The 54,539-nt window shown below is 72.2% G+C and carries 58 protein-coding genes (1 of these 58 running past the window's edge); 18 read left to right on the top strand and 40 right to left on the bottom strand.

The window, feature by feature from the left end; all coding sequences use genetic code 11:
* Positions 1-413: the 3' portion of a flavin reductase family protein gene (locus ACIGXM_RS30735; RefSeq protein ID WP_396566726.1), read on the top strand. It extends 118 nt beyond the left edge of the window; 413 of the gene's 531 nt are visible here — the last part of the coding sequence; its start codon lies off the left edge, out of view; the stop codon is at positions 411-413.
* A 5-nt stretch (positions 414-418) separates the two neighbouring features.
* On the opposite strand, the gene arfB is transcribed toward ACIGXM_RS30735, so the two are convergent.
* The gene (arfB, locus tag ACIGXM_RS30730; RefSeq protein WP_396566607.1) at positions 419-850 is read right to left on the bottom strand and encodes an alternative ribosome rescue aminoacyl-tRNA hydrolase ArfB; all 432 of its coding nucleotides are present in this window, start codon (positions 848-850) and stop codon (positions 419-421) included.
* A gap of 92 nt (positions 851-942) precedes the next feature.
* Between arfB and ACIGXM_RS30725 the strand changes: the two genes are divergently transcribed.
* A complete protein-coding gene (locus tag ACIGXM_RS30725; RefSeq protein ID WP_396566605.1) occupies positions 943-1,437 on the top strand; it encodes a hypothetical protein in 495 nt (164 codons plus the stop codon).
* A 131-nt stretch (positions 1,438-1,568) separates the two neighbouring features.
* On the top strand, positions 1,569-2,144 hold the full coding sequence (locus tag ACIGXM_RS30720) for a TerD family protein (protein ID WP_396566603.1): 576 nt from the start codon (positions 1,569-1,571) through the stop codon (positions 2,142-2,144).
* Between the two features lie 69 nt (positions 2,145-2,213).
* Here the strand turns inward: ACIGXM_RS30720 and ACIGXM_RS30715 are convergent, their stop codons facing one another.
* The 7 genes from ACIGXM_RS30715 to ACIGXM_RS30685 all read right to left on the bottom strand — a co-directional run bounded on the left by ACIGXM_RS30715 (position 2,214) and on the right by ACIGXM_RS30685 (position 8,635).
* Positions 2,214-3,326, bottom strand: coding sequence for a hypothetical protein (locus tag ACIGXM_RS30715; protein ID WP_396566601.1), 1,113 nt, complete (start codon positions 3,324-3,326; stop codon positions 2,214-2,216).
* Between the two features lie 134 nt (positions 3,327-3,460).
* A complete protein-coding gene (locus ACIGXM_RS30710) occupies positions 3,461-3,967 on the bottom strand; it encodes a DUF3180 domain-containing protein (RefSeq protein ID WP_396566599.1) in 507 nt (168 codons plus the stop codon).
* A 130-nt stretch (positions 3,968-4,097) separates the two neighbouring features.
* Complete coding sequence (folK, locus tag ACIGXM_RS30705; RefSeq protein WP_396566597.1) at positions 4,098-4,697, bottom strand: 2-amino-4-hydroxy-6-hydroxymethyldihydropteridine diphosphokinase; 600 nt, start codon at positions 4,695-4,697, stop codon at positions 4,098-4,100.
* Between the two features lie 85 nt (positions 4,698-4,782).
* The gene (gene folB, locus ACIGXM_RS30700) at positions 4,783-5,142 is read right to left on the bottom strand and encodes a dihydroneopterin aldolase (RefSeq protein ID WP_396566724.1); all 360 of its coding nucleotides are present in this window, start codon (positions 5,140-5,142) and stop codon (positions 4,783-4,785) included.
* Positions 5,143-5,351: 209 nt separating this feature from the next.
* Positions 5,352-5,831: a nuclear transport factor 2 family protein gene (locus ACIGXM_RS30695; protein WP_396566595.1), complete on the bottom strand. Its 480-nt coding sequence runs from the start codon at positions 5,829-5,831 to the stop codon at positions 5,352-5,354.
* A 41-nt stretch (positions 5,832-5,872) separates the two neighbouring features.
* Positions 5,873-6,727 carry a dihydropteroate synthase gene (folP, locus tag ACIGXM_RS30690; protein ID WP_396566593.1) on the bottom strand — a complete coding sequence of 285 codons (855 nt, stop codon included), beginning with the start codon at positions 6,725-6,727 and terminating at the stop codon, positions 5,873-5,875.
* A gap of 57 nt (positions 6,728-6,784) precedes the next feature.
* Entirely contained in the window at positions 6,785-8,635 is a 1,851-nt protein-coding gene (locus ACIGXM_RS30685; protein ID WP_396566591.1) for a phosphatidylglycerol lysyltransferase domain-containing protein, read from the bottom strand.
* A gap of 370 nt (positions 8,636-9,005) precedes the next feature.
* Between ACIGXM_RS30685 and ACIGXM_RS30680 the strand changes: the two genes are divergently transcribed.
* A complete protein-coding gene (locus tag ACIGXM_RS30680; RefSeq protein ID WP_396566589.1) occupies positions 9,006-10,190 on the top strand; it encodes an alpha/beta hydrolase in 1,185 nt (394 codons plus the stop codon).
* A gap of 7 nt (positions 10,191-10,197) precedes the next feature.
* Here ACIGXM_RS30680 and folE read toward each other — a convergent pair whose 3' ends face one another.
* From folE to dacB, 6 genes are all read right to left on the bottom strand, one after another.
* The gene (folE, locus tag ACIGXM_RS30675; RefSeq protein WP_396566587.1) at positions 10,198-10,803 is read right to left on the bottom strand and encodes a GTP cyclohydrolase I FolE; all 606 of its coding nucleotides are present in this window, start codon (positions 10,801-10,803) and stop codon (positions 10,198-10,200) included.
* A gap of 117 nt (positions 10,804-10,920) precedes the next feature.
* Positions 10,921-12,972 (bottom strand): ATP-dependent zinc metalloprotease FtsH, encoded by a 2,052-nt coding sequence (gene ftsH, locus ACIGXM_RS30670; RefSeq protein ID WP_396566585.1) that lies wholly within the window; start codon positions 12,970-12,972, stop codon positions 10,921-10,923.
* A gap of 262 nt (positions 12,973-13,234) precedes the next feature.
* Positions 13,235-13,774 (bottom strand): hypoxanthine phosphoribosyltransferase, encoded by a 540-nt coding sequence (gene hpt / locus ACIGXM_RS30665; RefSeq protein ID WP_396566722.1) that lies wholly within the window; start codon positions 13,772-13,774, stop codon positions 13,235-13,237.
* Positions 13,775-13,829: 55 nt separating this feature from the next.
* Positions 13,830-14,981, bottom strand: coding sequence for a tRNA lysidine(34) synthetase TilS (gene tilS, locus ACIGXM_RS30660; RefSeq protein WP_396566583.1), 1,152 nt, complete (start codon positions 14,979-14,981; stop codon positions 13,830-13,832).
* A gap of 199 nt (positions 14,982-15,180) precedes the next feature.
* Entirely contained in the window at positions 15,181-16,392 is a 1,212-nt protein-coding gene (locus ACIGXM_RS30655; RefSeq protein ID WP_396566581.1) for a zinc-dependent metalloprotease, read from the bottom strand.
* Between the two features lie 120 nt (positions 16,393-16,512).
* Positions 16,513-18,006: a D-alanyl-D-alanine carboxypeptidase/D-alanyl-D-alanine-endopeptidase gene (dacB, locus tag ACIGXM_RS30650; protein WP_396566579.1), complete on the bottom strand. Its 1,494-nt coding sequence runs from the start codon at positions 18,004-18,006 to the stop codon at positions 16,513-16,515.
* A 76-nt stretch (positions 18,007-18,082) separates the two neighbouring features.
* Here dacB and ACIGXM_RS30645 point away from each other — a divergent pair, with 76 nt between their 5' ends.
* Complete coding sequence (locus ACIGXM_RS30645; RefSeq protein WP_396566720.1) at positions 18,083-18,577, top strand: inorganic diphosphatase; 495 nt, start codon at positions 18,083-18,085, stop codon at positions 18,575-18,577.
* A gap of 117 nt (positions 18,578-18,694) precedes the next feature.
* Here ACIGXM_RS30645 and ACIGXM_RS30640 read toward each other — a convergent pair whose 3' ends face one another.
* Together ACIGXM_RS30640 and ACIGXM_RS30635 are read right to left on the bottom strand one after the other, a co-directional pair.
* Complete coding sequence (locus ACIGXM_RS30640) at positions 18,695-19,651, bottom strand: asparaginase (RefSeq protein WP_396566577.1); 957 nt, start codon at positions 19,649-19,651, stop codon at positions 18,695-18,697.
* A 56-nt stretch (positions 19,652-19,707) separates the two neighbouring features.
* A complete protein-coding gene (locus ACIGXM_RS30635; protein ID WP_396566575.1) occupies positions 19,708-20,262 on the bottom strand; it encodes an ABC transporter substrate-binding protein in 555 nt (184 codons plus the stop codon).
* A gap of 342 nt (positions 20,263-20,604) precedes the next feature.
* Between ACIGXM_RS30635 and dtd the strand changes: the two genes are divergently transcribed.
* Positions 20,605-21,039 (top strand): D-aminoacyl-tRNA deacylase, encoded by a 435-nt coding sequence (gene dtd / locus ACIGXM_RS30630; protein ID WP_396566573.1) that lies wholly within the window; start codon positions 20,605-20,607, stop codon positions 21,037-21,039.
* 18 nt (positions 21,040-21,057) lie between these two features.
* Here dtd and ACIGXM_RS30625 read toward each other — a convergent pair whose 3' ends face one another.
* The 3 genes from ACIGXM_RS30625 to ACIGXM_RS30615 all read right to left on the bottom strand — a co-directional run bounded on the left by ACIGXM_RS30625 (position 21,058) and on the right by ACIGXM_RS30615 (position 23,162).
* Positions 21,058-22,023 carry a YgfZ/GcvT domain-containing protein gene (locus ACIGXM_RS30625; protein WP_396566571.1) on the bottom strand — a complete coding sequence of 322 codons (966 nt, stop codon included), beginning with the start codon at positions 22,021-22,023 and terminating at the stop codon, positions 21,058-21,060.
* Positions 22,024-22,033: 10 nt separating this feature from the next.
* On the bottom strand, positions 22,034-22,489 hold the full coding sequence (locus tag ACIGXM_RS30620; protein WP_396566569.1) for a Fur family transcriptional regulator: 456 nt from the start codon (positions 22,487-22,489) through the stop codon (positions 22,034-22,036).
* Between the two features lie 88 nt (positions 22,490-22,577).
* Positions 22,578-23,162, bottom strand: a complete 585-nt coding sequence (locus tag ACIGXM_RS30615) for an FABP family protein (RefSeq protein ID WP_396566567.1) — start codon at positions 23,160-23,162, stop codon at positions 22,578-22,580.
* Between the two features lie 308 nt (positions 23,163-23,470).
* Here ACIGXM_RS30615 and ACIGXM_RS30610 point away from each other — a divergent pair, with 308 nt between their 5' ends.
* Positions 23,471-23,833 carry a DsrE family protein gene (locus ACIGXM_RS30610; RefSeq protein ID WP_396566565.1) on the top strand — a complete coding sequence of 121 codons (363 nt, stop codon included), beginning with the start codon at positions 23,471-23,473 and terminating at the stop codon, positions 23,831-23,833.
* 4 nt (positions 23,834-23,837) lie between these two features.
* Here the strand turns inward: ACIGXM_RS30610 and ACIGXM_RS30605 are convergent, their stop codons facing one another.
* The 6 genes from ACIGXM_RS30605 to ACIGXM_RS30580 form a co-directional block, all read right to left on the bottom strand.
* On the bottom strand, positions 23,838-24,110 hold the full coding sequence (locus ACIGXM_RS30605; RefSeq protein ID WP_396566563.1) for a DUF3099 domain-containing protein: 273 nt from the start codon (positions 24,108-24,110) through the stop codon (positions 23,838-23,840).
* Between the two features lie 71 nt (positions 24,111-24,181).
* Positions 24,182-24,472 carry a DUF1416 domain-containing protein gene (locus ACIGXM_RS30600; RefSeq protein WP_396566561.1) on the bottom strand — a complete coding sequence of 97 codons (291 nt, stop codon included), beginning with the start codon at positions 24,470-24,472 and terminating at the stop codon, positions 24,182-24,184.
* 34 nt (positions 24,473-24,506) lie between these two features.
* Positions 24,507-25,349: a sulfurtransferase gene (locus ACIGXM_RS30595; protein ID WP_396566559.1), complete on the bottom strand. Its 843-nt coding sequence runs from the start codon at positions 25,347-25,349 to the stop codon at positions 24,507-24,509.
* A gap of 216 nt (positions 25,350-25,565) precedes the next feature.
* Positions 25,566-25,646, bottom strand: a complete 81-nt coding sequence (locus ACIGXM_RS30590) for an Ms5788A family Cys-rich leader peptide (protein WP_354645012.1) — start codon at positions 25,644-25,646, stop codon at positions 25,566-25,568.
* A 138-nt stretch (positions 25,647-25,784) separates the two neighbouring features.
* Entirely contained in the window at positions 25,785-26,477 is a 693-nt protein-coding gene (locus ACIGXM_RS30585) for a DUF2993 domain-containing protein (RefSeq protein WP_396566557.1), read from the bottom strand.
* A 124-nt stretch (positions 26,478-26,601) separates the two neighbouring features.
* Positions 26,602-26,868 (bottom strand): MoaD/ThiS family protein, encoded by a 267-nt coding sequence (locus tag ACIGXM_RS30580; protein ID WP_396566718.1) that lies wholly within the window; start codon positions 26,866-26,868, stop codon positions 26,602-26,604.
* Positions 26,869-27,227: 359 nt separating this feature from the next.
* Here ACIGXM_RS30580 and ACIGXM_RS30575 point away from each other — a divergent pair, with 359 nt between their 5' ends.
* The 5 genes from ACIGXM_RS30575 (at position 27,228) to ACIGXM_RS30555 (ending at position 32,761) form a co-directional block, all read left to right on the top strand.
* Entirely contained in the window at positions 27,228-27,968 is a 741-nt protein-coding gene (locus ACIGXM_RS30575; RefSeq protein WP_396566555.1) for a response regulator transcription factor, read from the top strand.
* Positions 27,969-28,041: 73 nt separating this feature from the next.
* Complete coding sequence (locus ACIGXM_RS30570; protein ID WP_396566553.1) at positions 28,042-29,085, top strand: LacI family DNA-binding transcriptional regulator; 1,044 nt, start codon at positions 28,042-28,044, stop codon at positions 29,083-29,085.
* Between the two features lie 89 nt (positions 29,086-29,174).
* A complete protein-coding gene (locus tag ACIGXM_RS30565; protein WP_396566551.1) occupies positions 29,175-30,344 on the top strand; it encodes a S1C family serine protease in 1,170 nt (389 codons plus the stop codon).
* A 60-nt stretch (positions 30,345-30,404) separates the two neighbouring features.
* Positions 30,405-31,178 (top strand): response regulator transcription factor, encoded by a 774-nt coding sequence (locus ACIGXM_RS30560; RefSeq protein ID WP_396566549.1) that lies wholly within the window; start codon positions 30,405-30,407, stop codon positions 31,176-31,178.
* A gap of 5 nt (positions 31,179-31,183) precedes the next feature.
* A complete protein-coding gene (locus ACIGXM_RS30555; RefSeq protein WP_396566547.1) occupies positions 31,184-32,761 on the top strand; it encodes a sensor histidine kinase in 1,578 nt (525 codons plus the stop codon).
* A gap of 24 nt (positions 32,762-32,785) precedes the next feature.
* On the opposite strand, the gene ACIGXM_RS30550 is transcribed toward ACIGXM_RS30555, so the two are convergent.
* The 5 genes from ACIGXM_RS30550 to ACIGXM_RS30530 form a co-directional block, all read right to left on the bottom strand.
* Entirely contained in the window at positions 32,786-34,141 is a 1,356-nt protein-coding gene (locus ACIGXM_RS30550) for an ATP-binding protein (RefSeq protein ID WP_396566545.1), read from the bottom strand.
* Positions 34,142-34,154: 13 nt separating this feature from the next.
* The gene (locus tag ACIGXM_RS30545; protein ID WP_396566543.1) at positions 34,155-35,729 is read right to left on the bottom strand and encodes an SCO6880 family protein; all 1,575 of its coding nucleotides are present in this window, start codon (positions 35,727-35,729) and stop codon (positions 34,155-34,157) included.
* Positions 35,730-35,735: 6 nt separating this feature from the next.
* Entirely contained in the window at positions 35,736-37,016 is a 1,281-nt protein-coding gene (locus ACIGXM_RS30540) for a hypothetical protein (RefSeq protein ID WP_396566541.1), read from the bottom strand.
* A complete protein-coding gene (locus ACIGXM_RS30535; protein WP_396566539.1) occupies positions 37,006-37,827 on the bottom strand; it encodes a hypothetical protein in 822 nt (273 codons plus the stop codon). Before ACIGXM_RS30535 ends, ACIGXM_RS30540 begins: the two co-directional genes overlap by 11 nt.
* 109 nt (positions 37,828-37,936) lie before the next feature.
* Positions 37,937-38,260 carry a hypothetical protein gene (locus ACIGXM_RS30530; protein ID WP_396566716.1) on the bottom strand — a complete coding sequence of 108 codons (324 nt, stop codon included), beginning with the start codon at positions 38,258-38,260 and terminating at the stop codon, positions 37,937-37,939.
* A 402-nt stretch (positions 38,261-38,662) separates the two neighbouring features.
* Between ACIGXM_RS30530 and ACIGXM_RS30525 the strand changes: the two genes are divergently transcribed.
* Both ACIGXM_RS30525 and ACIGXM_RS30520 read left to right on the top strand, forming a co-directional pair.
* Entirely contained in the window at positions 38,663-39,718 is a 1,056-nt protein-coding gene (locus tag ACIGXM_RS30525; RefSeq protein ID WP_396566714.1) for an NlpC/P60 family protein, read from the top strand.
* Between the two features lie 219 nt (positions 39,719-39,937).
* On the top strand, positions 39,938-40,657 hold the full coding sequence (locus ACIGXM_RS30520; RefSeq protein ID WP_396566537.1) for a phosphatase PAP2 family protein: 720 nt from the start codon (positions 39,938-39,940) through the stop codon (positions 40,655-40,657).
* Positions 40,658-40,671: 14 nt separating this feature from the next.
* On the opposite strand, the gene ACIGXM_RS30515 is transcribed toward ACIGXM_RS30520, so the two are convergent.
* Entirely contained in the window at positions 40,672-40,869 is a 198-nt protein-coding gene (locus tag ACIGXM_RS30515) for a hypothetical protein (RefSeq protein ID WP_396566535.1), read from the bottom strand.
* 156 nt (positions 40,870-41,025) lie between these two features.
* Between ACIGXM_RS30515 and ACIGXM_RS30510 the strand changes: the two genes are divergently transcribed.
* Together ACIGXM_RS30510 and ACIGXM_RS30505 are read left to right on the top strand one after the other, a co-directional pair.
* Positions 41,026-41,919, top strand: a complete 894-nt coding sequence (locus ACIGXM_RS30510) for a hypothetical protein (protein ID WP_396566533.1) — start codon at positions 41,026-41,028, stop codon at positions 41,917-41,919.
* A 140-nt stretch (positions 41,920-42,059) separates the two neighbouring features.
* Entirely contained in the window at positions 42,060-42,266 is a 207-nt protein-coding gene (locus ACIGXM_RS30505) for a hypothetical protein (RefSeq protein WP_396566531.1), read from the top strand.
* Here ACIGXM_RS30505 and ACIGXM_RS30500 read toward each other — a convergent pair.
* Positions 42,244-42,609 (bottom strand): metal-sensitive transcriptional regulator, encoded by a 366-nt coding sequence (locus ACIGXM_RS30500; protein WP_396566529.1) that lies wholly within the window; start codon positions 42,607-42,609, stop codon positions 42,244-42,246. The genes ACIGXM_RS30505 and ACIGXM_RS30500 overlap by 23 nt on opposite strands.
* 249 nt (positions 42,610-42,858) lie before the next feature.
* Between ACIGXM_RS30500 and ACIGXM_RS30495 the strand changes: the two genes are divergently transcribed.
* Both ACIGXM_RS30495 and ACIGXM_RS30490 read left to right on the top strand, forming a co-directional pair.
* On the top strand, positions 42,859-43,479 hold the full coding sequence (locus ACIGXM_RS30495; protein ID WP_396566527.1) for a DUF47 domain-containing protein: 621 nt from the start codon (positions 42,859-42,861) through the stop codon (positions 43,477-43,479).
* 5 nt (positions 43,480-43,484) lie between these two features.
* Positions 43,485-44,480, top strand: a complete 996-nt coding sequence (locus ACIGXM_RS30490; RefSeq protein ID WP_396566525.1) for an anion permease — start codon at positions 43,485-43,487, stop codon at positions 44,478-44,480.
* 119 nt (positions 44,481-44,599) lie between these two features.
* On the opposite strand, the gene pstB is transcribed toward ACIGXM_RS30490, so the two are convergent.
* The 8 genes from pstB to mshD all read right to left on the bottom strand — a co-directional run bounded on the left by pstB (position 44,600) and on the right by mshD (position 54,358).
* Positions 44,600-45,376: a phosphate ABC transporter ATP-binding protein PstB gene (gene pstB / locus ACIGXM_RS30485; protein WP_396566523.1), complete on the bottom strand. Its 777-nt coding sequence runs from the start codon at positions 45,374-45,376 to the stop codon at positions 44,600-44,602.
* Positions 45,377-45,419: 43 nt separating this feature from the next.
* Positions 45,420-46,499 (bottom strand): phosphate ABC transporter permease PstA, encoded by a 1,080-nt coding sequence (gene pstA, locus ACIGXM_RS30480; protein ID WP_396566521.1) that lies wholly within the window; start codon positions 46,497-46,499, stop codon positions 45,420-45,422.
* Positions 46,496-47,509 carry a phosphate ABC transporter permease subunit PstC gene (pstC, locus tag ACIGXM_RS30475; protein ID WP_396566520.1) on the bottom strand — a complete coding sequence of 338 codons (1,014 nt, stop codon included), beginning with the start codon at positions 47,507-47,509 and terminating at the stop codon, positions 46,496-46,498. The genes pstA and pstC overlap by 4 nt, the downstream gene beginning before the upstream one ends.
* A 164-nt stretch (positions 47,510-47,673) precedes the next feature.
* On the bottom strand, positions 47,674-48,804 hold the full coding sequence (pstS, locus tag ACIGXM_RS30470) for a phosphate ABC transporter substrate-binding protein PstS (RefSeq protein WP_396566518.1): 1,131 nt from the start codon (positions 48,802-48,804) through the stop codon (positions 47,674-47,676).
* A 248-nt stretch (positions 48,805-49,052) separates the two neighbouring features.
* Positions 49,053-49,514, bottom strand: coding sequence for an NUDIX hydrolase (locus ACIGXM_RS30465; RefSeq protein ID WP_396566712.1), 462 nt, complete (start codon positions 49,512-49,514; stop codon positions 49,053-49,055).
* Positions 49,515-49,744: 230 nt separating this feature from the next.
* Positions 49,745-50,848 carry a CHAD domain-containing protein gene (locus ACIGXM_RS30460; RefSeq protein WP_396566516.1) on the bottom strand — a complete coding sequence of 368 codons (1,104 nt, stop codon included), beginning with the start codon at positions 50,846-50,848 and terminating at the stop codon, positions 49,745-49,747.
* Positions 50,849-50,887: 39 nt separating this feature from the next.
* The gene (locus tag ACIGXM_RS30455; protein WP_396566710.1) at positions 50,888-53,062 is read right to left on the bottom strand and encodes an RNA degradosome polyphosphate kinase; all 2,175 of its coding nucleotides are present in this window, start codon (positions 53,060-53,062) and stop codon (positions 50,888-50,890) included.
* Between the two features lie 306 nt (positions 53,063-53,368).
* Positions 53,369-54,358 carry a mycothiol synthase gene (mshD, locus tag ACIGXM_RS30450; RefSeq protein WP_396566514.1) on the bottom strand — a complete coding sequence of 330 codons (990 nt, stop codon included), beginning with the start codon at positions 54,356-54,358 and terminating at the stop codon, positions 53,369-53,371.
* Positions 54,359-54,539: the final 181 nt, after the last annotated feature.

Below are 54,539 nucleotides of genomic sequence, written 5' to 3'. Positions count from 1 at the left end.
CGGGCGAGGCCGCCGGGATGACCGCGACCTCGTTCCTGTCCGTCTCGCTGGAGCCGCCGCTGGTGCTGGTCTCGGTGCGGGAGGACTCCCGGATGGACGAACTGCTCTCCCGCAGCGACCTCTGGGCGGTCTCGCTGCTCGGCGAGGAGCACCGCACGATCGCCTCCCGGTTCGCCATGAAGGGGCGGCTCAGCGACCGGCTGCTCTTCGCCGACACCCCGCACCAGGCCGGGCCCACCACCGGGGCGCCGCTGATCACCGGTGCGCTGGCCACCGTCGAGTGCCGCACCGAGCAACGGATAGCCGCCGGGGACCACACCCTGCTGATCGGCCGGGTGCTGGAGGCCCTGGTGCCGGCGCCGGACGCCCGCCCACTGCTCTACTTCCGCGGTGGCTACCGCAAGCTGGGCTGAGCCGGCTACTCGCCGCGCGGCACGCTCCGGCCGCGCTTCAGCTCCGCGCGGTGCTTCTTGTTCGCCAGCCGCCGCTCGACCGTCCCCCGGCTGGGCTTGGTCGCCCGGCGCGCCTTGGGCGGCGGCGCCGTCGCCTCGCCCAGCAGCGAGACCAGCCGGGCCGCGGCCACCTCGCGGTTGCGCCACTGCGAGCGGTGCTCGGAGGCGCGGACCACCAGCACCCGGCCGTCCACCAGCCGGCCGGCCAGCCGCTCCAGCGCGCGCTGCTTCCACACCTCGGGCAGCGCGGTCGAGGCGGCCAGGTCGTAGCGCAGCTCGACCTGGGTGTCGGAGGTGTTCACGTGTTGTCCGCCGGGACCGGAGGACCGGGAGAAGCGCCAGACGAGCTCGGCGTCCGGGACGGTCACCGAGCCCCGAACGCGCAGGGGCTCGGGCATGCCCCCATCATCCCCGGGCCGCGCCCCGGCCGTCACCCGGTTATCCGCCCCACGTCGGTCCGGGGTCGGTCGCGGGTCCGCGGTGCCGGACAATGGCCTGCGTGATCGAGCTCGGCTACTCCCTCTCCAACCGCTTCCCCGACCCACCGCAGACCGACTACCGCACGGCGTCGGTCCGCTCGCTGCGGTACGACCTGTTCTGCGGCGACGTCTTCCTGGACGCGGACGACCAGGACCTGTCGACCGCCTGGGGGTGGGTGCCGGTGCTCGACTTCGCCTGGGCGCTCTGCGACATCGTCGAGCGGCTGGACGAGTCCCCGCACGGCAGCCGCGCCGCCGCGGTGCAGACCGCCGACCTGGACTTCACCCAGTCCACCGAACTGCTGCGGTTCGCCCGCCGGTTCGGCTGGGTGGAGATCTCCGCGACCTGGCTGGACGGGCCGCCGGCCGTGGTCCGCCACCAGGAACTGCGCCGGGAGGCCCGGGACTTCCTGCAGGACGTGCTGGCCGATCTGACCGACCTGCATCCGGAGCTGGCCGACAATCCGAACATCTGGACGGTTCAGGGTCGCTTTCCCCGGGTCTGAACCACCCCGGGACTCCTTGACCTTCCCATGGGATTTCCTTGACCCGCCAGGAACCCGGCGCCCGGCCCGCGTCGTTCTTCCCGACAACGTGCCGACAGCGGCACCCCGTCGCGGAAGGGACCCCAGACACCATGCCAGTGAGCCTCACCAAGGGTGGCAACGTCTCGCTGACCAAGGCGGCCCCCGGGCTGACCTCGGTCACCGTGGGCCTCGGGTGGGACGCCCGGACCACCACCGGCGCCGAGTTCGACCTCGACGCCAGCGCGATCGTGCTGGACGCGAGCGGCAAGGCGCTCTCCAACGCCCACTTCGTCTTCTTCAACAACCTGCGCACGCCCGACGGCACGGTCGAGCACACCGGCGACAACCGCTCCGGCGACGGCGCGGGGGACGACGAGCAGATCAGGGTCGGCCTGGCCGGCCTGCCCGCCGAGGCGCACCGGATCGCCTTCCCGGTGTCGATCTACGAGGCGGACACCCGCCGGCAGAGCTTCGGCCAGGTCCGCAACGCCTACATCCGGGTGCTCAACTCCGACGGCGGCGCCGAGATGGCCCGCTACGACCTGTCCGAGGACGCCGCCACCGAGACCGCGATGGTCTTCGGGGAGCTCTACCGCAACGGCGAGGACTGGAAGTTCCGCGCCATCGGCCAGGGTTACGCCTCCGGGTTGCGCGGCATCGCGCAGGACTTCGGCGTCACGTTCTGACGCACCCCGACCGGGCGGCGATTCCGCGCCGTCCGGCCACTTGGCCGACACCCCTCGTTCACCGAGTGTTCACCCGCGCTGGGTGCGCAGCTCCGGCAGGTCCAGCAGCTCGGTCTCGTCCTCCGGGGTCAGGTCGACCGCCGCCGGACGCTCGGCCGCGACCTCGTCCCCCAGCACGTCCGCCAGGTCCTCGTCGGCCGCCACCGGGGCCGCCGGCTCGGCCTCCTGCTGCTGGGCCAGCTCGGTGACGCTCCCCACCGCCGGCGCCGGCGCGGCCGCCCGGACCGCCGCGCCCGCCGCGGCACCGCGCCCGAAGAAGCTGAAGCCGCCGGGACGCGCCCCGCCCGGCTGCGGACGCGGGCGCTGCCGCTCGACCGGCAGCACCGCGCCGCCCGTCGCCTCGCCCGGCCCGGTCAGCACCGCGCGCACCGGCGGCGCCGCCACCGCGGGCCGCGCGCCCGCCGACGGGCGCGGCGGCTGCTCGGCGACCGGCTCCAGCCGTCCGATCCGCGCGGCGGGCGGCTGCACCTGCTCGACGGCGGCAGCCCGCTGCCGGTCCCGCTCGCTCGCCTCCCGCCGCTCGCGCTCCGCCCGCTCCGCGCGCTGCCGCTCCCGCTGCGCCAGGGCCGCCCGCTGCGCCCCGGCCGACTCCGCCCGCCGCTCCAGGTGCCGCAGCGCGTTCGCCGCCCGCAGGTAGGCCACCGCGCTGACCGGGTGCTTGGGCCGGGCCGCCTCGATCGCCCGCTGAGCCTCCTCGGCCTCCTTCAGCGCCTGCTCGGCCGCCTGCACCGCGCGCTCGCGCAGCAGCCGGGCGATCTCCGTCTCGGCCTTCGCCAGCCGCGACTTCTCCGCGGTCAGCCGCCGGCCGAGCCGGGTGGCCCGCTCCTCGGCGACCTCGGCGGCGTACTCGGCCTCGGCCAGCTGCTCCTCGAACCGCTCCTCGTCGCGGATCCGGCGCACCGCCGCCAGGTCGGCCGCGGCCTGCGCGGCGCGGTCGCGCTGCCGGAGCACCAGCACGATGCCCAGCACGGCCAGCACCGCGGCGATCCCGATCGAGCGGACGACCATCGTGTCGCCGCTCGCCACCAGGGCGGTCAGCGCGGCGGCCCCGACCAGGACCGCTGCGGCGGGCGGCAGGGCCCGGCTGAGAAGAGAGGATTGACGGTGGCGTCCGCGTGGCATGCACAAGAAACTAGCGTGCGAATCGGCGCCCTGTCAGCCTGCGGTCCGATGTGGACCTTGACAGTGCGACATCCTTACCGAGCGTATGCGATCTTCCGCCGGTCGCCACCCTGCGTGGCCGGATCCGGCTGGGCTCAGCGCGCGCCCCGCGCCGCGTCGCCACGGCCGGTCCCGCCCGCCCCGCCGGAACCGTCCTCCGGCAGCCGACAGACGTGCTGCAACCAGAGCGCCGCCGCGATCACCCCGGCGCCGGCCACCACCGCCAGACCCGCGGTGATCACCGCGTCCCGGTGGACACCGAAGTCCGGCAACGTGCCCAGGAAGATCCCCAGGCCCGCGTAGATCCCGGTGACCACCGCCGAGACCAGCGCGCTGGCCTGCCCGAGCACCACCGCCCGGGCCGCCCCCAGCGGGTCCACCCCCTTGGCGCCCGGCTGCCGGTCGCGGACCGCCTTGAGCCGCGAGCGCAGCGAGAAGGCGGTCGCCGCCAGCACCACCGCGATCACCGCCAGCACCACCGGCGCGGCGGCCGGCACCCCGGGCGGCGCGTCCAGCGAGTTCCACAGCTTGGCGGCGGCCCAGGCCAGCGCCGTCGAGACCACGACGATGCCGAGCAGCAGGCGCAGACGGAGCAGCTTCACGCGGAGAGGGTCCTTCCCGACGAACGGTGCGCGTTGGCGGCGCCAGGCCACCGTACCGGCCGCCCGGACGCCCCTCCGATTCGTACGCCTGGGGAGCCCCCCGGAGTTCCCCGGCCGGGCCGCGCCTCCGTTACTCCGGCAGGCGCAGCTCGATGTCCGAACGGCGCAGCACGCCCTGCGCGCCCTCCCCGCCCAGCTCCTTGAGCAGGTCGGCGACCGGGCCCAGGCCCAGCAGCTCGCCGGCCGGGTCGGCGTCCGCCCAGGGCGCCAGCACGAAGGCCCGCTCGTGCGCCCGCGGGTGGGGCAGCAGCAGCACCGGGTCGGAGCTGGTCACGCCCTCGTAGCTGAGGATGTCCACGTCCAGCGTGCGGGCGCCCCAGCGGACCTCGCGGACCCGGCCGAAGGCGTCCTCGATCGCGTTGGCCCGCTCCAGCAGCGAGTACGGCGGCAGCGTGGTGCGCACCACCACCACCGCGTTGTAGAAGTTCGGCTGTTCGCCCGGGCCCCCGAGGGCCGGGGTCTCGTAGACCGCGGAGACCGCGGTGATCTTCAGGCCGGGGGTGTCGGCCAGCGCGTCCACGGCTCCCTGCAGGGTCTCCAGCCGGTTGCCCAGGTTGCTGCCCAGGGCCACCACGGCCGAGCGCGGGTTCTGCAGGGTGGAGTCGACGCTGTCGAGCCGGTGCTCCAGGTCGAAGGCGGTCGGCTGGGCGGTCGGGTCGCTGGTGCTCATCGGGTTCCCTCTGCGGCTGGAGCGATCGGACACTGCGTCGGAAGCGCGCTCTGACACGCCTCCCGGGGGGACCGGGACCGGACGGTCATTCGCGGCCCCGGTGGATGGTGATGGTCACATCGTCGAACGGCACCGTGATCGGTGCGTCCGGCTTGTGCACGGTGACCTCGACCTCTTCGACCGCCGAGTGCTTGAGGCACTGGTCGGCGATCCGCTGGGCCAGGGTCTCGATCAGGTCCACCGGCTCGCCGGCGATGATCGCGGTGACCTCCTCGGCCACGATCCCGTAGTGGGCCGTGCGGGTGAGGTCGTCGCCGGATGCGGCGGGTCGGGTGTCCAAGTAGAGCACAAGGTCGACCACGAAGGTCTGGCCCTCGAGCCGCTCGCGTTCGAACACGCCGTGGTGGCCGCGGGCACGCAGGCCCCGCAGGGTGACGCGGTCCAGCAACTGAATCACTGCTCCCGATCGTGGAACGGCAGGCGCCCTCGCCCGTCGTCCGTCGAACATACCCGCGACTCATAACAAATCGGCGCCGGGGTTGGAGCGCTCCTACCCGCCCGCCGTGACCGCCACGCCGGGCACGGCGACGCGCGGGGGTGAACCTTGGGTGACCGACGGCACATTCCCGCCGAGCCGCTCGGCAAACCCGCGACTCAGTCCTCTTCCTCGTCATCTCCGCTGGTCAGCACGGGGGAGCCATGGTGCGACCAGAGCCGCCAGCCGGCCGCGGTGCGCCGGAAGAGGTTGCTGGAGACGACCTTGCCGCCGATCAGCGGCCCCAGCTCGCCCTCCTCCTCGGCCTCGCCGCCGGAGAGGATGTTCTCGGTGCAGGTGACAAGTGCCACATCGCCCTGCACCTCGACCTCGACGTCGGTCAGGAAGAACTGGATGTACTCCGTGTTCATCATGATCAGCATGTACGAGCGGGTGACCTGGGCCCGCCCGCGCAGCACCGGCCAGCCCGGGTGGACGCAGACCACCCCGTGCTTGTCGTCGGCGTCGGCCGCGGACAGCCAGACGTCCTCGACGGCCTCCAGGTCGCCGTTCTCCAGGGCCTCGTAGAGGCGCCGGTTGGCCGCCAGAACGGCTTCCCGGTCCGCCTCCAACGAGCCCGCCGCCGCTCCGTTGCTCAACGCGCCGTCACCTGCCACGCCACCACCCACTCCCGTAAGGCTCAGCTCGGCCCGGCGGCCTGCCAGGCCGCCACTACCCGTACGGCGTCCGCCGTCCCCGCCACATCGTGCACCCGCACGGCCCAGGCACCGGCCCGCGCCGACAGCACCGAGACCGCCGCCGTCGCGTCGTCACGCTGCCGGGCCGGCCGCGGCTCCCCGGTTTCCGGGTTGGCGAGCAGCGTACCCAGGAAGCGCTTGCGCGATGCCGCGACCAGCACGGGTCGCCCCAAGGCGGTGAGCGCGTCCAAACCTCCGAGCAGCGCCCAGTTGTGCTCGCTGGTCTTGGCGAAGCCCAGCCCGGGGTCGAGGATCAGCTGCTCCTCCTTGACGCCGGCGGCCAGCAGCGCGCCCATCCGCTCAGCCAGCTCGGCCACCACGTCGGCCACCACGTCCCGGTAGACCGCCATGTCCTCCATGTCGGCCGACTGCCCGCGCCAGTGCATCACCACGAACGGCGCCCCGGAGTCGGCCACCACCCGGGCCATCGCCGGGTCGGCCAGCCCGCCCGAGACGTCGTTCACCAGCCGGGCGCCGACCGCCAGCGCCTGCTCGGCCACCCTGGCCCGCATGGTGTCCACCGAGACCACCACCCCGGCCGCCGCCAGCTCGCGGACCACCGGCAGCACCCGGCGCAGCTCCTCCTCCTCGGTGACCCGCCGCGCCCCGGGACGGGTCGACTCGCCCCCGACGTCCACCAGGTCGGCGCCCCGGGCGACCAGCTCCAGGCCGTGCACCACCGCGGCCTTCGGCTCCAGCCAGAGCCCGCCGTCCGAGAACGAGTCGGGCGTGACGTTGACGACGCCCATCACAGCGCAGCGGTCGAAATGCGGGAGGCCGGGCAGTGGGTTGCTCATGGGCCCATTATCGGCCCGCCCACCGCCCGGCCTCCGGGCCGGGACCAGCTCCGCGACTCACGCGGCCGGCGCGACCTCCGAGCCGTTCGCCGGGGTCGGCATCAGCCCCTGCCGCTGGCGCTTGCGGCCGAACCGCGGCATCCCGAGCGTGATGAAGGCCTCCGCCTGCATCGCGGCGAAGCCGATCCGGGGCAGGTCCCGGGTGTTCGGGTAGACCAGGAACCGCGGCTCCCACTCCGGCTGGAACTTCGCGTTGAACTTGTACAGCGACTCGATCTGGAACCAGCGCGACAGGAAGACCAGCAGCCCGCGCCAGGCCCGCAGCACCGGCCCCGCGCCGATCCGCTCACCGCGGGCCAGCGCCGAGCGGAACATCGCGAAGTTCAGCGACACCCGCCGCACGCCCATCGCCGGCACGGCCTGCAGGGCCGCCACGATCAGCAGCTCGTTGAGGCCCGGGTCGGCGGTCCGGTCGCGGCGCATCAGCTCCAGCGAGATGCCGTCCGGTCCCCAGGGCACGAAGTGCAGCACCGCCTTGAGGTCGTCGGTGGCGCCGCCCGAGGGCTCGCCCTCCTCCGGGGCCTTGTGCGCGGTGACCACCACGCAGTCGTCGTCACCCGGGTCGCCGAACCGGCCGAGCGCCATCGAGAAGCCGCGCTCGGTGTCGGTGCCGCGCCAGCGCGCGGCGGCGTCGGCGATCCGCCGCTTCTCCTCCAGGGTCAGCTCGGACACCCGGCGGACCTGGCAGGAGTAGCCGTTGCGCTCGATCCGCTTGACCATCTGGCGGACGTTGCGCATCGCCCGGCCGGCCAGCGAGAAGGTGCTGGCGTCCACGATCGCCTCGTCGCCCAGCTCCAGCGCGTCCAGCCCGGCCTCCCGGGTCCACACCTCGCCGCCGACCTCGCTGCAGCCCATCACGGCCGGCACCCAGGCGTGCTCGCGGGCCTGCGCCATGAAGGTCTTGATCGCGCCCGGCCAGGCCTCCACGTCACCGACCGGGTCGCCGGAGGCGAGCATCACGCCGGAGATCACCCGGTAGGAGATCGCCGCCTTGCCGGTCGGCGAGAAGAGCACGCTCTTGTCCCGGCGCAGCGCGAAGTAGCCCAGCGAGTCGCGGTCACCGTGCCGCGCCAGCAGCCCGCGCACCTTGGCCTCGTCCTCGGCGGTCAGCACCGGTTCCGGCTTGCCCGGGCGCAGCGCCAGCCAGGCGCTGCTGAAGGCGGTGAGCAGTCCGAGCGCGGCCAGCGAGTACGCCACCAGGTCGCCGGTCCGCTCGGTGCGGTAGTCGACCGGGCCGTCGAAGCCGAAGAGACCCCAGATGGTCTCCTGCAGCCGCTCCAGCATGGTCGGGTTGCCCATCTCCGAGTCCGGGTGGGCGCTGACGATCAGCAGCCCGAGCCCGACGCTGACGGCACCCATCACGACCAGGTTGAGCAGCGCCCGCCAGCGGGTGCGCGGGTCGGCCTCGGCGTAGAACTCGCGGCGGTGCACCAGCACCACGGCGAAGAGACCGAGCCCGACCACGGCCGGGCCGATCTGGTGCCAGCGCACCAGGTGCAGCGCGGCGCTGACCGGCAGCAACACGCAGACCATCCGCCAGGCCCGGCGCTTGCGCCGGCGCAGCGCGTGCGCCAGCAGCACCAGCAGGATGCCGACCACCAGGGTGCCGGCCGCGGCCAGCGTGGTGGTGGTGCCCGGGAGCTGCCCGGCCCAGGAGTGCACCCGGGTACGGCGCAGCCGCGGGAAGATCGCGCTGGAGATGTCGACCAGACCGATCAGCAGGCAGGCGTAGCCGGCCGCGCCCGGGAGCCACGCCCGGGGTACGGCGGCGGCTTGGGTGCGCAGCGTCGTCTTGAGCCCGCCACGGCGGGTGGTGGGGGACGGATCAGCGGACACGGGAACGCTCATGGAAGTTCAGCGTAGGGGCAGTCGAGGAGGGAACGGTCACCCTGTGGGATGAGCCGTGATGGTCCTTCATGCTTATTCCTTACCTTGACAACACTAACGTCAAGAGCGGGTAATCCATTGATCCGGGCGCTTTCGTCCCCGTCGGGCAGAGCCTGCCGGGCCCTGTGGGGACTGCGACGCCGAATTCTAGAGCCTTGGTTCCTGTGGGTGAAGCCGCCTCGCGGTGGCCGCCCGCACCCGTGCCGGAAGCCGTTCACCGGGCGTTGCCCCGGACGCCGGGATGCGGAGCAGCTCCGGTGGCCGCGACCGAGGTGGTCTCGGATGATGGACCGACAGTATTGCCGCCACCGCCCAGGGGGAGGCCCTCGCCATGGAACTCACCAGCAGCGGACTGGTGTTCACCCTGATCATCGTCGCCGTGCTGGCTCTGCTGGGCACGCTCTGGTGCTGGCCCAGGCTGGCCCCGCAGCGCCCGCTGCCGGTGCTGGGCCGGCTGGGCCTGCTGACGGTGAGCCAGCTGGCCGTGCTGTCCGTCTGCGCGCTGAGCCTGAACAACGCCTACGGCTTCTACACCTCGTGGGACGACCTGCTGCGGCCCGGCCGCAGCCAACTGGCGCTGGCTCCGGTGGGCTCCGGCGCCAAGGCCGGGCCGCCGAAGAGCGACACGCTGGTCCGGCCGACCACCGAGGGCGGCCTGGAGACGGTGACCGACCTGCCGCAGGGAAAACCCGATGAGGTCGGACGGGTGGACTCCATCCGGGTGACCGGCAAGGCCTCCGGTCTGTCCGACCAGATGTTCATCTATCTGCCACCCGAGTACTTCAATCCCAAGTACGCCCGCGAGCGCTTCCCGGTCCTGCTCACGCTGGCCGGCTACCCCGGCCCCTCCCTCCACCTGATCTCCGAGCTGCACACCCCGCAGACGGCCTGGGAGCTCCAGCGCACCGGCAAGATGGCGCCGACCATCGTGGTGATGGCCCGGCCCACGGTCGCCGCGCCGCGCGACACCGAGTGCGTGGACGTCCCGAACGGCCCGCAGACCGAGACCTGGTTCGCCAAGGACGTCCCGGCCGCACTGCGCTCGGCCTACCGGGTGAGCCACTCCGCCGACTCCTGGGGGGTGCTCGGCTACTCGACCGGCGGCAGCTGCGCGCTGCGACTGGCGCTGCGCTACCCCGACGCCTACCGCTCGGCGGCCGGACTGCACGCCGAGTACCACGTGGTGCCCGACCAGTGGAACAGCGGCGACCTGTTCGGCGGCAACCAGGGGCTGGCCCAGCAGTACGACCTGGCCTGGCGGCTGCAGAACCTGCCGGTGCCCAAGGCCAACCTGCTGGTGGTGAGCACCCGGACCGAGGACGACTACCAGTCCAGCCAGGACTTCCTGAACACCGCCAAGCAGGTGACCGCGGCGCACTCCGAACTCACCGTCGACTCGCTCTTCCTGCCCGACGGCGGCCACAGCTTCGACACCTGGCGCCGCGAACTGCCCGCCTCGCTGGAGTGGATCAGCGACCACCTGGCGCCGCCGCCGGACCGCGAGCCGCGCGACTGACCGCGGGTCAGCGGCCGATGATCAGGCCCATCGCCTCGGCCCGGGTGGCCGCGTCGCGAAGCTGGCCGCGCACCGCGGAGGTCATGGTCTTCGCGCCGGGCTTGCGGATGCCGCGCACCGACATGCACATGTGCTCGGCCTCGATCACCACGATGGCCCCGCGCGGCTCCAGGATCCGCATCAGCGAGTCGGCGATCTGGGTGGTCAACCGTTCCTGCACCTGGGGGCGGCGGGCGTAGACGTCGACCAGCCGGGCCAGCTTGGAGAGTCCGGTGATCTTGCCGCTGACGGCCGGGATGTAGCCGACGTGCGCCACCCCGTGGAACGGCAGCAGGTGGTGCTCGCAGCAGGACACCACCTCGATGTCCCGGACCAGCACCATCTCGTCGTGGCCGAGGTCGAAGGTGGTGGTCAGCACCTCCTCCGGGGTCTGCCAGAGGCCGGCGAAGATCTCCTTGTAGGCCCGCGCCACCCGGGCCGGCGTGTCGCGCAGCCCGTCCCGGTCCGGATCCTCCCCGATGGCCAGCAGCAGCTCGCGGACCGCGTTCTCAGCCCGCTTCTCGTCGAAATCCTTCGCCGCGCCGACGGCCTCGAAGGTCACCGGGTCGATCATGCGAGCCTCGCTTGTGCTGGGAGGGAAAGGGCTGAGCAGCACGGATGCCGCGCCTCCAGGGTACAAACCCGGGTGACGCGGCATCCATTCCGTACGGCCCGCAGGGGGCCGGGGGGCTCAGCTCTCGGCCGACTCCCCGGTGGCCGGGGGCAGCTTCACGATGTCCACCGGAGCGGCGTCGACCGAGGCGGCGGCGCCGTTGGTGAGCGCCAGCTCCTTCGGCGACTGCACCGGCGGCCGGGTGGACGGGGTGCGGCGGGCCGAACCCGTCCAGGCCGGGCGGGCCGGGCGCTTCACCACGGGGGCGAAGATCTCGGCGATCTGCTCCTTGTTCAGGGTCTCCTTCTCCAGGAGCTCCAGGACCAGGTTGTCGAGCACGTCCCGGTTCTCGACCAGGATCTCCCAGGCCTCGTTGTGGGCGTTCTCGATCAGCTTCTTGACCTCTTCGTCCACCAGCCCGGCGACCTCTTCCGAGTAGTCGCGCTGGTGCCCCATCTCGCGGCCCAGGAACGGCTCGGAGTTGTCCGTGCCGAACTTGATCGCGCCGAGCCGCTCGGTCATGCCGTACTGGGTGACCATGGCCCGGGCGGTGGCGGTGGCCTTCTCGATGTCGTTCGAGGCGCCGGTGGTCGGGTCGTGGAAGACCAGCTCCTCCGCCGCGCGGCCGCCCAGCATGTAGGCCAGCTGGTCGAGCATCTCGTTGCGGGTGGTGGAGTACTTGTCCTCGTCCGGCAGCACCATGGTGTAGCCGAGGGCCCGGCCGCGGGACAGGATGGTGATCTTGTGCACCGGGTCGGCGTTCGGCGAGGCCGCCGCGACCAGGGCGTGACCGCCCTCGTGGTACGCGGTGATCTTCTTCTCCTTGTCGGACATGATCCGCGTGCGCTTCTGCGGACCCGCCACGACGCGGTCGATCGCCTCGTCCAGGATGCCGTTGTCGATCAGCTTCTTGTCCGAGCGGGCCGTCAGCAGCGCCGCCTCGTTGAGGACGTTCGACAGGTCGGCACCGGTGAAGCCGGGGGTGCGCTTGGCGACGGCCGACAGGTCGACGTCCGGCGCGATCGGCTTGCCCTTCTGGTGCACCTTGAGGATGTCCAGTCGGCCCTGCAGGTCGGGGCGCTCGACCGCGATCTGCCGGTCGAAGCGGCCCGGGCGCAGCAGCGCCGGGTCCAGGATGTCCGGCCGGTTGGTCGCCGCGATCAGGATCACGCCGCCCTTGACGTCGAAGCCGTCCATCTCGACCAGCAGCTGGTTGAGGGTCTGCTCGCGCTCGTCGTGACCGCCGCCGAGGCCCGCGCCACGGTGCCGGCCGACGGCGTCGATCTCGTCGACGAAGACGATCGCCGGGGCGTTCGCCTTGGCCTGCTCGAAGAGGTCGCGGACCCGGCTGGCGCCGACACCGACGAACATCTCGACGAAGTCCGAACCGGAGATCGAGTAGAACGGCACCCCGGCCTCGCCGGCCACGGCCCGGGCCAGCAGGGTCTTACCGGTACCGGGCGGGCCGTAGAGCAGCACACCCTTGGGGATCTTGGCGCCGACCGCCTGGAACTTGGCCGGCTCCTGCAGGAACTCCTTGATCTCGTGGAGCTCCTCGACGGCCTCGTCCGCACCCGCGACGTCCGCGAAGGTGGTCTTCGGGGTGTCCTTGGTGAGCAGCTTGGCCTTGGACTTGCCGAACTGCATGACCCGGGAGCCGCCGCCCTGCATCTGGTTCATCAGGAACAGGAAGACCAGCACGATGACCACGATCGGCAGCATCGACAGCAGCAGGCTGACGAAGGTCGACTGCTTCTCGGGGCTGATCGTGTAGCCCTGCGGCAGGGTGCCGTTCTCCACCTGCGTCTGCAGCTTGGCGGCAATGGTCTGACCCTGGCCCTGGTCACTGAGGTACGAGGCCTCGAACTTGCTGCCGGACGGGCTCTTGCCACCCGAACCGGCACTGGTGAGGCTCTCGCCGGGCTTCAGCTCGATCTTGACGGTGTTGGAGTCACCGGTGGTGAGCTGGGCCTGCTTCACCTGGCCAGCGTCGATCGCCGCAACCACCTGGCCGGTGTCCACCGTCTTGTAGCCGTTCGAGTCCGAAACGACCTGCATCAGCACAATGACGGCGACGACTGCCAGGAGGATCCATGCGATCGGCGCGCGGAAGTATCGCTTGACGTCCATCCATGCGGGGCGTTGCCGCCCCGTCCCTCCTGCCACTCAACAGCGCTGCTCGGCCTCGGGCCGGCGGCGCAATCCGGTATGTGCGCTCGTTGCACCCCGCTCCGGGTCGGCTGTGAGTCGTACGAAGAGCGGGTAATTTGACCGTACAGCAGGCACCCCCCGCTCTGCGGAAGCGTGACGCTGCGGTCTATGGAGTTGTCCATCCGCCGACTCCAACGGGTGAAGTCGGCGGACTGTTCCCCCCGGTCCCCGGCTGCTGGGCTCAGCCGCCGTACACGTGTGGGGCGAGCGTACCGATGAACGGCAGGTTGCGGAGCTTCTCCTGGAAGTCCAGCCCGTATCCCACGACGAACTCGTTGGGGATGTCGAAGCCGGCGTACTTGACGTCGATCTCGACCTTCGCGGCGTCCGGCTTGCGCAGCAGGGTGCACACCTCCAGCGAGGCCGGGCCGCGCGAACCGAGGTTGCCGAGCAGCCAGGACAGCGTCAGACCGGAGTCGATGATGTCCTCGACGATCAGCACGTGCCGGCCGGCGATGTCGGTGTCGAGGTCCTTGAGGATCCGCACCACACCGGAGGACTTGGTGCCCATCCCGTAGGAGGAGACGGCCATCCAGTCCATGGTCACCTGGGTGTGCAGGGCCCGGGCGAGGTCCGCCATGACCATCACGGCGCCCTTGAGGACGCCGACGATCAGCAGGTCCTTCCCGGCGTAGTCCCGGTCGATCCGCTCGGCCAGTTCGGCGAGCTTGGCGTCGATCTCGTCCTTGCTGATGAGCACCTTCGCCAGGTCGGTGCCCATGTCGTTCTCGTCCACCGGGAGTACGTCCTCAAGTGTTCGTGGTCCTGTGCCGGCGTCAGTCGCCCTGGCGCCGAAACACCAGGTTGCCACACCGCCGGGTGACCTCGACGCCCCCGGGTAGGTGCAGCGGCCCCTGACCGCGCCAGCCGGTGATCAGCTGGTCGACCGTCTCCAGGTGGCGCGCGAACAGGTCACCGGCCGGGCAGCCCGTGCGCAGCGCGGCCCGGCGCAGTACCCGGCGGCGCACGGCGGGCGGCAGCTCGGCCAGCCGGCCGGCGTCCAGGATGCCCGCACTGTCGCGCGGATCACTCCGGTAGAGGTCCTTCTCGGCGAGCGCGGCCCACTGGTCGAGGGCGTCCGCGTCGTCGCGGAACAGCCGGGCGGTCCGGGCCAGCGCCTCGACCACGCCGCCGCCGAGGTGCTTCTCCAGCACCGGCAGCACCTCGTGCCGGACCCGGGCGCGGGTGTAGGCGGCGTCGAAGTTGTGCGGGTCGTCCCAGACCGGGATCGCCTGCGCGGTGCAGGCCTGCCGGGTGGCCGCGCGGTCCAGGTCGAGCAGCGGGCGGCGGTAGCGGCCCTTCTGGGCGGGCATCCCGGCCAGTGAACGGGCGCCCGAGCCGCGGGCCAGCCCGAGCAGCACGGTCTCCGCCTGGTCGTCCCTGGTGTGGCCGAGGAAGACGGCCAGCGCCTGGTGCCGCTCGGCGGCCTCGTCCAGCGCGGCGTAGCGGGCGTCCCGGGCGGCGGCCTCCGGGCCGCCCTGCCGGCCGACCCGGACCGGGACGGCCTCCACCGGGTCCAGGCCGAGCGCCCGCAGCCGCTCGGCGACCTGCCGGGCGCGGTCGGCGGAGCCGTCCTGCAGCCCGTGGTCGACGGTGACCGCGCCGACCCGCAGGCCGAGTTTGGGGGCCTCGAAGGCGGTGGCGGTGGCGAGCGCCATGGAGTCGGCGCCGCCGCTGACGGCGACCAGCACCAGCGGGGAGCCGGGTGCGGCGGGGGTGCGCGGCAGGCCGGAGGGGTGGCGGCGGGCGTTGCCGATCAGCACGGTGGCGGGGGCGGCGGTCGGCGCGAGGGCGGCCACGGCGGGGAGCACGGGCCGGGCGGCGGGCGCGGTGAGGGCGGTACCGGCCTCGGCGGCCTCGGCCGCGAGGTCCATCAGAGCGCGGCGGACGGCCAGGCGTATCGCCGCGACGGCGGGGTGTGGGCCCACGGTGGAGCTCCTCTGTCAGGGGAGGACGGGCGGGTGACCAGGGGATCCGATGGCGACCCGCGACCGAGTGCTCACAGATCGTCGCAGAAAGGGAGCACTGGCCGAGCCACCCGCGCCACCGGTACGACCACCGTCCCACGGACGGGTGAATGGAGAAACGTTTCAGCGCCGCAACGCTTCACTCGTCCGGGGGCTCCGACTAGGACTGGTGGCCGACTCGGGCCACCCAGGTGGCCGGGTTGTGGATCTCCTCCTTGGTCGGGAGGGTGTTCGGCGAGGTCCACACCCGGTTGAAACCGTCCATCCCGATCCGGTCCACCACGCCGCGCACGAAGGCCGCGCCGTCCTGGTACTGACGCAGCTTGGCGTCCATCCCGAGCAGCTTGCGCAGCACCAGGTCGAGCCGGTTGGCGCCCCGGTCGCGGCGGCGCTGGAACTTCTCCCGGATCTCGGCCACGCTCGGCACCACGGCCGGGCCGACGCCGTCCATCACCACGTCGGCGTGGCCCTCCAGCAGCGACATCACGGCGGTCAGCCGGCTCAGGATCTCCCGCTGGTTGGGCGTCTGGACCACGTCGAGCAGGGTGGTGCGCGGCTCGGGGGCGGTCTGCGGGGCGTCCGCGTCCGACCGCGACCGGTCGGCCGGCGTCAGCACCTCGCGCAGCCGCTCCAGCAGCGCGATCGGCTCCACGTCGGTCTCCGCCAGGAAGGCCTGCACCTCGGACTGCACGTGGTCGCGCAGCCAGGGCACGGCGCTGAACTGGGTGCGGTGGGCCTCCTCGTGCAGGCAGACCCAGAGCCGGAAGTCGTGCGGATCGACGTCCAGCTCCCGCTCGACCTGGACGATGTTCGGCGCGACCAGCAGCAACCGGCCCGGACCGGCGGGGGCGCTGCCGGGCCGCGGATCGTCGAGGAAGTCGGCGGGGGTGTCGGGAACGGTCAGCGTGCCGGCGGGCTCGCTCTCGCCCGCGGTCCCGGTCTCGGCGAAGGTCTCGTACTGGCCGAGCACCTTGCCGGCCAGCAGCGCCAGCACCGCCCCCACCTCGACCCCGGTGACCTTCTCGCCGACCGTGCCGAGCACCGCGCCGCCCGGGGTGTCGGCCCGGCGGGCGGCCAGCTTCCGGGTCAGCGGCCCGATCACCGCGCGGAAGCCCGCGACGTTGGCCCGCACCCAGCCCGCCCGGTCCACCACCAGGACCGGCGCGGCGCCGCCGTCGGTCAGGCTGGTGGAGCGCATCCCGGTGTACTCGCGCACCGCGCCCTCGGCGGCCAGCGCGTGCCGGCGCAGCTCGGCCACCACGGTGCGCGCCTCGTCCCGGGTCACCTGCGGGCCCGGACGGACCAGCCGGGTCGCGGTCGCGACCGCGAGATTCCAGTCGACCATGTCTGAACCGCTGCTCGCGCTCGTCATGCCCTCACGGTACGTGCTCCGGACCGCCCCCGGCAGCCGTCGGGCCGGGGGCCGGCCCCCGGGTCCGGCCGGGGCGGGGCGGGGGCGGGTCGTGGGGTGGACGGCTGCCCGGCGGGCCCGTTACCCGCAGCCGCACGTGGTCAGGCGGGCGACGATGCGGTCCATCGCGGCGCGGGCGTCGGCGGCGCCGGCCGGGGTCCTGGTCATCAGGGCGAAGACCAGCAGCCGGCCGTCCGCGTCGACCACCGTGCCGGCCAGCGTGTTCACCCCGCTGAGGCTGCCGGTCTTGGCACGGACGATGCCGGCGCCGGCCGCCGAGCCCTGGGCCGCGGTGAAGCGCTGCTCCAGGGTGCCGGTGAAGCCCGCGATCGGCAGCGCGGTCAACAGCGGGCGCAGCTCGGGGTGGGCCGGCGAGGCGGCCAGCGCCAGCAGGTCGGCCAGGACCAGCGGCGGGACGGTGTTCTGGACGTTCAGCCCGCTGCCGTCGTTGAGTGACACGCCCGCCATCGGGACGCCCAGGGCGGCCAGCGTCCGGGTGACCGCGGCGGCCGCCCCGTCGAAGCTCGCGGGCTGGTGCGCGGCCAGCGCCACCTGCCGGGCCACCGCCTCGGCCAGGGTGTTGTCCGAGGTGGTGAGCATCCGCTCGATCAGCCGGGCCAACGTCGGCGAGGTCACCTGCCCGAGCACGGCGCTGCTCCCGGTGCCGGCGGCCAGCGGCGCGGCCACCGTCGGCCCGGAGCCCGCCGGGGCGCCCGCCGGCACCGGCGGACCGGCCACCGTGATGCCCTGGCCGGCCAGGGCGGTGGCGAAGTCCCCGGCCGCCTGGGCCGCCGGGTCGGCCACCCGCTGCGGCGCGTCGTCCTGGGAGCGCGGATCGACCCGGCCCTCGTCCGCCATCAGCGGCGTGACGGCGGCGATGTTGGTGGCGTCGTAGTACTTGTGCCAGGGCGTCCCGGTGTAGAGCGAGGTGTCGTAGCCGAGGTGGACGGTGGTGGTGCCGGCCGCCTCCAGCGCGGCCGCGGTCTGCCGGGCCAGCGCACCCAACGACGCGGGCGCGGTATCGGCGTCGACCGGCTGCCCGCCGATCCGGACCTGGTCGACGGGCAGCGAGGTGAGCGTCGGGTCACCGCCGCCGACCAGCACGATGTCGCCGGGCCCGGTGCCGCGGACCACCTCGGTGGTGATCCGGGCGTCGGCCGGCAGCAGGCTGAGCGCGGCCGTCGCGGTGGCCAGCTTGGTGGTGGAGGCGGGAGTGGCGGGCTGGGTCTCCCCCGAGCCGAGCAGCAGCCGGCCGGTGCCGCCGTCGGAGATCGCGAAGTCCAGCGTGCCGAGCGCCCTGTCCTGCAGCAGCGGGCCGAGCGCCGCCCGCAGCCCCGGCGTGCTGGGGACCGTCCCGGGGCCGGCCAGCACGGCGGGCAGGAGCACCGGCGGCGCGGGGGCGGGCCGCGTACCTCCGCCCGCCGCGGCCGCCCCCGCGGACGAGGAGGCGGCAGCCGGCCCCGGCGCCCCGGCGACCAGCAGCACCGCCAGCCCGGCCAGCGCCGCCGCGCCCCGGCCCCCCGGCCGCCCGCCGCCCCGCTCCCGACCGTCCGCCGCCGCCCCAGCCCCTGCCACCCGCCGGCCCCTTTCCACAGCACTCCCCCACGTAGGAGACACTTGGATTCTGTCAGTCACTACCTTGGAGGAACCGTTGGAGTTCGACGTCACCATCGAGATCCCGAAGGGCTCCCGCAACAAGTACGAGGTCGACCATGAGACCGGTCGCCTCCGTCTGGACCGGATGCTCTTCACCTCGACCCGCTACCCGGCCGACTACGGCTTCGTCGAGGGCACTCTCGGCGAGGACGGCGACCCGCTGGACGCGCTGGTCATCCTGGACGAGCCGACCTTCCCCGGCTGCCTCATCAAGTGCCGCGCGATCGGCATGTTCCAGATGACCGACGAGGCCGGCGGTGACGACAAGCTGCTCTGCGTCCCGGCGACCGACCCGCGCTGGGAGCACCTGCGCGACATCCACCACGTGTCGGAGTTCGACCGCCTGGAGATCCAGCACTTCTTCGAGGTCTACAAGGACCTCGAGCCCGGCAAGTCGGTCGAGGGTGCCGCCTGGGTCGGCCGCCTGGAGGCCGAGGCCGAGATCACCGCTTCGATCAAGCGCCTGCAGGAGTCCGGCGGGGCTCACTGAGCACCGTCCGGCTGAGTCGTTCTCGTTCTTTCGAGCGTTCTGACGGCAGCTGGCCCGGAGGCCGGGGTCAGGGATCACTCCCCGACCCCGGCCTCCGGCGCGTCCGGCGGCTGGTCGTCAGAACGCCGCGCGGATCTCCCCGACCACCGCGTTGCCGCCGGTCAGCGGGGCGGCGGCGAGCCGGTCGAGCACCTCGTCGGCCAGCCCGATCCGGCGCAGCACCGCGGCCAGCACCGGCCCGAGGGCGCGCGCGTTCCCATCGTCGATCTTGAAGGCCACTGCCCGCCCGTCCGACAGCGCCACCGCCTGGACGGCCTCGGCGCCCATCTTGGCGAGCGTGCCCGGCACGGCCCGCATCAGCCAGGTGTCCGGACGACGGGTGCCCGCCACGTACTGCGGGTGGGCGCGCATCGCGTCGGCGACCCGGCGCTGCGGGGTGCCCGGCTCGGCCCGCAGCAGCGAGCGGTAGCCACGGGCCAGGCCGACCAGCGAGACGGCGTGCAGCGGCGCGCCGCAGCCGTCCGTCCCGACCGCGGCTATCGACTCGCCGGACGCCTCCTCCAGCGCCTCCTTGGCGAGTCGCTGGATCGGGTGGGCCGGGTCGAGGTAGCTCGCGGTCTCCCAGCCGTTGGCCACGCTCGCGGCCAGCCAGGCGGCGTGCTTGCCCGAGCAGTTCATCGTCAGCGAGGCCCGGGCACCGCCGCCGGCCAGGTACCGCTCGGCCTCGGTGAGGTCGAGCGGGAGGTCGGCCGGGGTCTGCAGGGCCCGCTCGTCCAGGCCGGCACCGGCCAGGATGGTCCGGACACCGTCCAGGTGAAACGTTTCTCCGGAGTGGCTGGCCGCCGCCAGCGCCAGCAGCTCACCCTCGATCGGCAGCCCGGCCCGCAGCGTGGCCACCGCCTGGAACGGCTTGTTGCACGAGCGCGGGAAGACCGGCCGCTCGGGCTCGCCGAGGGCGAACTCCACCGAGCCGTCGGGAGCGAGCACCACCAGAGACCCCCGGTGGTGGCCTTCGGTGAACCCGGAGCGCACCACCTCGGCGAGGACGGGCAGGACAACGGCGGAGTCGGGCATGGAGGGCAGCCTTCCGATGACGCAGGGAGGGGGCGGCGGCCACCGTCTCCCGGGTCTCAGTCGGTCAGTGGGCCGCCGGCGAGCAGGTCGTCGACCCGCGCTTCCCCTTCACGGTACCGCCGGGTGATTTCCGCGCTGCACCCGTCCGCCGTGCGCTGCAGAAGCTGACGGCGCCCGGAGACCTCGCGCTCGTGCGCCGTGAGCCGGTCGAGCGCCGCCAGCAGCTCCGCGGAGGCGTGCGCGGCGAGGTCGGCCAGCTGGACGTCGCCCATCAACGCGTCCGCCTGCGCCCGGCACTGCTCGCCGCGCGGCGGGCCGAGCGTCACGTGCCGGGCCGAACTGCGCACCGGCGAGGGGGCGTCGGCCAGGATCTGCGGCAACCGGTGCAGCAGGGTGTCCGGCCGGACCGGGCGCAGTCGACGGTCCAGGGTGCGGCGGTCGAGCTCGGCACGCAGGATGTCCACCCGCCCCTGGAGCAGCCGGCGCAGGTAGGAGAGGTCGGCCTCCTGCTCCAGGGCGTCCCTGCGCAGGGTGCGCAGCTCGTCGAGGCCCAGTGCCTCCAGCGCGGTCCCCGCCGGTGCGGGCTCGCGCGGCACCCTGTTCGTGTCCATCGACCAACCACCTGCCGTCGTCCTGGTCCCGCCCTGTCGGCCCCGCCCCCTTCTGGCACGCCCGACGGCCCCGCGGGGTTCCCCCGGCCGACCGGCGCCACCCGCCCGGGCGAGCACGGCCGAAACGGGCGTTCGATCGACTGGAACGGACGATCGCGCCCGGTGCGGCCCGGTGCCGACCCGAATCGTGCCACCCCCCGAGCGCCGGTGCGGCCTGAATGCACCCGAACGGCCGTCTGGCGAACCCGCCTGGCTGATATGAGTCGGCAGCGGCCGCCGGGTTCGGCGGCCGCCCGGCCGGCGCGTACCACCGGCCCGCGTGCCCGGGGCAGAATGGCGCGCATGCGAGCAGTGGTACAGCGGGTCAGTGCGGCCTCGGTGACGGTGGCCGGGGAACAGGTGGGCGCGATCGACGGGCCGGGGCTCTGCGTCCTGGTCGGGGTCACCCATCACGACACCGAGCGGCAGGCCGCCCAACTGGCCCGCAAACTCTGGGGACTTCGGCTCTTCGACGGCGGCGACACCGAGCTGTCCTGCTCGGACCTGGCCGCGCCGCTGCTGGTGATCAGCCAGTTCACCCTCTACGGCGACGCCCGCAAGGGCCGCCGCCCCACCTGGCAGGCCGCCGCCCCCGGACCGCTCGCCGAGCCGCTGGTCGACGAGGTGGTGGCTCAGCTGCGCGCGCTCGGCGCGACGGTGGCGACCGGTCGGTTCGGCGCGGACATGAAGGTGTCGCTGGTGAACGACGGACCGTTCACCGTGCTGCTGGAGGTCTGACGCCGGGTCGGCACGACGCTACGGCGCGACCACGACCTCCTGCGAGGCCGGCACCCCGCCGGCCCGCAGCACCGCGTCCACCGGGACGTTCCGCTTGACCAGCGCCAGCGCGATCGGGCCGAGCTCGTAGTGCCGGGCCGAGGAGGTCACGAAGCCCAGCGCCCGCCCGTCCGGGCCGTCCGCGGCGAGCCGGACCTCGGTGCCGTGCGGGGGAAGCACCTCCTCGGTGCCGTCCAGGTGCAGGAAGACCAGCCGGCGCGGCGGGCGGCCCAGGTTGTGCACCCGGGCCACCGTCTCCTGGCCGCGGTAGCAGCCCTTCTGCAGGTGCACGGCGGTGCGCAGCCAGTCCACCTCGTGCGGGATGGTGCGGTGGTCGGTCTCGAAGCCGAGCCGCGGCCGGTGCGCCTCGATCCGCAGCGCCTCGTACCCCCAGATGCCGGCCGGCGAGCCCAACTCGGCTGCTCGCCCGGCGAGTTCAGCGCGCGGCAGGAACAGGTCACGGCCGTACGGGAGTTCGCGCACCGCGGCGGCACCGTCGGCCGGCGCGGTGGACCCGGCGGCCACGTGCACCACCGCGAACTCCTCGGTGGCGTCGGCGATTTCGACCCGGTACATGAACTGCATCCTGCGCAGGTACTCGATCAGCGCGCCCTGCGTTCCGGGCTCGACGTGCGCCCAGGTGGTGGTGCCGTCGTCGACCAGGTAGAGGGCGTGCTCGACGTGCCCGTGCGGGGAGAGGATCAGCGCCTCGGTGGCCTGCCCCGGCGGCAGCTCGCTGACGTGCTGGGTGAGCAGCAGGTGCAGCCAGCTCAGCCGGTCGGGGCCGGAGACCGTGACCACGCCGCGGTGCGAGAGGTCGGTGAAGGCCCGGCCGGCCGCCAGCTCCCGCTGTTCGCGGAAGAGGTCGCCGTAGTGGGCAGCGACGCCCTCGTCGGGCCCCTCGGCGGGGACGGCACCGGGCAGGGACAGCAGCGGGCTCCTCATGCCCGCAAGCTTACGACCCGGCCGACGGGAGCTTGGCGGTGCAGTCGGCGCAGCGGCCGAAGATGGCGAAGTGCTTGAGGTCGGTGTCGAAGCCGTGCTGGGCGCGCAGGCTCTCGATCAGCGGCGCGGCGATCGAGGTGTCGGTCTCGGTGATCTTCTCGCAGTCCCGGCAGACCAGGTGCAGGTGGGTGTGCCGGCCGGCCAGGTGGTAGGTGGGCGCGCCGTGACCCAGATGGGCGTGCGAGACCAGGCCGAGCTCCTCCAGCAGCTCCAGGGTGCGGTAGACCGTGGAGATGTTGACGCCGCTGGCGGTCCGCCGGACCTGGCCGAGGATCTCGTCCGGGGTGGCGTGGTCGAGTGCGTCGACCGCCTCCAGAACCAGCTGCCGCTGCGGGGTGAGCCGGTACCCGCGCTCGCGCAGATCGGCCTTCCAGTCGGACGAGGCGGCCGTCCCGTTGTTCGTCACGTTGTCGTCCCTGCCCAGGTCGAGGTCCTGGGACCAGTGTAGGGACGACAACGTGCGGCGGGGGCCGGCGCGAACGGTCGACCGGTCCTCAGCGGAAGAACGCGATCCCGTCGTCCGGCAGGTCGTTGATGTCCTTGATCAGCTGCGCCGGGCTGAGCACCTTCTTGAGCTGCGCGGACATGTACGGCCGCAGCGGGACCTCGGGAGCGGTCTTCTCGCCGACCCAGAGCAGCTGCTCGTTGACGAAGCCGTAGAGCCGCTTGCCGCCGCTGTACGGCGCCGAGCCCTCGATCCGGGCGACCGCGTCGGTGGCGACGTCGACCTGCGGCTTGCCGTCCGCCAGGGTGCCGTACCAGATCTCCACCGTGCCGTCGTCGCGCACCATGGAGATCTCCACCCCGCGCTCGCCGCTGGTGCCCTGGGCGTTGCTGGTGATCCGCCAGAAGCCGTGCTCGTTCTCCAGCGGGCGGACCTTCTCGCCCTCGTTGTTCAGCACCCAGGTACGGGACCGGAACTCCAGGAACGGGCGGCCGTCGTGCCGGAAGACGATCTCCTGGCCGAAGTTGCACTTCTCGGAGCCGGGGAAGTCGAAGACGCCCGCCCCCTCCCAGGTGCCGAGGAGGAAGGCCAGCGAAACGACGTCCTTGTGGAGGTCGGAGGGAATCTCGATCATGGTCCTGGTCGCAGTCGGGGGCGTTTGGCTTACCTCAACCGTACGGGAGGGGTCAGCGCTGCCCCTGGTACAGCTTCATCACGGAGAAGGCGGCGAACCAGACGATCAGCACGGCCATCAGGGCCAGCAGGCTGTCGAAGAACCATTCGAGACCGGACACGAGGCGCTCCCGGGGGGCGGAGGTAAGCGGACAGACGATGACGGCGCGAGTCTATCCGGCACCGCCCCGGTGTTCGCGGTGAGGCCCGGACTCGACCGAAATCCGCGTCGTGGCGTCCCGGGGCGGGCCAGGGCATAGGGTTTGGCACGTGTCGAAGAAGCTCGTCATCAAGGTCACCGCCGGAGCCGACGCGCCCGAGCGCTGCTCGCAGGCCTTCACCGTCGCCGCGGTCGCGGTCGCCAGCGGGGTCCCGGTCTCGCTCTGGCTGACCGGGGAGTCCTCCTGGTTCGCGCTGCCCGGTCGGGCGGCGGAGTTCGAGCTGCCGCACGCGGCGCCGCTGCCCGAGCTGTTGGAGTCGGTGCTGGCGGCCGGCACGGTCACGCTCTGCACCCAGTGCGCGATGCGGCGTGGCATCGAGCAGGCCGACACCGTCCCCGGTGTCCGCATCGCGGGCGCTCAGGTCTTCCTCAGTGAGATCATGGCCGACGACACGCAGGCCCTGGTCTACTGAGCCGCTACTGGCGCGACTCGTGGTCCGGCTTGTCCCGGTCGTGACCGGGTTGCTCCCAGTGCGGGTCGTCCCAGCGCGGGTCCTGCCACCAGTCGTCCTCGGGGTCCCGCTTGTTGGCGAAGATCGCCGCCAGCGGCGGGATCACCATCGCGAAGAGGCACATCCCGATCGCGGCCGGCACCGAGAAGAACCGCACGACTCCCCAGGCCAGGACGAAGAGCCCGAGGCAGACGCCCATCATCGCGAAGTAGAGGCCGTGCCGGCGCCGTTGCTGCACCCTTCCACGGTACGGCGAGAGCCCCCGCCGACGGCAGGGGCTCTCGGGACGTCCGGGCGGGCGCACGCGGGTCAGACCGCGATCGACACCTCGGCCTGGCCGCCCTGGGAGGCGACCACCACGCGGTCCACCGTCCGGCCCGGCACCAGCGCGCGCACCGTCCACTTGCCCGGGGCCGCGAAGAAGCGGAACTGCCCGGTGGCCGAGGTGGGCACCTCGGCGGTGAACTCGCCCCGCTCGTCGAGCAGCCGCACGTAGCCGTTGACCGGCTCGCCGTCCCGGGTCACCGAACCCTGGATGATCGTCTCGCTCGCCACGTCAACTCCTGCCAGATCCGGGCCGCCGGCCTTCGCACCACACATGTCTCGGTCTCCTTCCTACGGGTACTACGGGTGCTCAGTTGGCGCCGAGCTCGATCGGCACGCCGACCAGGCTGCCGTACTCGGTCCAGGAGCCGTCGTAGTTCCTCACGTTCTTCTGGCCGAGCAGCTGGTGCAGCACGAACCAGGTGAGCGCGGAGCGCTCGCCGATCCGGCAGTAGGCGATGGTCTCCTTGGCCAGGTCCACGCCCTCGGACGCGTAGAGCTCCTTGAGCTCCTCGTCCGACTTGAAGGTGCCGTCGTCGTTGGCGTTCTTCGACCACGGGATGTTGCGGGCGCTCGGCACGTGGCCCGGGCGCTGCGACTGCTCCTGCGGCAGGTGGGCCGGGGCGAGCAGGCGGCCGGAGAACTCGTCGGGCGAGCGGACGTCGACCAGGTTCTTGCTGCCGATCGCGGCGATCACGTCGTCGCGGAAGGCGCGGATCGAGCTGTCCTGGGCCTGCGCCTGGTACCGGGTGGCCGGGCGCTGCGGGACCTCGGAGCCGTCGACCAGGTCGCGCGAGTCCAGCTCCCACTTCTTGCGGCCGCCGTCCAGCAGGCGGACGTCGCGGTGGCCGTAGAGCTTGAAGTACCAGAAGGCGTAGGAGGCGAACCAGTTGTTGTTGCCGCCGTAGAGCACCACGGTGTCGTCGTTGGCGATGCCCTTGGCGCTCAGCAGCGCCTCGAAGCCGGCCTGGTCGACGAAGTCGCGGCGGACCGGGTCCTGGAGGTCCTTCTTCCAGTCGATCCGGACGGCGTTGCGGATGTGGTTCTTGTCGTACGCGGAGGTGTCCTCGTCGACCTCGACGACGACCACCTTGGGGTCGTCCAGGTGGGCCTGGACCCAGTCGGCATCGACCAGGACGTCGCTGCGGCTCATGTGCTGTTCTCCATCCGGGGGCGGTTGGCGGAAGGTGGGGTGCCCGGCGGGGCCCCGAGCGCTCGTATCACTTTTCCGAACAGATGTCCGGATACTGGGACGAGTGGGGCCGGCGGCGCCAAGGGCGGTGCATCGGAACGGCCACAGACGGAAACCGCCTGTTCAGGCCGGGGAGCGGGCGTGCGGCGGGTCAATTCTGCCGAAGCAGGCCGCCGATCAGCGCATTCGACACAGGCAGGTGGCCACGCGGCAGAGGTCCACCGCCCGCCGCTTCGTGAGGTCCGCCTGTCGCTTCATGGGGACGATGCTAGGGAGCCGGACGCGGCCCTGTCATCAACGTATCGAATCGCGAGACGAAATCATCCAGATAGCGAGATTTGGGCCGCCCTTGGCCTTTCGCCCCCGGAGGGAAGGCGGGACCGCCCGTGCCGGCCCTCAGCTGCCGACCAGCTGCACGTGGCTGCCCTGGAACGAGAGCGCCAGCCCGTCCGGCTCCGGCGTCACCTGGCTCAGCGCGAGGCCCACCGGCAACCCCTGCAGCGCGAAGCTCCTGGAGTCCACCGCCGAGCTGATCATCCCGCCGAGGCCCGGCAGCGCGCCCACCCCGGACAGCCCGCTCACGTCGGCCACCTGCACCTGGTTGCCGTTGACCCGCAGCTTGACCATGGCGCTCAGGGTCTGCCCCATCAGCTGGTAACCGACCTTGAGCTCCCCGGGCCCGCCGTACCCCAGGGTGACCTGGGAGCCGAGCCCGAGCAGCTGCTCCACCTCCTGGTACGGCAGCCGGCCCGACCCGGTGCCGGAGTCCACCGTCGCCGAGGTGTAGCCGCCGTTCACCTGAACTCCGCTCAACCGCGCGGAGAAGGCGTCCAGTTGGACCGTCTGACCGGCACCCGAGACGTTCACCGAGTCCGCCGAGAGCCGAACGTCGTCGAACTTCTTGTCGATCACCTGGGTGAGGAAGGGGAAGCCCTCGATGGTCACCGACGGGCGGCCGCTGATCCCCTGTTTGTTCGCCAGCCGGTCCGCCGCCTGGCCCTCGGCGACCGACAGCGCGATCCGATCGGCCCCGACCAGCAGTCCGCCGAGCACCAGGACGGCGACGGCCGCTTTGATCAAGGTCCGCATCGGAGTGTCCTTCCGTCCATGGTCAGCAACGCCATCAACTGTCTGTGGTACGACGATCTGACCATGAGCATGGTTCCGGACGGCGACTCGGCCGGAACCCGATCCCGAGCCCGAACCGGAGCCGTCAGCCCCCGGCGAAGGGCGGCAGCACCTCGACCGTGCCGCCCTCGGTCAGCTCCACCGTGGCGTGGTCCCGGGCGCCCACCGGCTCGCCGTCCACCAGGAACGAGCAGATCCCGAGCACCCGGGCGAACCGCGGCCGCTCGACGTGCCGGGCGCGCGCCCGCGCCAGCGCCTCGGCCAGCGTCGCGGCCCGGTACGGCTCCTCGGCCACGCCGGCCTCCGCCTTGGCGGCGGCCCAGTAGCGGATCGTGCCGGTCACCACGGCCATGGGGGTGCCTCCCGGCCGAAGGCCGGGGGACGGTTCGGTGGTCGCGTTCATGACGGCCCCTTCTCGAAGGTGTGCACCCAGGGTGCCGGTCGGTGCCGTGCTCCATGATGCCCGGGGCCCGCCCGGGCCGGGAACCCCGCAGGTCGGCCCGGTCGGCGCCGGGGCGCACGGGCTCCGGAGCGAGCTTGATCACGTCCGCCGGCCCCTGCGCCGGGCGGGTGCGGTGGGCTATCCTGATCCGTCAAGGGATCCGGGCAGAGTCGCCCCCGGGTCCTTTTGTGCTTTCAGGACCCCGATACGGAAGTCCTTGCGAGTGGTAGGCCACCCGTCCAGTTGTTGGAAAGGGGACGACCCGGGTTATGAGCTCCCTCCTCCTGCTCACCAACGCACTGCAGCCGTCGGCGGAGGTGCTGCCGGCCCTCGGGCTCCTGCTGCACCAGGTACGAGTCGCCCCGGCCGAGGGCTCGGCGCTCGTCGACACGCCCAGCGCCGACGTGATACTGGTCGACGGCCGTCGCGACCTCCCGCAGATCCGCAGCCTCTGCCAGCTGCTGCGCTCCACCGGCGTCAGTGCGCCGCTGATCCTGGTGGTCACCGAGGGCGGTCTGGCCGCGGTCACCGCCGACTGGGGCGTCGACGACGTGCTGCTGGACACCGCCGGCCCGGCCGAGGTGGAGGCCCGGCTGCGGCTGGCGACGGGTCGCAAGCAGCAGGTCGCGGTCGACGACAGCCCGATGGAGATCCGCAACGGCGACCTCTCGGTGGACGAGGCGACCTACTCCGCCAAGCTCAAGGGCCGGGTGCTCGACCTCACCTTCAAGGAGTTCGAGCTGCTCAAGTACCTCGCCCAGCACCCCGGCCGGGTCTTCACCCGGGCCCAGCTGCTGCAGGAGGTCTGGGGCTACGACTACTTCGGCGGCACCCGCACGGTGGACGTGCACGTCCGCCGGCTGCGGGCCAAGCTCGGCGTCGAGCACGAGCAGCTGATCGGCACCGTCCGGAACGTGGGCTACCGCTTCGTCGTGCCCTCCCAGGGCGACAAGGCCGAGCGGGCCGCCGCCGAGGAGCCGGACGGTCCCGCGCTGGTCCGCGAGGGCTGACCCCGCCGGGCCCGGCCGAACGGCGTCGGGCCCGGCCGCTCCGATACTGGGCCGACACGCGTAGACTCCCCCCGTGGCCAAGGTGACGCGCGACGATGTAGCCAGATTGGCTGGGACCTCGACCGCGGTCGTCAGCTATGTCATCAACGACGGACCGCGACCCGTCGCGCCCGCGACCAAGGAGAAGGTGCTCGCCGCGATCGAGCAGCTCGGCTACCGGCCGAACAGCGTCGCGCAGGCGATGGCCTCCCGCCGGACCAACCTGATCGGCATGGTCGTGCCGGACGCCCGGCAGCCCTTCTTCGCCGAGATGGCGCACGCGGTCGAACGGGCCGCCTCCGACCGCGGCAAGCTGGTGCTGATCGGCAACTCGGACTACGCGGACGACCGCGAGGTGCACTACGTCCGGGCCTTCCTCGGGATGCGGGTCTCCGGCCTGATCCTGGTCAGCCAGGGCCCCTCGCAGCGCGCCGCCGAGGAGTTCGCCGCGATGGAGGGCGCCAAGGTGGTGCTGCTGCACCGCCGGCCCGAGGCGATCGACGACGTCGCGGTGGTCACCGACGACGTGGGCGGGGCCGAACTCGCCGTCCGTCACCTGCTGGAGGAGCACGGTCACCCGTACGTGGTCTGTTTCGGCGGCCCGGTGGAGTCCCCCGCGCCCGGCGACCCGGTGATCGACCACATCGAGGGCTGGCAGCGCGCGATGGAGGCGCACGGCCTGCCCACCGAGCCCTACCTGCTCGACGCGCCCTTCAACCGCTACGGCGCGTACCGGGTCGCGTTGGAGCTGCTGCGCTCCCCCGAGCGGCCACCGGCCATCTTCTGCTCGACCGACGACCAGGCGATCGGCCTGCTCCGGGCGGCCCGCGAGGTCGGCCTGCGGGTGCCGGAGGACCTCGCGGTGGCCGGCTTCGACGACGTGCCGGAGGCCGCGCTGGCCGACCCGCCGCTGACCACGGTGGCCAGCGACCGGGACGCGATGGCCCGGGCCGCGGTGGAGCTGGTGCTCGACGACTCGCTGATGGTGCCCGGCTCGGACACCGAGCGGGTCCGCCAGTTCCCGTCCCGCCTGGTCATCCGACGCTCCTGCGGCTGCGACGGACCGCGCGCAGAGTAACCCCTGCTTATGAGAAGTCAACGGGCTTCTCTGCCCGTTCTGACCCAGCTCTCATGGGATCCTCATCCTGCGGGCGGAACTTGGGTCCCATGAGCGACCAGTACCGCACTACCGCAGATGAGTCGGGGCACCTCCTCCCGCCGACGCCGGCCGGGGCGCCCACCGCTCAGTACATCCAGGACTTCTCCACGCCGGACGCGGGCGCCGGCTACCACTCCGCCCCGCCGCCGGCGCCGCCGCTGCCGCCCGCCCCGCCCGGTTGGGGCGGTGGTGACCCGGCCGGCCAGCCCGGCCCGGACGGCTTCGTCCCCGGCCCCGGCCGGCGCGCGGCCCGCAACGGCTTCCTGCGCGGCAGGCTCGCCCTGGTCGCCGCCGTCGCCGCGGTCTCCGCGCTGATCGGCGGGGTGGCCGGCGCCGCGGTCAGCGACGCGCACCGCACCACCAGCGCCGCGGCCACCACCCTGGTCACCCCGGTGGCGGCCAAGTCCGACGGCACCGCGGACGTCGCGGCCATCGCCAGCACGGTCTCCCCCAGCGTGGTCCAGATCGTCGTGCAGACCGAGGACGCCACCGACACCGGCACCGGCGTGATCCTCACCGCCAACGGGCAGATCCTCACCAACTTCCACGTCATCGCGGGCGCCGTCGACCAGGGCGGCAGCATCACCGTCACCTACCACGACGGCAGCAAGACCACCGCCAAGGTGACCGGCACCGACAAGTCGATGGACGTCGCGGTGATCACCGCGGACAACGCCAGCGGCCTCGCCCCGGCCGTCCTCGGCGACTCCGACGCGATGGCGGTCGGCGACCCCGTGGTCGCCATCGGCAACCCGGACGGCCTCACCGGCACGGTCACCGCGGGCATCATCAGCGCCAAGAACCGCCAGGTCAGCGTCCAGGTCGACGAGACCACCACGCGCGGCAACGGCGGCTTCGGCTTCCCCAGCTTCCCCGGCTTCCCGGGCTACGGCGGCGGCCGCTCCGGCGGGTCCGGTGCCGGTTCCGGCGGGAGCTCCGCGGACACCGCCACCTACTCGGCGCTGCAGACCGACGCCGCGCTCAACCCCGGCAACTCCGGCGGCCCGCTGCTCAACGCCAACGGCCAGGTGATCGGGATCAACTCCGCCATGTACTCGGGCAGCGGCTCCAGCTCCAGCGACTCCGGCCAGGCCGGCAGCGTCGGCCTCGGATTCGCCATCCCGATCAACTCCGTCAAGCAGGTCCTGCCGAAGTTGCAGGCCGGTCAGTCCCTGTAAGCGTCTCCCACGCCGCACAATGGCTAGACCCCTTCCGAAACAAGAGAGGGCCCACCGCCGATGACTCCTCCCGCCGACGACCGCACTCCTGCCGAGCAGCCGGGCGCTCCAGCGCGCCTGCTCGTGGTCGACGACGAGCCCGCCCTGCGGGACGCACTGGAGAGCAGCCTCGCCTTCGAGGGCTACGAGGTCAGCACCGCCACCGACGGCTACGAGGCGCTGGACGCCGTCGAGCGCGAGAAGCCCGACCTGGTGCTGCTCGACATCATGATGCCCCGGATGGACGGCCTCACGGCCGTGCGCCGGATGCGCTCGCGCGGCGACACCGCGCCGGTGCTGATGCTCACCGCGCGGGACGCCGTCGGCGACCGGGTCACCGGCCTGGACGTGGGTGCGGACGACTACCTCGCCAAGCCGTTCGAACTCGACGAGCTGCTCGCCCGGGTCCGCGCCCTGCTCCGGCGCAACGCGCTCGCCGCCGAGGCCGCGGCCCGGGCCACCGCGGTCGAGGACGACTCCGAGGTGCTCGCCTTCGCCGACCTGCGGATGAACACCGCCACCCGGGAGGTCACCCGGGACGGCCGGCCGGTCGAGCTGACCCGGACCGAGTTCATGCTGCTGGAGATGTTCCTGGCGCACCCGCGCCAGGTGCTCACCCGTGAGCAGATCCTCAAGGCGGTCTGGGGCTTCGACTTCGAACCCTCCTCCAACTCGCTGGACGTCTACGTGATGTACCTGCGCCGCAAGACCGAGCAGGGCGGCATGCCGCGCCTGATCCAGACGGTCCGTGGCGTCGGCTACGCCCTGCGCGCGCCCGCGGGCACGGCGGCCTGAGAGTCATGACCACGGAGACAAGACGGCGGGGGCGGGTCTCCCGCTGGTACCACGACCGCTCGCTGCGCAGCCGGCTGGCCATCCTGACGGCGGCCGCCGTGGCGGTGGCCATCGCGCTCTGCTCGGTGGCCTGCTGGTTCGTGCTCAAGGACCGGCTGTACACCCAGGTCAGGCAGAACCTGGCCACCGCGACCCGGAAGCCCAGCATCTTCGCCACGCCGAAGGGGGACTTCTGCCGGGACAACCCGGTCGCCGCCCAGGCGGCGGCCGTGGCGAACGCGGCGGCCCACCCGGTGAAGCCGTGGCTGCCCGGCGGCGGCACGCAGACCGGCGGCGGCACCGCCGGCAAACCGCCCGCGCCGTCGGTGACCGACCAGGCCAGTACCCAGTTGGTCGCGCCGGACGGCTCGTCGGTCTGTCTCCTGGGCGACTCCACCCAGGGCATCAACATCCAGCCCTCCGACCTGAGCGCGGTCGGCTACTCCCCCGGCCAGGCCACCTACCGCTCCGGCAGCTTCGTCAACGGCACCCCGGTCGAGGTGCGGGTGGTGATGGTCAACGACCCCAACACCGGCCCGGTCATCCTGCTCAGCGCGATCTCGCTGACCAGCACCGAGCACTCGCTGCGCGACCTCGCCTTCCTGCTGGTCGCGGTCGCCGCGCTCGGCGCGCTCGGCGCCGGGTTCACCGGCCGAGTGGTCGCCCGTGCCGGGCTCAAGCCGGTGCACGAGCTCAGCGAGATGGTCGAGCACATCGCCCGCACCGAGGAGGTCGGCACCACCATCCCGGTGCACGGCAACGACGAGATCGCCCGGCTGGCCAGCTCGTTCAACTCGATGAGCACCGCGCTGGCCAACTCGCGTGACCTGCAGACCCGGCTGATCGCCGACGCGGGCCACGAGCTGCGCACCCCGCTCACCTCGCTGCGCACCAACGTCGACCTGCTGATCCGCAGCGACCAGACCGGCCGCCCGCTGCCGCCGGCCACCCGCGCCAAGCTGCTCGGCAACATGAAGGCGCAGATGCAGGAACTGACCCTGCTGATCGGCGACCTGCTCCAGCTCTCCAAGCCGGACTCGCCGCGCCCCGGCCAGAACGTGGCCACCGTCGCCATGCACGAGATCGCCGCGCGGGCGGTCGAACGCGGCAAGCTGCGCGGGCCCGGGCTGGACTTCCGGGTCGAGCTGCAGCCCTGGTACGTCCGGGCCGACGCGGCCGCGCTGGAGCGGGCCGTGATGAACCTGCTGGACAACGCGGTGAAGTACAGTCCGCCGGGCGCCCCGGTCGAGGTCCGGCTGCGCGGCGGCCAGCTGACCGTGCGCGACCACGGCCCGGGAATCCCGACCGAGGAGCTGCAGTACGTCTTCGACCGGTTCTGGCGCTCGCCGTCCTCCCGGCAGCTGCCGGGCTCGGGGCTGGGCCTGTCGATCGTCGCGCAGACCGTGGAGGCCAGCGGCGGTCAGGTCTCGCTCGGCCCGGCCGGGGACGGTGGTCCCGGCGCCCTCGCCACCATGCGGCTGCCCGGCACCCCGGAGACCCCGCCGGCGCCGCCGCCACTGCCCGAGGGTCACCCGGCGATCTGAGCCGGGGTCGTTCCGGCCGGGGGGTCAGACCCCCGGCTCGGCCTCCAGCTGCCGCTCGGCGCGGATCCGTTCGGCCACCGCGTCCTCGGTCATCGCGCGGTCGGTGTAGACCAGCGGCCGTTCGGCCTCGGTGATGATGTGCTTCACCACCTGGACGTTGCCGTTGACGTCCCAGACCGCGATGCCCGGCGACAGGGTCGGGATGATCTCCACCGCCCAGCGTGGCAGGCCGAGCACCCGCCCGGTGGCCCTGGCCTCGTCGGCCTTCTGCATGTAGATGGTCCGGGTGGAGGCCATCTTGAGGATCGCCGAGGCCTCCTTGGCCGCCGCGCCGTCCACCACGTCCGAGAGGTGGTGGACCACCGCGACGAAGGACAGCCCGAGCCGGCGGCCGAACTTCAGCAGCCGCTGGAAGAGCTGCGCCACGAACGGGCTGTTGATGATGTGCCAGGCCTCCTCGACCAGGAAGATCCGCTTCTTCCGGTCGGGGCGGATCCAGGTGTGCTCCAGCCAGACGCCGACGATCGCCATCAGGATCGGCATCGCGATCGAGTTGCGGTCGATGTGCGAGAGGTCGAAGACGATCAGCGGCGCGTCCAGGTCGATGCCGATGCTGGTCGGGCCGTCGAACATGCCGCGCAGGTCACCGTCGACCAGCCGGTCCAGCACCAGCGCCACGTCCAGCCCCCAGGACTGGACGTCCCCCGGCGCGACCCCGAGCGACTCCACCGAGGAGAGGTCGGGCTTGCGCAGGGTGTCGATGATGTCGCCCAGGATCGGCTGGCGGTCCGTCACGGTGGCCCGGACGTGCGCGTGGGCGGCCTTCAGCGCGAACCCGGCCCGCTCCTCCAGACCGCGGCCCATCGCGACCTCGATGATGGTCCGCAGCAGCGAGAGCTGGCCGGTGGTGGTGATCGCCGGGTCCAGCGGGTTGAGCTTGACCCCACCGTCCCGGGCCGCCATCGGGTCCAGCCGGATGGACTTTATCCCCAACGCGTCGGCGATCAGGTTCCATTCGCCGACGCCGTCCTCGCCCTGCGCGTCCAGCACCACCACCTGCCGGTCGCGGAAACGCAGTTGGCGCAGCACGTAGGTCTTCTCCAGCGCCGACTTGCCGTTGCCGGACTCACCGAGCACCAGCCAGTGCGGGGCCGGGAGTTGCTGCCCGTAGAGCTGGAACGGGTCGTAGACGTACCCCTTCCCGCTGTAGACCTCGCGGCCGATGATCACCCCCGAGTCCCCCAACCCCGGTGCCGCGGTGGGCAGGTAGACCGCCTGGGCCTGGCCGGTCGAGGTGCGGACCGGCAACCGGGTGGTCTCCACCTTGCCGAACATCAGGCTGGTGAAGGCGTCGGTCAGGGAGGTGAGCGGAGAGACCATCGGACCCCCAGGATCAGCGGCGGATGCCGGTGGCGAACGGCAGGGTGTTGACGAACGCCCGGTGGTGCTCGCGGTCGCACCACTCCAGCTTGAGGTAGCTCTTGCCGGCCGAGGCCCGGATGGTCCGCTTGTCGCGGGCCAGCGCCTCGGGGTTGCGGGAGGAGACCGTGATGTAGCCGACCAGGTTGACCCCGGCCGCGCCGGAGGCCAGGTCGTCGCCGCGCTGGTCGACCCGGCCGGTGTGGGCCAGGTCGCGCGGGTCCACCGTGCGGTTCATCTTGGCGGCCCGGCTGGCCTCCGCCTCGTCGTTCGTCTTCTCGGTGAGCATCCGCTCGATGGCCACGTCGGTGGGCTCCAGGTCCATCGTGACGGCGACCGTGCGGATCACGTCCGGGGTGTGCACCAGCAGCGGCGCCAGGAAGTTGACGCCGACCGGGGTGAGCGGCCACTCCTTCACCCAGGCGGTGGCGTGGCACCAGGGCTCCCGGGTCTGCGACTCGCGGGTCTTGGCCTGCAGGTACTGCGGGTGGGTGGCGTCCAGCTCGGCCGGCCAGGCGTTGCGCCGGCTCATCGCCTGGATGTGGTCGATCGGGTGGTCCGGGTCGTACATCGAGTGCAGCAGCGAGGAGAGCCGGGCCTGGCCCAGCGGCTGCCGGACCCGGATGTCGGCCTCCGCCAGGCGCGCGCAGATGTCGGTCAGTTCGCGCGCCATCACGGCGGCCAGCCCGTCGTCGTCGCGGACCCGCCGCCCGTTCGCGGTGCGGCCCATGGCGTGCGCCTCGGCCGCGAGGTCCCGGGTGTAGTGCATGCAGGCGACCAGGTAGGCCCGGTGCTGCTCGGACGAGGTCGACACCATCGACTGCAACTGGTCGTACGAGTCCTGCAGCCAGCGCGGGGCGTTGTGGTCGCCGCGCCGCTCGACGTCCTTGGCGTGCGCGTCCGGGTCGGCGGGCAGCGTGCGGGCCAGGATCTGCAACCGGGTCACGAAGCCGTCCCCGTTGGCGACGTGCTTGAGCAGCGTGCCGAACCGGTCGACCAGCGCCTCCTGGTCCTCCGAGTCGCGCAGACCGACGCCCGGGCCCTCGATCTCGATCGCCGCGGTCACCGTGCGCCGCTCCAGGTGCATCAGCACCCCGACCTCGTCCGGCCCGAACGGAGCGCTCAGCCAGCGCAGCCGGCCCACCCCGGGCGGCGGGCCGACCTCCACCTCCCGGCCGTCCAGCCGGGTGCCGGCGTCCATCGCCGTGGACTGCCAGACCGCACGGCCGCTGCGCACCGTCCGCCGGTAGCTGCGGTTGATCTCCACCCACTTGTAGAACGTCCGACGCCGGTACGGGATGTAGACCGCGGCGATCGCCAGCAGCGGGAAGCCGACCAGGCCGGCGATCCGCAGCGACAGGATCGGCATCAGCAGGCCCCACATCATGCCCAGGAAGGCACCGAAGATGATCAGAAGGATCTCGCCGGACTCCCGGTTGCGGCCGATCGGCGCGTTGGGCCGGGACTTCCCGATCAGATAGGTGCGGCGCTGGTGCACGTATGGCTGGGCGTACGGCCCACCGTACTGGCCGAACGGTTCACTGCTCATGGTGCGTCACCCTCCCTTCGCTGGATTCTGCGCCGGCGGCGCCGCCGGGGGCGGCACCGGTGGGGCCGACGGAGTTCGCGAGCCGTGCGCGGCGATGCCGGTGGCCACCGACCCGGCGCCGCCAGCGCCGCCGCTCGGCGAGGCCGCCTCCACGCCACCGCGCGAGCCGTGCGTCGAGATGCCCTGCTTGACCAGGTTGGCCGGACCGTTGATCATCGCCGAACCGGCCGACACCGCGCTGGCCCGGGCGTTCCGCAGGTGCATCATCTCGTCGCCGAAGCCCGGCACGAAACGGTAGATGGCGCCGCTGGTGAAGATCGAGAGGGCGAGGATGGCCAGTCCGGCGATCACCCGGGCGAAGTCGTCCGAGGCGCCGGAGCCCATCGCCACCGCGCCGGCCAGCCCCAGGATGATCACGATCACCGGCTTGGCCAGGTCCACGGCGGCCATCAGGCCGGCCCAGCGCCGGACGTGCTTCCACAGCTGCTTGTCCACCAGGCCCGCGTAGACCGCGGTGCCGAGCAGCGCGCCCACGTACAGCATCGCGGTCCGGATCCACAGCTCGATCCAGAGCACCGCGGCGGCCAGCACGGCCACCAGCGAGACCAGGATCAGGATCAGCGGGCCACCGCCGATCGAACCGTTCTCCAGGGTGTTGGCGAACCCGCCCAGATAGGTGCCGGTGTCGGACTTGGTGCCGGCCGCGATGGCCGCGGTGAGGCCGTCGGTCGCACTGACCACGGTGTACAGGATCAGCGGGGTGAACGCGGAGGCGACCACGGTGAGCCAGAGGAAGCCGATCGCCTCCGAGATCGCCTGGGTGAGCGGCGCGCCGCGGACCGCCCGCTTGGTCACCGCGAGCAGCCAGAGCACCAGGGTGACCACCGTCGAGGCGGCGAAGACCACCGCGTACTGCTGGAGGAACGCGCTGTTGGTGAAGTCCACCTGCGTGGTGCCGTCGATCGCCCCCGACAGGCTCCGCACCACCCACGCGGCGGCCTGCGCACAGCCCTTGGCGAGCGACCCGAGCGGATCGGTGACGGAGCCGACCCCGGAGGTGCCGGGGATGGTGGCGCTGCCAGGACTGTTGACGCAGAGGATCCCGTCGTTCGCGAAGGGGATGCTCGGGCAGTTGGTGTTGGCCGCGGACGGTGACGGCGACGGAGCCCCCGGCGCCGCGAACACCCGTTGGGCCGTCAGCAGCGCCGCGAGCTGCATGACCGCCAGCGCCGCACCCAGGCGGCCGGCGCGGCGGAGGAAGGACCGGGCGGAGCCGTCAGCGGGCATAGCGGAAGCCTCCGAACTGCTGGACGGCGCTGGTGATCTCGTCGGCGCTGGCGGCCTGCTGGTCCGCCGGGACCGGGGCGGGCCCGTTCTGCCGACCGTAGTCGGTGAGCTTCCAGTCCGTGCCGGTCCAGTGCAGGCTGAGGGTGAGGGTGTACCAGTTCTCGGCGACCGGCTTGGTGGAGCTGGTCCCGGCCAGCCCGCCCAGCCCCACGCACCACACCATGGCCTTGGTCGCGGTCGCGGTGTACCCGTCGGTGCGGGTACCGACCGGCACGGCCCGGCTGACGAAGGTGAGCCCCTGCGGGGCGTTGCCCTGCGCGTCGAGGCCGTACTGGCTCAGCACGTCGGGGGTGATCGCCTGGTCGAGCCGGGTCTGCAGGGCGCCGAGCGCGGACGGGTCGGCGATGGCGGTGAGTACCGCCCGCCGCCCGTCGGCCCGGAACATGTCCGTGCCACCCAGCGCGACGGCGTAGTTGGCGGCGGCCGACTGGGCACCCTGATCGGTGTCGGGGTACCCGGTGGCGATGCCGTTGGTGGTGGTGTTGACGGGCTGTACGCCGCTGGCCGCAGTGGCCGCCGAGCCGCCCGGCGGTGGTGGGGCGGCCGCGCCGGACGGGCCGGCCGACCCGCCGCCGGCCAGGCTCCCGTTGTGGTTGGCGATGGAGATGGCGACCACCAGCAGGGTCACCACCACCAGCACCGTCAGCAGGGTGCGCAGTGGCCTGGACTGACGGAGTGAAGGCTGGCCGGAGGACTGTTCGCCGACCGGCAGCCGCGTCCTGGTGTGCGGCTGGTCGTCGGGCAACGGCACGGCGGCCCTCCTGGGACGGGGAGCCGGTGGAGGCTCCGGGGTTGCGGTCCGGGGGCACCCCGGTAGCGGGTCGTCCAGCCCGGCATGCTCTGGACTGACTATCTGGTCGTCAGATGGACATGCCGTAGACAATGGTGAACAGAGTGCCCAACGATCCAATGATGAACACGCCGGTCAGCCCGGCGATGATCAGCCCCTTGCCCTGCTCGGCACTGAAGGTGTCGCGCATCGCGGTGGCCCCGATCCGCTGCTTGGCGGCCCCCCAGACCGCGATGGCCAGGCAGGCCAGGATGGCCACCGCCATCACGACCTCCACCATGACCCGCGCCTCGGACCCGAGGGTCGAGAAAGGACCCCAATCCGGGGCGATCCCACCGATAATGGTGTTGATATTGCCCTTACCGCTACTGGGGGCGGGGGTCGGATCCGCGATCAGGTAGCTGCGGGCATAGCCACCCACCGTGCCACCCACCCTGCTGACTACGTCGCTCAAGTGCATTCCTGTCTCACCGCCCGGTCAGGCAAATTCAAGGCCCCCCAGCGGGGTCGCGCGAAGGGCTGGGACCCATTCTTGGCCAGATCTGATGTCGACTTGGCTACTTCTGGTGGATTGGTCGCGCGGCATCGGGCTTGTACGCCAGGATGACCACCGTAGTTAGGATAGCGCTCACTCTTTGTATCTCCGATGATTGCACTGGGCAACGCCTTGCCGCAGACTGGTGGGGGCTTCGGTGGAACAGACTGGCGCATGCGGGGGGCATATGCGTTCCGGTGCCGAGCCGGAGGCTCTGTCCGTGGGACACAAGCGCTCTGACAGTGCATCGGGATGGTGCTGATGGTACTCCGGAACGGCCTGCGGACAGCGGCCTTGGCGGGAGCTGTTGCGTTCGGCTTCCTCGGCGTGATCGGCGTCGGCACGTACGCGGCCAGCGGAGCGGTCCAACTCGGCGGCACCGGCGGTGGTCTGACGCTCGCACCGGGCACCGTTCCGGCCGCCTACCAGGCACTGATCCAGCAGTGGGGCACCAGGTGCCCGCAGATCTCGCCGCCCATGCTGGCCGCACAGCTCTACCAGGAGAGCGGCTTCGACCCGACGGCCCGCAGCAGCGTGGGCGCCGAGGGCATCGCCCAGTTCATGCCGGACACCTGGGCAACCTACGGCGTGGACGCCACCGGTGACGGCAAGAAGGACATCTGGAACCCGGCCGACGCGATCCCCGCCGCCGCCAACTACGACTGCGCCCTCGCCCAGGACACCGCCACCGTCCCCGGCGACCCGCAGGACAACCTGCTGGCCGCCTACAACGCCGGCCCCTACGCGGTGATCGCCCACCGGGGCGTCCCGCCTTACCAGGAGACCCAGGGCTACGTCCGCTCGATCAAGTCACTGATGGTCAGCTTCGCCGCGCAGGCCCCGGCCAGCACCCTGGTGGTCTCCCCGCAGGCCTCCGGCGCGATCTACTTCGCGCAGACCAAGCTGGGCACCCCGTACCTGTGGGGCGGTGAGGGGCTCCCCTCGCAGAACGGCCAGTTCGACTGCTCCGGGCTGACCCAGGCCGCCTTCGCCTCGGTGGGCATCAGCCTCCCCCGGGTGGCCAACGACCAGTGGTACGCCGGCCCGCACCCGTCCCGCGACCAACTCCGCCCCGGCGACCTGGTCTTCTTCGCCACCGACCTGAACGACCCGCGCACTATCCACCACGTCGGGATCTACGTCGGCGGCGGCTACATGATCAACGCGCCGCACACCGGGGCGGTGATCCGCTATGACAAGATCGACCAACCGGACTACATCGGCGCCACCCGGGTCACTCCGGACGGCGCCAGCGCGCTGCCGCAGCGCGGTGCGGACGGGACCATCACCGGCGGCTCGGACCCGGGACACACCTGATCGACGGTCAGCAGACGCGTGACGGCGTGCCGGAGTTGTGCCCGTCTGGTCAAGTTTCCATAACAGCGTGTCCTCGTGGAACGCTGTGCGCCGGATGTCTCGTTCTGTCCTGCGGCAGAAGTTCCCTCCCGTGGCAGAAGTTCCGTCCTGTGACAGGAACGCACGGCCGGGACGGACGGACCACGAACTGATCAGACGGCAGATTCCAGGAGGTACGGCGTGTCGACGCTGTTGGCCGACACCAGCAATCCGGACGTCAGCCTCCTCTACACCATCAACGGCTGGGCCAAGGTGGCCCCCGGCTGGTTCGACCACCTGGTCTCCTGGACCGGCGAGTACGGCATCCTGATCGGCCTGCTGCTGCTCTGTCTGGTCGGCTGGCTGCAGGCCCGTCGCCGGCCGGACGCCCCGGTCGCGGTGGCCGGCGTGCTGTGGGCCCCGATCTCGGTGGGCCTCGCCGAGCTCGCCAACCTGCCGATCGCCGCGATCGTCGCCCGGCCGCGCCCGTTCGTGGACCACCCCGGGCTGGACGTGCTGGTGGCCGGCAAGGCCGGCACCCACTCCTTCGTCAGCGACCACTCGACCATCTCGATGGCCTTCGCGGTGGCGCTCTTCCTGGTGAACCGCCGGCTCGGCGCGATCGCCGGCGGACTCGCCCTGCTGCAGGGCTTCTGCCGGATGTTCATGGGTGTGCACTACCCCACCGACGTGCTGGGCGGCTACGCGCTGGCGGCCGCGGTGGTGCTGCTGCTGGCACCGATCGCGATGGCGGTGCTGGTGCCGTTCTGCCACGCGGTGACCAGAACGGCGGCCGCGCCGCTGATCACCGCGCAGCGGCCCGGGCCGGCCGACAGCGGCGGCTCGCGGCGGCGCCGGCGCGGTCCGGCGGCGCCCCCGGCGCGCACCGAGCGCGCCCCCGAGTCCGACCTGGCGGCCTGAGTCCGGCAGCGGGTTCAGTCGGGCTGGTCGAGGTGTTCCCGGGCGTCCCGGCGGGCCTTGTCCCGGGAGCGTCGGGCTGGCGCGAACCAGCCGCAGCTGCAGCTGGCGAGGGCGAACGACCCGCGCTCGGCGACCTCCGCCCGGTGCTCGGCGGGGACGGCGCCGCTCGGGAGGGCAGGGGGGTCGGTCCAGGCCGACGACTCCTTACGCACGTCGTTCACGGTAACCCGCACGGCCCCCGGCGCGCGAAGCCCTACGCGCGCCGGTCCGCTCGTAACCCGACCGCCGTCGGCTCGTTGGGGCAGTGAGGCCGTGCCCAGCAGGGGCGGCGGCGTGCCGGGCCCGGGCCCGAGGGGGTTGAGAACAGCATGATCCAGTCGCAGCGTCGCGGCGCACAGATCCTCGGCTCGGCGGCGGTGGCCGCCCTGTTGACCGTCTCCCTGGCGGGCTGCTCGGGCGGCGGTGGCGGCTCCGGCGGCTCGGCCGACGCGGCGGACGCCGTCAAGAGCAGCGGACCCGACACGCTGGCCGCCGACCCGCTGACGGCGGTGCGCAACGCCGCCGAACTCACCGGCCACGCCGGCTCCGCCCAGGCGGCCACCCAGCTGACCACCGAGTCCGCCAACAAGCAGGCCTCGTTCACCGGCACCGGGACCTACGACTACACCAAGCGGATCGGCCGGCTGCAGGTGACCGTCCCGCCGGGCGCCGCGACCAACGGCCCGGTGGTCGAGGTGGTCGAGCCCGGCATCGTCTTCCTGCAGAACAGCGGCGCCAAGGTGCCGGCCGGCAAGTGGGTCAAGCTGGACGTCCGGCAGCTCGCCGACGGCAACCTGATCAGCAACGGCGCGACCGACCCGGCCGACGCCGCCGGGGCGCTGCGCGGCGTCCAGCAGGCCCAGTTGGTCGGCGACGACACCGTGGACGGGGTCGCCGTCAAGCACTACAAGGGCACCCTGGACCTGGCCAAGGCCGCCGACGCGACCGGCGGCGCCGGCGCCTACGGGCTGCGGATGGCGGCCAACACCTTCACCGTCAAGGCGGTCCCGTACGACGTCTGGCTGGACGCCCAGGGCCGGCTGCGCCGGGTGACCGAGGTGTTCACCTTCGCCGGGGTCGCCGGTTCCAGCAATGCCAAGGACCAGGTCAAGGTCACCTCGACGGTGACGCTCAGCGGGTTCGGGCAGCCGGTGAACGTCTCCGAGCCGCCCGCCGCCGACGTGGTCCAGCTGCAGGACTCCTCCGCCAGCCCGCAGAACTGAGGTGTCGGGGGCGGCAGCCCACCCGATTCGGTGGCAGAGATGGCCCGTCCGTGCCATGTGGTGGGCTCCCGGCACTCTCTAGGCTGGGACCCGGGTGGCTGCCGCCCGGTGGGTGCAGGGCGCTGAAGGGGTGGTGCAGGGTGTCGTCCTCCGCGGACCGAAGGATCGGCCACGACAGCGCGGCCCTCGACGAGATCGAGCTGGCCGGCGAGCTGATGATCGCCGCCACCGCCAGCACCGACGAGCGGCTGCCCACCGCCCGGATCGACGAGGTGTTGCTCCAGCAGGCCCAGCAGGCCACCGACGGCGAGGGCGGCGGGCCGGTCAGCTCCGCAGCAGCCGGCTGATCGCGGTCATCGCCTCGGCCACCTTCTGGTCCATCTCCGGCCCGCCCTCCTCGGCGGCCGCCGCCACGCAGTGCTTGACGTGCTCCTCCAGCAGCGCGAGGGCGAAGGACTGCAGCGCCTTGGTGCCCGCCGAGACCTGGGTGAGGATGTCGATGCAGTAGACGTCCTCCTCGACCATCCGCTGCAACCCGCGGACCTGACCCTCGATCCGGCGCAGCCGCTTGAGGTGGTCCGCCTTGTGCGCGCTGTAGCCGTGCGGCCCCTGGTGCTGGGCGGTACCGGCGCGCTCGGTCACGCCGTTCGCGGTACTGCCGCTCGCGGTGCCGGTGCTCTCGGTGGTCATCGGCCTGCCCCGTTTCTCGTGCTGCGCGGCCGATCGCCGCCGGTGCCCCCCAGTGTCCCGCACCGGCGACGCCGGCGGGTTACCCCGTCCGAGCGGCTCGACCGAGCACCGCGCCCAGCACCACGGCAATCCCCCCGGGCTTCCGCCAGACTGAGGCTCCCCCGTGTTCACCCCGCTGACCCGTTTGCGCAATTCCGGCGCGGAGCACCTAGCATCGTTCAGTCCGTCCCCCGCACATCGGAGATTTCCGTGCGTTTTAGCCTGACCCCGAAGGAGACGAGCTTCTACGACATGTTCGCCGCCGCCGCGGAGAACCTGGTCGTCGGCTCGAAGCTCCTGCTGGAACTGCTGGGCTCAGACTTGTCCACCCGCGCGGAGATCGTCGAGCGCATGCGCGCCGCCGAGCACGCGGGCGACGACACCACCCACGCGATCTTCCACCAGCTGAACTCCTCCTTCATCACGCCCTTCGACCGCGAGGACATCTACAGCCTCGCCTCGTCGCTGGACGACATCATGGACTTCATGGAGGAGGCCGTCGACCTGGTCGTCCTCTACGACATCGAGACCCTGCCGGCCGGTGTCGAGCAGCAGATCGAGGTGCTGGCCCGGGCCGCCGAGCTGACCGCCGCCGCGATGCCCAGCCTGCGCAGCATGGCCGGCCTGAACGAGTACTGGATCGAGATCAACCGGCTGGAGAACCAGGCGGACCAGATCCACCGCAAGCTGCTCGCCCACCTGTTCAGCGGCCAGTACGACGCGATCGAGGTGCTCAAGCTCAAGCAGGTGGTCGACGTGCTGGAAGAGGCCGCCGACGCCTTCGAGCACGTGGCGAACACGGTGGAGACCATCGCCGTCAAGGAGTCCTGACCAGCGTGGACATGGCAGCACTCATCGCCGTCATCGGCGTGGCCTTCTTCTTCACGTACACCAACGGGTTCCACGACTCGGCGAACGCCATCGCCACCTCGGTCTCCACCCGGGCGCTGACCCCGAAGGCCGCGCTGGCGATGGCCGCGGTGATGAACCTGGCCGGTGCCTTCCTCGGCAGCGGAGTGGCGCAGACCGTCTCCAAGGGGCTGGTCGAGACCCCGCACGGCAGCAAGGGGATGACCATCCTCTTCGGCGCGCTGGTCGGCGCGATCGCCTGGAACCTGACCACCTGGTACTTCGGCCTGCCCTCCTCCTCCTCGCACGCGCTCTTCGGCGGCCTGGTCGGCGCGGCGCTGGCCGGCGGCACCACGGTGATCTGGCACGGCGTGATCGAGAAGATCATCCTGCCGATGGTGATCTCGCCGATCGTCGGCCTGATCGCCGGCTACCTGGTGATGCTGGCCATCCTGTGGATCTTCCGGCGGGCCAACCCGCACCGGGCCAAGCGCAACTTCCGGGTCGCGCAGACCGCCTCGGCCGCCGCGATGGCACTCGCCCACGGTCTGCAGGACGCCCAGAAGACCATGGGCATCGTGGTCATGGCGCTGACCATCTCGGGCCACCAGCACGGCAACGGGATCCCGATCTGGGTGAAGATCTCCTGCGCCACCATGCTGTCGCTGGGCACTTACGCGGGCGGCTGGCGGATCATGCGGACCCTCGGTCGCAAGATCATCGAGCTGGACCCGCCGCAGGGCTTCGCCGCCGAGAGCACCTCCGCGGCGATCATGTACATCACCTCGTACGTCTTCACCGCGCCGATCTCCACCACCCACGTGATCACCTCGGCGATCATGGGCGTGGGCGCCACCAAGCGGGTCCGCGCGGTCCGCTGGGGGGTGGCCAAGAACATCGTGCTCGGCTGGTTCATCACCATGCCGGCCGCGGCCGGGGTCGCCGCCCTGGCCTACTGGATCACCGACCGGCTGATCGGCTGATCCGACCGGTCCGACCAGAAAAGGGCCCGCCCCCGCGTCCCGGGGGCGGGCCCTTCTTCATGCCCTGCGGCGGCACCGCCATGCAGCACCGCAGAGCAGCTCGCATCCGCGGCCGCGGCTCAGCCGAAGCGGCCGGAGATGTAGTCCTCGGTGGCCTGCACGGACGGGTTGGAGAAGATCCGCTGGGTGTCGTCCAGCTCGATCAGCTTGCCGGGCTGACCCACCCCGGCCAGGTTGAAGAAGGCGGTGCGGTCGCTGACCCGGGCCGCCTGCTGCATGTTGTGGGTGACGATCACGATGGTGAACCGCGACTTGAGCTCGCCGATCAGGTCCTCGATCGCGAGGGTGGAGATCGGGTCCAGGGCCGAGCAGGGCTCGTCCATCAGCAGCACCTGCGGCTCGACCGCGATCGCCCGGGCGATGCAGAGCCGCTGCTGCTGGCCGCCGGAGAGCCCGGCGCCCGGCTTGTTCAGCCGGTCCTTGACCTCGTTCCAGAGGTTGGCGCCCTTCAGCGAGCTCTCCACCACGCCGTCCAGCACGGCCTTCTTCTTCACCCCGGCCAGCCGCAGGCCGGCCACCACGTTGTCGTAGATCGACATGGTGGGGAACGGGTTGGGGCGCTGGAAGACCATCCCGACGGTCCGTCGGACCGCCACCGGGTCGACGTCCCGGCCGTAGAGGTTCTCGTCGTCCAGCAGCACCTTGCCCTCGACCCGGGCACCGGGGATCACCTCGTGCATCCGGTTGAGGGTCCGCAGGAAGGTGGACTTGCCGCAGCCGGAGGGACCGATGAAGGCCGTCACCGAGCGGGGCTCGACGGTCATCGAGATGTCCTCGATGGCCTTGGTCCCGCCGTAGTAGGCCGACAGTCCGCTGACGTCGATGCGCTTCGCCATGATCTTTCGTCTTCTCTCGTCTTTACGTACGTCAGTCGGTCGGTCAGTGGCCGGACTTCGGCGAGCGCCAGCGTGCGACGCCCCGGGCGATCAGGTTGAGCGCCATCACGAAGGCGATCAGCACCAGCGCGGCGCCCCAGGCCCGGGCGTAGCCGAAGTCGTTGTCGACCATCGCGTACTGCTGCCAGATGTACAGCGGCAGGGACTGCTGCGGACCCTGGAACGGGTTGCCGTTGATGAAGTCGGCACCGAACACCAACATCATCACCGGGGCGGTCTCACCCGTGATGCGGGCGACCGCCAGCATCACACCGGTGGTGATACCGCCGATCGCGGTGGGGATGACGATCCGCAGGATGGTCTTCCACTTGGGCACGCCGAGCGCGTACGAGGCCTCGCGCAGCTCGTTCGGGACGAGCTTGAGCATCTCCTCGGTGGAGCGCACGACCACCGGCATCATCAGGATCGACAGCGCCAGGCTGCCCGAGAAGCCGGAGTACTGGAAGCCCAGCGCGATGTTCCAGACGGAGAGGACGAACAGACCGGCGACGATCGACGGGACACCCGTCATCACGTCGACGAAGAAGGTGACCACCTTGGCGAGCCGGCCCCGGCCGTACTCGACCAGGTAGACCGCGGTCAGCAGACCGACCGGCGCGGCGATCAGGCTGGCCAGGCCGACCTGCTCCAGGGTGCCGAGCAGCGCGTGGTAGACGCCGCCACCCGGGCCGGAGGAGAGCACGCCCTTCATGGAGTGGGTCAGGAAGTTGCCGTTCACCACGCCGGCGCCCTGCTGGATGGTGTAGATGACCAGCGAGGCGAGCGGGACGACGGCCAGGATGAAGGCCACCCAGACCAGCGAGGTGGCCAGCCGGTCGCGGGCCTGCCGACCGCCCTCGACCTTGGCCGAGAGGCCGTAGCCGATCACCACGTAGAGCAGCGCGGAGATCAGGCCCCACTGCAGGTGGCTGGTGAGGCCGAAGCCCGCGCCCAGGGCGCAGCCCAGCGCGATGGACAGCACGGCCACGCCGGCCGGGGCCCAGCGCGGCAGCCGCGCGGTGGTGAGCCGCTGACTCAGTCGGGGAGCCGGCGGGGTGTCCGTGGTCTTGGCGATCGTGGTCATGCGTTGGCCCCCGAGTACTCCTTGCGGCGGGCGATGATCAGCCGGGCGCCGCCGTTCACCAGCAGGGTGATCAGGAACAGCACCAGGCCGGAGGCCATCAGCGCGTCCTTTCCGACGTTACCGGCCTCACCGAACTTCAGCGCGATGTTCTGCGCGAAGGTGCCGCCACCCGCGTCCAGCAGGTGCAGCGAGAGGGTGGACGAGGCGGAGAGCACGGTGGCGACCGCGATGGTCTCGCCGAGCGCGCGGCCGAGGCCGAGCATCGAGGCCGAGATGATGCCGGGGCGGCCGAACGGCAGCACCGCCGTGCGGATCACCTCCCAGCGGGTGGCGCCCAGCGCCAGCGCCGCCTCCTCGTGCATCCGCGGCACCTGGCGGAAGACCTCGCGGCTGACCGCGGTGATGATCGGCAGGATCATGATGGCCAGCAGGATGCCACAGGTGAACAGGTTGCGGGCGGGGCCGATCTGGGTCTGCTTGAAGACGTAGGTCCAGCCCAGGTAGGTGTTCAGCCAGCTGTTCAGCCCGTTCAGGTGCGGCACCAGGAAGAGCGCGCCCCACAGGCCGTAGACGATGCTGGGCACGGCGGCCAGCAGGTCGACCAGGTAGGCGAACGGCTGGGCGATCCGGCGCGGCGCGTAGTGCGAGATGAACAGCGCGATCCCGATCGCCACCGGAACCGCGATCAGCATCGCGACCAGGGCGCTGACCACGGTGCCGAAGGCCAGCACGGCGATGCCGAAGCTGGGCTTGGTGATGTTGTCCGGGTCCCACCCGAAGGTGGTCAGGAAGTTGGTCTGGTCCTTGCTGATGGCCAGTCCGCTGCGGTAGAGCAGGAAGCCCGCGATGGCGGCCATGATGACCAGCAGCAGGATCCCGGACCCGGCGGAGGCGCCGAAGAAGAGACTGTCGCCGAGACGGCCCTTGCCCTTCAGGGAACTGCCGCCGGCGGCGGCGTCCCTGCCCACGTCGGAGTCAGGGCCGGGGGAATCGGGTGGTGTGGAAGTCATGAGGTTGGTACTCCGGTCTGGCGGTGCTGCCCCGGTGGGGGCGGCTCCATGGCGGCGGTGCCCCGGACGGTCTTTCGGTGGTTTCGGCCGGTGGGCCGGTGACAGGTCGGTGGGCGGTCCCGTTCCCCCTTACGGGACCGCCCATCGACCTCTCGGTGCCTGAATTAGCTCAGCTGGCCGATCTCGGCCTTGACCTTGTCGCTGATGGCGGAGGGCATCGGCACGTAGCCCTTGCTGGCGATGGCCTGCTGGCCGGAGTCGCTGGCGGTGTAGTTGAGGAAGGACTTCAGGGTGTCCAGCGTGTCGGGCTTGTTGCCCTTGTCGCAGGCGATCTCGTAGGTCACCAGGACGATCGGGTAGGCGTTCTCGGCCTTGGTGCCGTAGTCGAGCTGCAGCGCCAGGTCGTTGCCGGTGCCGATCACCGTGGAGTTGGCCAGCGTGGTCGCGGCGTTGGCGGCGGTCGGGTCGACCGGCTTGCTGGCGCCGGTGGAGATGCTGGCGCTCTGCAGGTTGTTGATCTGCGCGTAGGAGAGCTCGACGTAGCCGATCGAGTTCGGGACCTGCTTGATCTGCGCGGAGACACCGGCGCTGCCGGAGGCCGACTGGCCGCCCTTGCCCGCCCAGGTCTTGTTCGCCGGGTAGCTCCAGGCGCCGCCGGAGGTCTTGGCGAAGTACGAGGTCAGGTTGTAGGTGGTGCCGGAGTCGTCCGAGCGGTGGAAGGTCTGGATCTGCGCGTCCGGCAGGTTGACGCCCGGGTTGAGGGCGGCGATGGCCGGGTCGTTCCACTTGGTGATCTGCGAGTCGAAGATCTTCGCGGTGGTCGGGCCGTCCAGCACCAGGTGGCTCACGCCCTGGACGTTGTAGACGATCGAGACCAGGCCGGCGACCATCGGCAGGTCGATGGCCTGACCGCCACCGGTGCAGACCTGCTTCGAGGCGTCGATGTCGGACGCCTTGAGCGCGAAGTCGGAGCCGGCGAAGGCGACCTTGCCCTGGTTGAACTGCTGGACACCGGCACCGGAGCCGACACCGTTGTAGGTGATGGTGCTGCCGGAGCAGGCGGACCCGAAGGCGTTCTTCCACACGTCGATCGCGTTGCCCTGGGCGGTCGAGCCGGCACCCAGCAGGCCCGCCTGCTTGCTGGCGCAGGTGATCGAGGCGGCCGGGGCGGACGAACCACCCGAGGAGGCGGTGGAGTTGTTGTCGGAGCCGCAGGCCGCGAGCGACAGCGAGCTGACGAGCGCCACGGCACCGATTGCGAGGGCCTTGGTGCGGCCGTTCCGCTGGAGCTTCACAGGGTGTCCCTTTCTTTGGCCGTCCGCCGCGCGCCTGACCTGCTCTGGGGCGGTCGGACGGACGGACCTGCTGTGGTCCGGGGCCGCGCCGGCCCTCCGGTAGGACCGAAGCTAGGCCGAGCAGGTGACGCATCAGCCGGTCGCAAATGAACGGAGAGTGAACCTCGAAGGGCTACCAGGAAACACGGTCCGGTAGTCACGGTTGCATCACGGCAAGGGTTCGGCCAAGACACGCCCAACCGGGTGACTCATCCCGGGAACGGCACCGACCATCCGGGTGCCAACCAGGCGTCCCCCACCTCGGCCAGACGCTCCAGCAGGGCGTCGACCAGCTCCCGGTCCCGGGCGTGGGTCAGCCGGGCCCGCGCCTTGCCCGGCTTGAGCCACTTCATCCGGTCCACCTCCCGGTTCGGCCGGAACTCCCCGCGCACCGGCACCGCCGCCCAGTACCGCACCTCCTTGGGCCGCCCGTTCGCCAGGTAGTACTGCGCGGGCAGTGGCGCGACCAGCCGGCAGACCAGCCCGGTCTCCTCCTCCACCTCGCGCACCGCCGCCTCCACCGGGCTCTCCCCGGCGTGCAGCTTGCCCTTGGGCAGGCTCCAGTCGTCGTACTTCGGCCGGTGGATCAGCGCGATCCGCGGCTTGCGACGACCCCGGCCGTCCGCGCGCGGCTCGCCCGGGCGCCAGAGCACCGCGCCGGCCGCCAGGATCGTGCTCGGCCGCCCGTCGTGCCGCGCGCCGGGGCGGTGGCCGGCCGGCGCCGGGACGGTCGGGTGGCCGGAGCCGGTCCGGCCGCCGGGCGGCCCGCCGTCCCGCAGCTCGGACTCACCCAGCCTGGCCTCGCGCAGCCTGCGCCGCTCGACCCGGTCGGCCGACCCGTCGCGGTCCACCGTCCCGGCGACCGCCATCCGGGGCGGCTGGTGCCGCTGGTCATCCCCTGTCAGGCGCTCGCCCATTCCTGCCATCCGTGCTGCGGGAGGGTCGGCCACTGCCGGCCGAAGGCGTACCGGGCGGACTCGACCTCAAGTCGTTGATCAGCATGCACCACCCCCAGCACGTAGGCGGTCGCCGGGGTGATCCGCGGCGTGCGGGCGGCGGTGGCCACCGTCACGGCGGCCTCGGTGGCGTCCTGGTGCCGGTCCAGCACCTCGTTCAGGGCGTCCAGCTCGGCCACCGGCCGCCCGCACACCTCCAGCGCGTACCGGGCCCGCTTCACCAGGATCCGCACCCGCTGCCACGGCGCGTCGTCGGTCGCCAGCGCGGAGTCCGCGTCCGCCACCGGACGCGGCTGGGCCGGTACCTGGGCCGGCACCTGGGCCGGAACGGACCCGGCCGTCCCGAGCCGGTGCAGCGCGTCGCCCTGGTAGGCCACCGTGGCCCGCGACAACGGCAGCCGCTGGACGGCCGCCCCCAGCGCGGTGAAGGCCGCCGAGGCCTGCGGCAGCAGCACCTCCCCCGCCCGACCCATGGCCGACTCCACCAGCGGGGTCTCGCCCACCAGCAGGGTCATCCGGTCCGCCAGCGCGTGCAGCCGGGCCGACCGAAGCTCCTGCAGCACGACGCTGTGCGCCCGGGTGCGGGCCAGCGTCAGCTGCCGCTCCAGCAGCGCCCGGGCCTTCGGCGCGCCCTGGTGGCCGGCCAGCATGCCCGGCCCGCGCGACTCGCCGGGCGACGCGGTCGAACTGAGCGAGTCCAGTGCGGCCAACAGCCGTGCGGTGCGCCGCAGATAGCCGGGCTCCTGGGCCAACAGGTTGAGCAGCCAGCGCAGTTCGCTCCGGGACTGTTGCGCCCAGGCCGGGTCGAGCAGCGCGCCGAAGGTGTGCAGCGCCCCGCCGATCCGTCTCACCGCGCGCAGCAGCTCGCCGGTACTGGCCGTGCCGCCGGGCGAGTTGACGGACGGCACGGCGCCGGGCCGGGCCCCCGCCTCGCCCACCGCCTGCGGCAGGGCGCGCAGGAACGCGCCGGCCTGGCCGGTGAGATATCCGGAGAGCACCTGGCCGGCGGTCGCGGTGGCCGCGTGAGCCGTCATGGGCGCGTCAGTCATGTCGTGGGTCCCCGTTCCCCCAGGGCAGGTGACGGATGGTCAGAGCGTGCTGGAGGAACTCCGGCGGCGCTGGCGCGAGTCGATGAGCAGGTCCTGGATGTCCCGCAGCGGCTGGTCGTCGGCGTCCCGGCTGTGCCGGGTCCACGCCCCGTCCGGGCCCAGGTGCCAGGACGCGGTGTCGTCGGCCATGCCGAGGTCGATCAGCCGGGACAGCTCGGCCCGGTGCGCCTGGTCGGTCACCCTGACCAGCGCCTCGATCCGTCGGTCCAGGTTACGGTGCATCATATCGGCGCTGCCGAACCAGACTTCCGGGTCGCCGCCGCCGCCGAAGACGAAGACCCGGGAGTGCTCCAGGAACCGGCCGAGGATGCTGCGGACCCGGATGTTCTCGCTCAGCCCGACCACACCCGGTCGGATCGCGCAGATGCCGCGCACCAGCACGTCCACCGGCACGCCCGCCTGGGAGGCCCGGTAGAGCGCGTCGATCACCACCTCGTCGACGATCGAGTTGACCTTGAGCTTCACGTACGCCGGTCGGCCGGCGCGGTGCATCGCGATCTCGTTCTGGATCCGCATCAGCAGGCCGTCCCGCAGACCCCGCGGGGCGGTCAGCAGCCGCCGGTAGGACTCCCGGCGCGAGTAGCCGGAGAGCCGGTTGAACAGGTCGGACAGGTCGGCGCCGACCTCCGGGTCCGAGGTGAGCAGTCCGAGGTCCTCGTAGAGCCGGGCCGTCTTGGGGTGGTAGTTGCCGGTGCCGACGTGCGCGTAGCGGCGCAGCGTGTCGCCCTCCTGACGGACCACCAGGGACAGCTTGCAGTGCGTCTTCAGCCCGATCAGACCGTAGACCACGTGGCAGCCGGCCTCCTCGAGCTTCCGGGCCCACTTGATGTTGGCCTGCTCGTCGAACCGCGCCTTGATCTCCACCAGCACCAGTACCTGCTTGCCGGACTCGGCGGCGTCGATCAGCGCGTCCACGATCGGCGAGTCGCCGGAGGTGCGGTACAGGGTCTGCTTGATCGCCAGCACGTTCGGGTCGGCCGCGGCCTGCTCCAGGAAGGCCTGCACCGAGGTGGAGAAGCTGTCGTACGGGTGGTGCAGCAGCACGTCGCGCTCACGCATGGCGGCGAAGATGTCCGGCTGCGAGGCCGACTCGACGTCGGTCAGGCCGCGGGCGGTGCCGGCCACGAACTTCGGGTACTTCAGCTCGGGCCGGTCCAGCTCGGCGATCCCGAACAGCCCGGTCAGGTCGAGCGGCCCGGGCAGCGGGAAGACCTCCGCCTCGGTGATGTTCAGCTCGCGGACCAGCAGGTCGAGGATGTACGGGTCGATCGACTCCTCCACCTCCAGCCGGACCGGCGGGCCGAACCGACGCCGCATCAGCTCCTTCTCCAGGGCCTTGAGGATGTTCTCGGTGTCGTCCTCCTCCACCTCCAGGTCCTCGTTGCGGGTGACCCGGAAGGCGTGGTGGGCGAGCACCTCCATGCCCGGGAAGAGCTCCTCGAGGTGCGCGCCCATCACGTCCTCCAGCGGGACGTACCGCTGCGGCGACGCCTCCAGGAAGCGCGAGAGGGACTGCGGGACCTTCACCCGGGCGAAGTGCTTGTGGCCGGAGACCGGATTGCGGACCACCACCGCCAGGTTCAGGCTCAGGCCCGATATGTACGGGAACGGGTGCGCGGGGTCCACCGCGAGCGGGGTCAGCACCGGGAAGATCTGCTGGCGGAACAGGGTGTGCAGGCGGCCCTGCTCCTTGTCGCCCAACTCCGGCCAGCGGACCACCTCGATGCCCTCGGCGGCCAGGTCGGGCAGCACGTCCTGCTGGAACGCGGCCGCGTGCCGGGCCATGAGCTCGCGCGACCTGGTCCAGATCAGGTCCAGCACCTCGCGTGGTTGCAGGCCGGACGCGCTGCGCTGGGCCACCCCGGTGGCGATCCGGCGCTTCAGGCCGGCCACCCGGACCATGAAGAACTCGTCCAGGTTGCTGGCGAAGATCGCCAGGAACTTGGTCCGCTCCAGCAGCGGTATCCGCGGGTCCTCGGCGAGTTCGAGCACCCGCTCGTTGAACGCCAGCCAGCTGCGCTCCCGGTCCAGGAAGCGGCCCTGCGGCAGCTCCTCGGTGCCCGGGCCGGCCAGCGCCGGGAACTCGTCGAGATCGAGCGAGAGGGCGGGCTGGCCGACCGGGTGGGCGGCCGTCGGACGGGCGGTCGCCGCCATGGCCGGGCCGGCCGTGTCGGTGGTGCCTGTTGCCCCGGTGGGGACGGGACGGGGGATGCTCATCGGTTCCAGCTCCTCCAGCGGCCTGAGGTCCGAGCGCTCCGGGATTCCGTGTGCTGGGTCCGCTCGGCCCGGCCGCGCCGAGGACCCGGTACGGCCGCTAGCCGACCGGCCCGGGCCGCGTGGCCGGAGCTATGGGAGCGAGACACTACGGACTTCATCCTGTGATCTTCGCGGCGCTTATTGAACCCACGGTAAACACCGCATGGCCAGGAGGAAAGCTGAGGCCGTCGGCCCCGAGGCCCGCTATCCGGCGGACCCTTCGGCCACGCTCTTCCCTTCCGGTACCCGGTACATCAGGTCCACCTCGTGGATGGTGAACCCCAGTCGTTCATATACCCGCAGCGCGGCCGGATTGTCGGCGTCCACGTAGAGCAGCACGGTGTCCAGGCCGCGGTCCCGGCCGAGGTGGCGCAGACCGGCGGCGGTGAGCGCGCGGCCCAGCCCGCTGCCCTGCTCGGCCGGGTCCACGCCGACCACGTAGACCTCACCGAGCTCGGGTCCGGCCTCGGTGGCCGGGTGGACCTTGGTCCAGTGGTAGCCGACCAGGCGGTCGCCGCGGACGGCCAGGAAGAAGCCGGCCGGGTCGAACCACGGCTCGGCCATCCGGTCGGCCAGGTCCTGGGCGGTCCAGGCGCCCTGCTCGGGGTGGTGGGCGAAGGCCAGCGCGTTCAGCGCCAGCCAGGCCGCGTCGTCCTCGCCGGGGCGGAAGGTCCGCAGGGTGATCCCGGACGGCAGCGGGACCTCGTCCAGCGGCTCGGCACCGGGCACGGTGGTACGCCGCAGCTGCCGCAGCTCGCGAACCAGCTCGGCGCCGTACTCCGCGGCCAGCCGTCGGGCGGCCGGGTGGTCACCGTGGGCCCAGATGTCCACCGAGCCCGCGGTCTCGGCCAGCACGGCGTCCAGCAGCTGCCGGCCGAGGCCATGGCCGCGCCGCTCGGGCGCCACCACCAGCTCGGCGGTGGCCCGGCCGACCGTGGCCTCGGCCGGCAGCTCCAGCTGGGCGTAACCGGCCGCGGCGCTCTCGGCGTTCTCGGCGCTCCCGATGCTCTGGAGCAGATGGACGACGCCCGCCCGGCCCGCTCCGGCGGCGCGCAGCCGCAGCCGGCCCTGCTCGGAGACGGCCTCCCGGCCGTCCACCCGGCTCGCCGCGGCCAGCACCCGCAGCGCGGCATCCCGCTGCTCCGGCGCCAGCACCTCGCGCGCGATGACCCTGCTCTCCCCGGCGGCCGCCATGGCCCTGGTGTACCGCCGCTCCCCTGCGGGAGTGGTCCCCGCCGTGTCCGTACCCGTCGTAGCGTCCATAGGCCGACCCTACGGCACCGGAAATGCGAGAAGCCCCTCCCGGTCTCCCGGAAGGGGCTTCTCAGAAAAATTGTTCGGCGGCGTCCTACTCTCCCACAGGGTCCCCCCTGCA

The sequence above is a fragment of the Kitasatospora sp. NPDC052896 genome, from assembly GCF_044547075.1.
Classification (GTDB): Bacteria; Actinomycetota; Actinomycetes; order Streptomycetales; family Streptomycetaceae; genus Kitasatospora.
Note: the sequence above shows the minus strand (reverse complement) of the source record. Positions and strands in the feature narration are given on the sequence as shown.

Bases quoted from the DNA above. Each gene is read 5' to 3' on its own strand.
- arfB (WP_396566607.1), bottom strand. From the start codon at position 850: ATGCCCGAGCCCCTGCGCGTTCGGGGCTCGGTGACCGTCCCGGACGCC.
- ACIGXM_RS30725 (WP_396566605.1), top strand. From the start codon at position 943: ATGGCCTGCGTGATCGAGCTCGGCTACTCCCTCTCCAACCGCTTCCCC.
- ACIGXM_RS30720 (WP_396566603.1), top strand. From the start codon at position 1,569: ATGCCAGTGAGCCTCACCAAGGGTGGCAACGTCTCGCTGACCAAGGCG.
- ACIGXM_RS30715 (WP_396566601.1), bottom strand. From the start codon at position 3,326: ATGCCACGCGGACGCCACCGTCAATCCTCTCTTCTCAGCCGGGCCCTG.
- folK (WP_396566597.1), bottom strand. From the start codon at position 4,697: ATGAGCACCAGCGACCCGACCGCCCAGCCGACCGCCTTCGACCTGGAG.
- folP (WP_396566593.1), bottom strand. From the start codon at position 6,727: ATGAGCAACCCACTGCCCGGCCTCCCGCATTTCGACCGCTGCGCTGTG.
- ACIGXM_RS30685 (WP_396566591.1), bottom strand. From the start codon at position 8,635: ATGAGCGTTCCCGTGTCCGCTGATCCGTCCCCCACCACCCGCCGTGGC.
- ACIGXM_RS30680 (WP_396566589.1), top strand. From the start codon at position 9,006: ATGGAACTCACCAGCAGCGGACTGGTGTTCACCCTGATCATCGTCGCC.
- folE (WP_396566587.1), bottom strand. From the start codon at position 10,803: ATGATCGACCCGGTGACCTTCGAGGCCGTCGGCGCGGCGAAGGATTTC.
- ftsH (WP_396566585.1), bottom strand. From the start codon at position 12,972: ATGGACGTCAAGCGATACTTCCGCGCGCCGATCGCATGGATCCTCCTG.
- hpt (WP_396566722.1), bottom strand. From the start codon at position 13,774: ATGGGCACCGACCTGGCGAAGGTGCTCATCAGCAAGGACGAGATCGAC.
- ACIGXM_RS30655 (WP_396566581.1), bottom strand. From the start codon at position 16,392: ATGACGAGCGCGAGCAGCGGTTCAGACATGGTCGACTGGAATCTCGCG.
- ACIGXM_RS30640 (WP_396566577.1), bottom strand. From the start codon at position 19,651: ATGCCCGACTCCGCCGTTGTCCTGCCCGTCCTCGCCGAGGTGGTGCGC.
- ACIGXM_RS30635 (WP_396566575.1), bottom strand. From the start codon at position 20,262: ATGGACACGAACAGGGTGCCGCGCGAGCCCGCACCGGCGGGGACCGCG.
- dtd (WP_396566573.1), top strand. From the start codon at position 20,605: ATGCGAGCAGTGGTACAGCGGGTCAGTGCGGCCTCGGTGACGGTGGCC.
- ACIGXM_RS30625 (WP_396566571.1), bottom strand. From the start codon at position 22,023: ATGAGGAGCCCGCTGCTGTCCCTGCCCGGTGCCGTCCCCGCCGAGGGG.
- ACIGXM_RS30615 (WP_396566567.1), bottom strand. From the start codon at position 23,162: ATGATCGAGATTCCCTCCGACCTCCACAAGGACGTCGTTTCGCTGGCC.
- ACIGXM_RS30600 (WP_396566561.1), bottom strand. From the start codon at position 24,472: ATGTGTGGTGCGAAGGCCGGCGGCCCGGATCTGGCAGGAGTTGACGTG.
- ACIGXM_RS30595 (WP_396566559.1), bottom strand. From the start codon at position 25,349: ATGAGCCGCAGCGACGTCCTGGTCGATGCCGACTGGGTCCAGGCCCAC.
- ACIGXM_RS30590 (WP_354645012.1), bottom strand. From the start codon at position 25,646: ATGAAGCGACAGGCGGACCTCACGAAGCGGCGGGCGGTGGACCTCTGC.
- ACIGXM_RS30585 (WP_396566557.1), bottom strand. From the start codon at position 26,477: ATGCGGACCTTGATCAAAGCGGCCGTCGCCGTCCTGGTGCTCGGCGGA.
- ACIGXM_RS30580 (WP_396566718.1), bottom strand. From the start codon at position 26,868: ATGGCCGTGGTGACCGGCACGATCCGCTACTGGGCCGCCGCCAAGGCG.
- ACIGXM_RS30575 (WP_396566555.1), top strand. From the start codon at position 27,228: ATGAGCTCCCTCCTCCTGCTCACCAACGCACTGCAGCCGTCGGCGGAG.
- ACIGXM_RS30565 (WP_396566551.1), top strand. From the start codon at position 29,175: ATGAGCGACCAGTACCGCACTACCGCAGATGAGTCGGGGCACCTCCTC.
- ACIGXM_RS30560 (WP_396566549.1), top strand. From the start codon at position 30,405: ATGACTCCTCCCGCCGACGACCGCACTCCTGCCGAGCAGCCGGGCGCT.
- ACIGXM_RS30555 (WP_396566547.1), top strand. From the start codon at position 31,184: ATGACCACGGAGACAAGACGGCGGGGGCGGGTCTCCCGCTGGTACCAC.
- ACIGXM_RS30550 (WP_396566545.1), bottom strand. From the start codon at position 34,141: ATGGTCTCTCCGCTCACCTCCCTGACCGACGCCTTCACCAGCCTGATG.
- ACIGXM_RS30545 (WP_396566543.1), bottom strand. From the start codon at position 35,729: ATGAGCAGTGAACCGTTCGGCCAGTACGGTGGGCCGTACGCCCAGCCA.
- ACIGXM_RS30540 (WP_396566541.1), bottom strand. From the start codon at position 37,016: ATGCCCGCTGACGGCTCCGCCCGGTCCTTCCTCCGCCGCGCCGGCCGC.
- ACIGXM_RS30525 (WP_396566714.1), top strand. From the start codon at position 38,663: ATGGTACTCCGGAACGGCCTGCGGACAGCGGCCTTGGCGGGAGCTGTT.
- ACIGXM_RS30510 (WP_396566533.1), top strand. From the start codon at position 41,026: ATGATCCAGTCGCAGCGTCGCGGCGCACAGATCCTCGGCTCGGCGGCG.
- ACIGXM_RS30500 (WP_396566529.1), bottom strand. From the start codon at position 42,609: ATGACCACCGAGAGCACCGGCACCGCGAGCGGCAGTACCGCGAACGGC.
- pstB (WP_396566523.1), bottom strand. From the start codon at position 45,376: ATGGCGAAGCGCATCGACGTCAGCGGACTGTCGGCCTACTACGGCGGG.
- pstA (WP_396566521.1), bottom strand. From the start codon at position 46,499: ATGACCACGATCGCCAAGACCACGGACACCCCGCCGGCTCCCCGACTG.
- pstC (WP_396566520.1), bottom strand. From the start codon at position 47,509: ATGACTTCCACACCACCCGATTCCCCCGGCCCTGACTCCGACGTGGGC.
- ACIGXM_RS30460 (WP_396566516.1), bottom strand. From the start codon at position 50,848: ATGACTGACGCGCCCATGACGGCTCACGCGGCCACCGCGACCGCCGGC.
- ACIGXM_RS30455 (WP_396566710.1), bottom strand. From the start codon at position 53,062: ATGGCGGCGACCGCCCGTCCGACGGCCGCCCACCCGGTCGGCCAGCCC.
- mshD (WP_396566514.1), bottom strand. From the start codon at position 54,358: ATGGCGGCCGCCGGGGAGAGCAGGGTCATCGCGCGCGAGGTGCTGGCG.